The organism is Mesorhizobium sp. B2-9-1, from assembly GCF_006439455.1.
Lineage (GTDB): Bacteria > Pseudomonadota > Alphaproteobacteria > Rhizobiales > Rhizobiaceae > Mesorhizobium.
Map to the genome: position 1 here is coordinate 452,267 of NZ_VFTP01000002.1, position 56,317 is coordinate 508,583.

General features: G+C 63.4%; 58 protein-coding genes and 1 other RNA gene (2 of these 59 cut by a window edge). 45 read left to right on the top strand and 14 right to left on the bottom strand.

Annotated elements, in window-relative coordinates:
• The 5 genes from FJW05_RS06365 to FJW05_RS06385 all read right to left on the bottom strand — a co-directional run.
• On the bottom strand, positions 1–501 hold the start of the coding sequence (locus FJW05_RS06365; protein WP_140629331.1) for an ABC transporter permease. 639 nt of this gene lie to the left of the window's left edge; 501 of the gene's 1,140 nt are visible here — the first part of the coding sequence; it begins with the start codon at positions 499–501; the stop codon falls past the left edge of the window.
• Positions 501–1,595 carry a microcin C ABC transporter permease YejB gene (locus FJW05_RS06370; protein ID WP_140629333.1) on the bottom strand — a complete coding sequence of 365 codons (1,095 nt, stop codon included), beginning with the start codon at positions 1,593–1,595 and terminating at the stop codon, positions 501–503. Before FJW05_RS06370 ends, FJW05_RS06365 begins: the two co-directional genes overlap by 1 nt.
• A gap of 30 nt (positions 1,596–1,625) precedes the next feature.
• On the bottom strand, positions 1,626–3,503 hold the full coding sequence (locus FJW05_RS06375) for an extracellular solute-binding protein (protein ID WP_140629336.1): 1,878 nt from the start codon (positions 3,501–3,503) through the stop codon (positions 1,626–1,628).
• A complete protein-coding gene (locus FJW05_RS06380; RefSeq protein ID WP_140629338.1) occupies positions 3,503–5,383 on the bottom strand; it encodes an extracellular solute-binding protein in 1,881 nt (626 codons plus the stop codon). The genes FJW05_RS06375 and FJW05_RS06380 overlap by 1 nt, the downstream gene beginning before the upstream one ends.
• A gap of 258 nt (positions 5,384–5,641) precedes the next feature.
• On the bottom strand, positions 5,642–6,331 hold the full coding sequence (locus FJW05_RS06385) for a cytochrome c family protein (protein WP_140629341.1): 690 nt from the start codon (positions 6,329–6,331) through the stop codon (positions 5,642–5,644).
• 192 nt (positions 6,332–6,523) lie between these two features.
• On the opposite strand from FJW05_RS06385, the gene FJW05_RS06390 reads away from it, so the two are divergent.
• Together FJW05_RS06390 and FJW05_RS06395 are read left to right on the top strand one after the other, a co-directional pair.
• Positions 6,524–7,252 carry a 3-deoxy-manno-octulosonate cytidylyltransferase gene (locus tag FJW05_RS06390; protein WP_140629344.1) on the top strand — a complete coding sequence of 243 codons (729 nt, stop codon included), beginning with the start codon at positions 6,524–6,526 and terminating at the stop codon, positions 7,250–7,252.
• 9 nt (positions 7,253–7,261) lie between these two features.
• Positions 7,262–8,125 carry a prephenate dehydratase gene (locus FJW05_RS06395; protein ID WP_140629346.1) on the top strand — a complete coding sequence of 288 codons (864 nt, stop codon included), beginning with the start codon at positions 7,262–7,264 and terminating at the stop codon, positions 8,123–8,125.
• A 50-nt stretch (positions 8,126–8,175) separates the two neighbouring features.
• Here FJW05_RS06395 and FJW05_RS06400 read toward each other — a convergent pair whose 3' ends face one another.
• The 5 genes from FJW05_RS06400 to FJW05_RS06420 form a co-directional block, all read right to left on the bottom strand.
• Positions 8,176–8,601 carry a type II toxin-antitoxin system VapC family toxin gene (locus FJW05_RS06400; protein ID WP_140545605.1) on the bottom strand — a complete coding sequence of 142 codons (426 nt, stop codon included), beginning with the start codon at positions 8,599–8,601 and terminating at the stop codon, positions 8,176–8,178.
• Positions 8,601–8,852, bottom strand: coding sequence for a type II toxin-antitoxin system Phd/YefM family antitoxin (locus FJW05_RS06405; protein ID WP_140629348.1), 252 nt, complete (start codon positions 8,850–8,852; stop codon positions 8,601–8,603). The genes FJW05_RS06400 and FJW05_RS06405 overlap by 1 nt, the downstream gene beginning before the upstream one ends.
• A gap of 161 nt (positions 8,853–9,013) precedes the next feature.
• On the bottom strand, positions 9,014–9,319 hold the full coding sequence (locus tag FJW05_RS06410) for a Dabb family protein (RefSeq protein WP_140545603.1): 306 nt from the start codon (positions 9,317–9,319) through the stop codon (positions 9,014–9,016).
• 10 nt (positions 9,320–9,329) lie between these two features.
• Positions 9,330–10,271, bottom strand: a complete 942-nt coding sequence (gene nudC / locus FJW05_RS06415) for an NAD(+) diphosphatase (RefSeq protein ID WP_140629350.1) — start codon at positions 10,269–10,271, stop codon at positions 9,330–9,332.
• Between the two features lie 44 nt (positions 10,272–10,315).
• Positions 10,316–10,735: an HIT family protein gene (locus tag FJW05_RS06420; RefSeq protein ID WP_140629353.1), complete on the bottom strand. Its 420-nt coding sequence runs from the start codon at positions 10,733–10,735 to the stop codon at positions 10,316–10,318.
• A gap of 182 nt (positions 10,736–10,917) precedes the next feature.
• Between FJW05_RS06420 and ffs the strand changes: the two genes are divergently transcribed.
• The 5 genes from ffs (at position 10,918) to recR (ending at position 15,295) form a co-directional block, all read left to right on the top strand.
• An RNA gene (gene ffs / locus FJW05_RS06425) (signal recognition particle sRNA small type) lies at positions 10,918–11,014 on the top strand.
• Positions 11,015–11,120: 106 nt separating this feature from the next.
• Positions 11,121–12,938: a DNA polymerase III subunit gamma/tau gene (locus FJW05_RS06430; protein WP_140629355.1), complete on the top strand. Its 1,818-nt coding sequence runs from the start codon at positions 11,121–11,123 to the stop codon at positions 12,936–12,938.
• A 22-nt stretch (positions 12,939–12,960) separates the two neighbouring features.
• Positions 12,961–13,284 carry a YbaB/EbfC family nucleoid-associated protein gene (locus FJW05_RS06435; protein ID WP_095765991.1) on the top strand — a complete coding sequence of 108 codons (324 nt, stop codon included), beginning with the start codon at positions 12,961–12,963 and terminating at the stop codon, positions 13,282–13,284.
• A gap of 217 nt (positions 13,285–13,501) precedes the next feature.
• The gene (locus FJW05_RS06440; RefSeq protein WP_140629357.1) at positions 13,502–14,488 is read left to right on the top strand and encodes a cell wall hydrolase; all 987 of its coding nucleotides are present in this window, start codon (positions 13,502–13,504) and stop codon (positions 14,486–14,488) included.
• Positions 14,489–14,689: 201 nt separating this feature from the next.
• Positions 14,690–15,295: a recombination mediator RecR gene (gene recR / locus FJW05_RS06445; RefSeq protein ID WP_140545598.1), complete on the top strand. Its 606-nt coding sequence runs from the start codon at positions 14,690–14,692 to the stop codon at positions 15,293–15,295.
• 81 nt (positions 15,296–15,376) lie between these two features.
• Here recR and FJW05_RS27650 read toward each other — a convergent pair whose 3' ends face one another.
• Entirely contained in the window at positions 15,377–15,556 is a 180-nt protein-coding gene (locus FJW05_RS27650; RefSeq protein ID WP_246673235.1) for a hypothetical protein, read from the bottom strand.
• Here FJW05_RS27650 and FJW05_RS06450 point away from each other — a divergent pair.
• The 7 genes from FJW05_RS06450 (at position 15,540) to FJW05_RS06480 (ending at position 23,909) form a co-directional block, all read left to right on the top strand.
• Positions 15,540–16,742 carry a lytic murein transglycosylase gene (locus FJW05_RS06450; RefSeq protein WP_246673237.1) on the top strand — a complete coding sequence of 401 codons (1,203 nt, stop codon included), beginning with the start codon at positions 15,540–15,542 and terminating at the stop codon, positions 16,740–16,742. The two genes, FJW05_RS27650 and FJW05_RS06450, sit on opposite strands and share 17 nt — an antisense overlap.
• Positions 16,743–17,010: 268 nt before the next feature.
• Positions 17,011–18,648 carry an ABC transporter substrate-binding protein gene (locus FJW05_RS06455; protein ID WP_140629359.1) on the top strand — a complete coding sequence of 546 codons (1,638 nt, stop codon included), beginning with the start codon at positions 17,011–17,013 and terminating at the stop codon, positions 18,646–18,648.
• Between the two features lie 18 nt (positions 18,649–18,666).
• Entirely contained in the window at positions 18,667–19,734 is a 1,068-nt protein-coding gene (locus tag FJW05_RS06460) for an ABC transporter permease (RefSeq protein WP_140629362.1), read from the top strand.
• Positions 19,735–19,930: 196 nt separating this feature from the next.
• The gene (gene nikC / locus FJW05_RS06465) at positions 19,931–20,857 is read left to right on the top strand and encodes a nickel transporter permease (protein ID WP_140629364.1); all 927 of its coding nucleotides are present in this window, start codon (positions 19,931–19,933) and stop codon (positions 20,855–20,857) included.
• A 10-nt stretch (positions 20,858–20,867) separates the two neighbouring features.
• Positions 20,868–21,704, top strand: coding sequence for an ABC transporter ATP-binding protein (locus FJW05_RS06470; RefSeq protein WP_140629367.1), 837 nt, complete (start codon positions 20,868–20,870; stop codon positions 21,702–21,704).
• The gene (locus FJW05_RS06475) at positions 21,701–22,447 is read left to right on the top strand and encodes an ABC transporter ATP-binding protein (protein ID WP_140629369.1); all 747 of its coding nucleotides are present in this window, start codon (positions 21,701–21,703) and stop codon (positions 22,445–22,447) included. The genes FJW05_RS06470 and FJW05_RS06475 overlap by 4 nt, the downstream gene beginning before the upstream one ends.
• Positions 22,448–22,631: 184 nt before the next feature.
• Positions 22,632–23,909 (top strand): 4-aminobutyrate--2-oxoglutarate transaminase, encoded by a 1,278-nt coding sequence (locus FJW05_RS06480; protein ID WP_140629371.1) that lies wholly within the window; start codon positions 22,632–22,634, stop codon positions 23,907–23,909.
• A gap of 213 nt (positions 23,910–24,122) precedes the next feature.
• Here the strand turns inward: FJW05_RS06480 and FJW05_RS27345 are convergent, their stop codons facing one another.
• The 3 genes from FJW05_RS27345 to FJW05_RS06490 form a co-directional block, all read right to left on the bottom strand.
• Positions 24,123–24,362, bottom strand: a complete 240-nt coding sequence (locus FJW05_RS27345; protein WP_181164858.1) for a hypothetical protein — start codon at positions 24,360–24,362, stop codon at positions 24,123–24,125.
• 168 nt (positions 24,363–24,530) lie between these two features.
• The gene (locus FJW05_RS06485; protein WP_140629374.1) at positions 24,531–24,761 is read right to left on the bottom strand and encodes a type II toxin-antitoxin system ParD family antitoxin; all 231 of its coding nucleotides are present in this window, start codon (positions 24,759–24,761) and stop codon (positions 24,531–24,533) included.
• A 38-nt stretch (positions 24,762–24,799) separates the two neighbouring features.
• Positions 24,800–26,053 (bottom strand): FAD-dependent oxidoreductase, encoded by a 1,254-nt coding sequence (locus tag FJW05_RS06490; protein ID WP_140629376.1) that lies wholly within the window; start codon positions 26,051–26,053, stop codon positions 24,800–24,802.
• Between the two features lie 415 nt (positions 26,054–26,468).
• On the opposite strand from FJW05_RS06490, the gene FJW05_RS06495 reads away from it, so the two are divergent.
• The 31 genes from FJW05_RS06495 to pnp all read left to right on the top strand — a co-directional run.
• On the top strand, positions 26,469–27,758 hold the full coding sequence (locus tag FJW05_RS06495; RefSeq protein WP_140629378.1) for an imelysin family protein: 1,290 nt from the start codon (positions 26,469–26,471) through the stop codon (positions 27,756–27,758).
• Between the two features lie 100 nt (positions 27,759–27,858).
• Positions 27,859–28,170 (top strand): (2Fe-2S)-binding protein, encoded by a 312-nt coding sequence (locus tag FJW05_RS06500; protein ID WP_140545165.1) that lies wholly within the window; start codon positions 27,859–27,861, stop codon positions 28,168–28,170.
• Positions 28,136–28,621 (top strand): bacterioferritin, encoded by a 486-nt coding sequence (bfr, locus tag FJW05_RS06505; RefSeq protein WP_140629381.1) that lies wholly within the window; start codon positions 28,136–28,138, stop codon positions 28,619–28,621. The genes FJW05_RS06500 and bfr overlap by 35 nt, the downstream gene beginning before the upstream one ends.
• Positions 28,622–28,633: 12 nt before the next feature.
• Positions 28,634–30,235 carry a di-heme oxidoredictase family protein gene (locus FJW05_RS06510; protein WP_140629384.1) on the top strand — a complete coding sequence of 534 codons (1,602 nt, stop codon included), beginning with the start codon at positions 28,634–28,636 and terminating at the stop codon, positions 30,233–30,235.
• Entirely contained in the window at positions 30,232–31,353 is a 1,122-nt protein-coding gene (locus tag FJW05_RS06515; RefSeq protein ID WP_246673238.1) for an imelysin family protein, read from the top strand. The genes FJW05_RS06510 and FJW05_RS06515 overlap by 4 nt, the downstream gene beginning before the upstream one ends.
• Positions 31,354–31,357: 4 nt before the next feature.
• Positions 31,358–32,464, top strand: coding sequence for a DUF1513 domain-containing protein (locus FJW05_RS06520; RefSeq protein WP_140629386.1), 1,107 nt, complete (start codon positions 31,358–31,360; stop codon positions 32,462–32,464).
• Between the two features lie 125 nt (positions 32,465–32,589).
• On the top strand, positions 32,590–33,345 hold the full coding sequence (gene tsaB, locus FJW05_RS06525; protein ID WP_140629389.1) for a tRNA (adenosine(37)-N6)-threonylcarbamoyltransferase complex dimerization subunit type 1 TsaB: 756 nt from the start codon (positions 32,590–32,592) through the stop codon (positions 33,343–33,345).
• Positions 33,345–33,839: a ribosomal protein S18-alanine N-acetyltransferase gene (gene rimI, locus FJW05_RS06530; RefSeq protein ID WP_140629391.1), complete on the top strand. Its 495-nt coding sequence runs from the start codon at positions 33,345–33,347 to the stop codon at positions 33,837–33,839. Before tsaB ends, rimI begins: the two co-directional genes overlap by 1 nt.
• A 127-nt stretch (positions 33,840–33,966) precedes the next feature.
• Entirely contained in the window at positions 33,967–34,767 is an 801-nt protein-coding gene (locus tag FJW05_RS06535) for a lysophospholipid acyltransferase family protein (RefSeq protein ID WP_140629394.1), read from the top strand.
• A 146-nt stretch (positions 34,768–34,913) separates the two neighbouring features.
• Positions 34,914–36,323, top strand: a complete 1,410-nt coding sequence (miaB, locus tag FJW05_RS06540; protein ID WP_140629396.1) for a tRNA (N6-isopentenyl adenosine(37)-C2)-methylthiotransferase MiaB — start codon at positions 34,914–34,916, stop codon at positions 36,321–36,323.
• A 27-nt stretch (positions 36,324–36,350) separates the two neighbouring features.
• A complete protein-coding gene (locus FJW05_RS06545) occupies positions 36,351–37,400 on the top strand; it encodes a PhoH family protein (RefSeq protein WP_140545180.1) in 1,050 nt (349 codons plus the stop codon).
• A gap of 11 nt (positions 37,401–37,411) precedes the next feature.
• Positions 37,412–37,909 (top strand): rRNA maturation RNase YbeY, encoded by a 498-nt coding sequence (gene ybeY / locus FJW05_RS06550; RefSeq protein ID WP_140629398.1) that lies wholly within the window; start codon positions 37,412–37,414, stop codon positions 37,907–37,909.
• Between the two features lie 27 nt (positions 37,910–37,936).
• A complete protein-coding gene (locus FJW05_RS06555) occupies positions 37,937–39,010 on the top strand; it encodes a hemolysin family protein (protein WP_140629401.1) in 1,074 nt (357 codons plus the stop codon).
• 12 nt (positions 39,011–39,022) lie between these two features.
• Positions 39,023–39,493: a VOC family protein gene (locus FJW05_RS06560; RefSeq protein ID WP_140629403.1), complete on the top strand. Its 471-nt coding sequence runs from the start codon at positions 39,023–39,025 to the stop codon at positions 39,491–39,493.
• Between the two features lie 184 nt (positions 39,494–39,677).
• Entirely contained in the window at positions 39,678–41,264 is a 1,587-nt protein-coding gene (lnt, locus tag FJW05_RS06565; RefSeq protein WP_140629405.1) for an apolipoprotein N-acyltransferase, read from the top strand.
• A 139-nt stretch (positions 41,265–41,403) separates the two neighbouring features.
• A complete protein-coding gene (locus FJW05_RS06570; RefSeq protein WP_140545192.1) occupies positions 41,404–41,826 on the top strand; it encodes a helix-turn-helix transcriptional regulator in 423 nt (140 codons plus the stop codon).
• A gap of 162 nt (positions 41,827–41,988) precedes the next feature.
• Positions 41,989–43,254, top strand: a complete 1,266-nt coding sequence (gene metK, locus FJW05_RS06575) for a methionine adenosyltransferase (protein ID WP_140545194.1) — start codon at positions 41,989–41,991, stop codon at positions 43,252–43,254.
• Positions 43,251–43,961, top strand: a complete 711-nt coding sequence (locus FJW05_RS06580) for a tRNA (guanosine(46)-N(7))-methyltransferase TrmB (RefSeq protein ID WP_140629409.1) — start codon at positions 43,251–43,253, stop codon at positions 43,959–43,961. The genes metK and FJW05_RS06580 overlap by 4 nt, the downstream gene beginning before the upstream one ends.
• Positions 43,962–44,025: 64 nt before the next feature.
• On the top strand, positions 44,026–44,325 hold the full coding sequence (locus FJW05_RS06585) for a DUF1778 domain-containing protein (protein WP_140629411.1): 300 nt from the start codon (positions 44,026–44,028) through the stop codon (positions 44,323–44,325).
• 3 nt (positions 44,326–44,328) lie between these two features.
• Positions 44,329–44,838 carry a GNAT family N-acetyltransferase gene (locus FJW05_RS06590; protein ID WP_140629414.1) on the top strand — a complete coding sequence of 170 codons (510 nt, stop codon included), beginning with the start codon at positions 44,329–44,331 and terminating at the stop codon, positions 44,836–44,838.
• Between the two features lie 157 nt (positions 44,839–44,995).
• Entirely contained in the window at positions 44,996–45,238 is a 243-nt protein-coding gene (locus tag FJW05_RS06595; protein WP_181164859.1) for a CopG family ribbon-helix-helix protein, read from the top strand.
• Complete coding sequence (locus FJW05_RS06600) at positions 45,235–45,522, top strand: type II toxin-antitoxin system RelE/ParE family toxin (RefSeq protein WP_140629420.1); 288 nt, start codon at positions 45,235–45,237, stop codon at positions 45,520–45,522. The genes FJW05_RS06595 and FJW05_RS06600 overlap by 4 nt, the downstream gene beginning before the upstream one ends.
• 156 nt (positions 45,523–45,678) lie before the next feature.
• The gene (rimP, locus tag FJW05_RS06605; protein WP_140629422.1) at positions 45,679–46,311 is read left to right on the top strand and encodes a ribosome maturation factor RimP; all 633 of its coding nucleotides are present in this window, start codon (positions 45,679–45,681) and stop codon (positions 46,309–46,311) included.
• Positions 46,312–46,357: 46 nt separating this feature from the next.
• On the top strand, positions 46,358–47,953 hold the full coding sequence (nusA, locus tag FJW05_RS06610; protein WP_095765964.1) for a transcription termination factor NusA: 1,596 nt from the start codon (positions 46,358–46,360) through the stop codon (positions 47,951–47,953).
• Positions 47,954–47,985: 32 nt separating this feature from the next.
• Positions 47,986–48,636: an RNA-binding protein gene (locus FJW05_RS06615; protein ID WP_140546986.1), complete on the top strand. Its 651-nt coding sequence runs from the start codon at positions 47,986–47,988 to the stop codon at positions 48,634–48,636.
• On the top strand, positions 48,633–51,209 hold the full coding sequence (gene infB, locus FJW05_RS06620) for a translation initiation factor IF-2 (RefSeq protein ID WP_140629426.1): 2,577 nt from the start codon (positions 48,633–48,635) through the stop codon (positions 51,207–51,209). Before FJW05_RS06615 ends, infB begins: the two co-directional genes overlap by 4 nt.
• 123 nt (positions 51,210–51,332) lie before the next feature.
• A complete protein-coding gene (rbfA, locus tag FJW05_RS06625; RefSeq protein ID WP_140629428.1) occupies positions 51,333–51,749 on the top strand; it encodes a 30S ribosome-binding factor RbfA in 417 nt (138 codons plus the stop codon).
• A complete protein-coding gene (truB, locus tag FJW05_RS06630; RefSeq protein WP_140629430.1) occupies positions 51,750–52,709 on the top strand; it encodes a tRNA pseudouridine(55) synthase TruB in 960 nt (319 codons plus the stop codon). It abuts the gene before it with no gap.
• A gap of 210 nt (positions 52,710–52,919) precedes the next feature.
• Positions 52,920–54,014 carry a magnesium/cobalt transporter CorA gene (corA, locus tag FJW05_RS06635; RefSeq protein WP_140629433.1) on the top strand — a complete coding sequence of 365 codons (1,095 nt, stop codon included), beginning with the start codon at positions 52,920–52,922 and terminating at the stop codon, positions 54,012–54,014.
• Positions 54,015–54,161: 147 nt separating this feature from the next.
• Complete coding sequence (gene rpsO / locus FJW05_RS06640; RefSeq protein ID WP_280950871.1) at positions 54,162–54,473, top strand: 30S ribosomal protein S15; 312 nt, start codon at positions 54,162–54,164, stop codon at positions 54,471–54,473.
• Positions 54,474–54,854: 381 nt separating this feature from the next.
• Positions 54,855–56,317, top strand: partial view of a polyribonucleotide nucleotidyltransferase gene (gene pnp / locus FJW05_RS06645; RefSeq protein ID WP_140629435.1) — the 5' portion only. The gene runs 688 nt beyond the window's last position; 1,463 of the gene's 2,151 nt are visible here — the first part of the coding sequence; the start codon lies at positions 54,855–54,857; the stop codon falls past the right edge of the window.

Here is a 56,317-nt window from a genome sequence, read left to right on the forward strand (position 1 = left end):
GCGGGCCTGGTCGTCCGTGCCCAGCCAGTTCCAGTTGCCGACGGTGCAGTTGGCGTCGGCCTCGCCTTGCGGATACTGGCTGCAGCGCGTCTTCTTGTCGTAAAGCCAGGACGGCTTTGCCGGCGCCGGTTCCGGAATGGCGTTGTTGACCGTCTGGTAGGAGTAGCGGACCGGCGGCCAGATCATCCAGCCGTTGGAATTGATCTCGTCCTGGATCACCGGATCGCGATAGTCGGTGACGGCGTAGAAACCGCCGAACTTCTCCTCCGGATAGGCGACCAGAACCGGAAACAGGATCTCGCCCTTGTAGGAGGCGACGATCGGCTTGTCGTTGGCGATCAGCTCGGAAAACAGCGACAGCACGAACAGCAACAGGAAGATCCAGAGCGACCAGTAGCCGCGCCGGTTGGCCTTGAAATTCTGCAACCGCCGCTGGTTGAGCGGCGACAGAAATGGCCTGCGAGGCCGCGCCGGCGCGCTTTCGATCGCGGCCTCGGCCATCAGATGTCTCTCCGCTCGAAGTCGATGCGCGGATCGACCCAGGTGTAGATCAGATCGGACAGAAGACCGACAAACAGGCCAAGCAGCGAGAAGATGTAAAGCGTGGCGAACACCACCGGATAGTCGCGGTCGATCACCGACTTGAAGCCGAGCAGGCCGAGGCCGTCGAGCGAGAAGATGTTCTCGATCAGCAGCGAGCCGGTGAAGAAGGCCGAGATGAAGGCGCCGGGAAAACCGGCGATGACGATCAGCATGGCATTGCGGAAGACGTGGCCGTAGAGCACCTTGTGCTCCGACAGCCCCTTGGCGCGCGCCGTCACCACATATTGCTTGCGGATTTCTTCGAGGAAGGAGTTCTTGGTGAGCAGGGTGGTCGTCGCGAAAGCCGACAGCACGAGCGCCGTCAGCGGTAGCGTCATGTGCCAGAAATAATCGGCGATCTTGCCCGGCCAGGACAGCTGATCCCAATTGTCCGAAACGATGCCGCGCAGCGGAAACCAGTCCCAGAACGAACCGCCTGCGAACAGCACCATGAGCATGATGCCGAACAGGAAGCCGGGAATGGCATAGCCGACGATGACGACGCCGCTCGTCCACACGTCGAAGGTCGAGCCGTCCTTCACCGCCTTGCGGATGCCGAGCGGGATCGAGATCAGGTAGGATAAAAGCGTGATCCACAGGCCGATGGAGATGGAGACGGGCATCTTCTCCAGGATCAGGTTCAGCACCGAGATATCGCGGAAATAGCTGTCGCCGAAATCGAAGCGGATATAGTTCCACAGCATCATGCCGAAGCGCTCGAGCGGCGGCTTGTCGAAGCCGAACTGCTTTTCCAGCTTCTTGATGAATTCGCGATCGAGCCCCTGCGCGCCGCGATATTTCGAGCCGACATCGCCCGCCACGTCGAAATTACCGCCGCCGGCGTCGCCGCCACCGCTGCCGAGGCGGTCGTTGCCGCCCTGGTTGGTCAGCCGGGCGATCACCTGCTCGACCGGCCCGCCCGGCGCGAACTGGATGACCGCGAAGGAGATCGCCATGATGCCGAACAGCGTCGGGATCATCAGAAGAATGCGGCGCAGGATATAGGCGCCCATCAGGCGACGGGCCCCGCGCGAACAGTAATGTCAGGCTTTGCCAATCTTTGCCGCCTTGCCCTTGTCGAACCACCACAGCGCCTCGACCGGAAAGCCGAAATCGGGTTTCTGTTCGGGGAAGCCGAACATGTCCCAATAGGCGCTTCGGTGATTCGCCAAATACCAACTTGGAATCCAATCGCGCCGCGCGCGCAAGGCCCGGTCCAATGCACGCATGGCGGTGGTCAGGCTTTCACGATCCTTGGCGGCGCCGACGGCATCGATCAGCGCATCGACTGCCGGGCTTGCAACGCCCGACAGGTTGCGCGAGCCCGATACGGCGGCGCTGCGCGAGTGGAAGAAAATTTCCAGATCGTCGCGGGTCGGCGTGGCGCTGAAATTGAAGGCGGCCGAGAGCAGGTCGAAATCGAATGTCGATTGCCTGAGCTGGTACTGCGCCGAATCCACCAGGCGGATCGAGGCATCGATGCCGATGGCCTTCATGTTGGCGACCCAGGGCGAATAGACCTGCACGAAGGTCTCGTCGTCGACCAGGAATTCGGCGGCCAGCCGCCCGCCCTTGTCGTTGACCACGAAGTCACCGGAGCGTTTCCAGCCGGCCTGAGCGAGCAATTTCAGTGCCGCGCTCAGTTGCTTGCGGTCCCGCCCTGAACCGTCGGACGGCGGCTGCGTCACCGCGTCGCCGAATGTCTCCGCCGGCAGCTGGTCGCGCAGCGGCTCGAGCAGCGCCAGTTCCTGCGGCGTCGGCGTGCCCGCGGCGCGGAAGTCGGATTTCTCGAAGCAGGATTGCGAACGCTCATAGGAACCATAAAAGAAGTTGCGCCGTGTCCATTCGAAATCGAAGCAGAGCGCGATCGCTTGCCGCACGCGTGGATCCTTGAACTGCTCACGCCGCTGGTTGACCGCGGTGGCCTGCATGGAAGGCGTGGTTTCAGCCGGGAACTCATGCTTGATCACCTTGCCGGCGGTGAAGGCCGGAAAATCGTAGGCCGTCGCCCAGACGCGCGACGTGAATTCCTCGCGGTAGAGGATCTCGCCCTTCTTGAAGGCCTCGAACCCGGCCGTGCGATCCTGGTAGAATTCGATGCGGATGCGCCCGAAATTGTTCAGGCCGCGGTTGACGGGCAGGTCGTTGCCCCAATAGTCGGCCACCCGCTCATATTCGATCCAAGCGCCCGCCGACCAGCGCCCGACCTTGTAGGCGCTTGAGCCGAGCGGCGGATTGAGCTGCGAGGAATCGAACGGGTTGGCCGTAAAGAATGCCTTCGAAAGGATAGGGAACCCGACGACGTTGAGGATGGTGCGGGCCGATTGCTTGCCGGAGAATTTGAGCTCGACGGTGTGAGCGTCCCTCGCCACGGCATCTTCCAGATGCGTCAGTGACAACGCGTAATCCGGATGCCCTTTATCTTTCAGGAGCTTGAAGGTGAAGGCAACATCGTCGGCGGTGAGCGGCGTGCCGTCATGGAAGCGCGCCTGCGGGCGCAGCGAGAAGGTGAAGGTGTTGCGGTCGTCGGAAATCGTGACACCGTCGGCGATCAGTCCATAGACCGTGTCCGGCTCGTCGAGCGCCCGCACCATCAAGGAATCGAAGCACATTTCCATGCGCTGCGGGGAATCGCCCTTGGGGACGAATGAATTCAGTGTGTTGAAGGTCTGCGGGCTCTGGTTGGCGCCCCAGTTGGGCGGCGAGAAGTTGAAGGTGCCGCCTTGCGGCGCATCGACATTGACATAGTCAAAATGCGTGAAGTCGGGCTTGTATTTCAGGTCGCCGAAGGCCGACAGGCCATGCAGCTTGACGCCGGTCGGGGTGTCGGCAAAGGCTCGGCCGGGCAGCAACGCGGCGGCCGTGGCTGCGGCACTGAGCGCCAGGAAGTCGCGGCGAGGAAGCAAAGTCCGCCGCTCCATCAATTGAGGCCCTTGTACTTGGCAGCCAGCGCCTTTTCTTTTGCCGTGTCGATCCACCAGGAATCGATATCGGCGCCCCGGTAGCTGGGCTGCTTATCCGGCATGCCGAATTTGTTCCAGTAGGCGAGCCAAACCACCGCGCGGTAGTATTGCGGCACGGTATAGTAATTCCACAGCAGCACCCGATCGAGCGCGTGGGTAGTGGCGACGAGATCATCGCGGTCGGTTGCGAAGATGATGCGGTCAACCAGCGCGTCGATGACCGGGTTCTTGATGCCGGCATAGTTGCGCGATCCCGGCGTATCCGCCGCCTTCGAGCTCCAGAAGTCGCGCTGCTCGTTCCCAGGCGATCCGGATTGCTGGAGTATGCTGGTGACGACGTCGTAATCGAAAATGTTGACGCGGTTGATGTACTGCGTCTGGTCGATGATCCGCAGCGTCGCATCGACGCCGATCTTGCGCAGATTGGCTATCCAGGGGCTAGCGATGACCTGGTCGGTGTCGTTCCAGCCGAGGATCTCGAATTTGAAGGGCGCGCCGGTCTTGGCGTTCACCATTTTGCCGCCCTTGATCACCCAGCCAGCTTGGGCGAACAGGTCGACCGCCTGCTTCAGATATTTCCGTTCCGCCTGCGGCGAATCGTAGACCGGCAGCTTGAACTCTTGCGTGAACAACTCGGGCGGGAGCTTGTCGCGGTATTTTTCCAGGATTTCCAGCTCCTTGCCCTGCGGCAGTCCGCTCGACGCCAACTCCGTGCCCTGGAAATAGCTATGGGTGCGCGTGTTCGAATTGTAGAACAGCGTGCGGTTCATCGTTTCGAAGTCGAAGGGATAGGTCAGCGCGGCACGTACCAGCCGGTCCTGGAACAGCGGCCGTCGTTGGTTGAGCACGAAAGCCTGCATCGGCTCGGGTGACGTCGTCTTGAATTCCTTCTTGACCACGTCGCCGGCGCTGACCGCCGGGAAGTTGTAGGCCGTCGCCCAGCGCCGCGAGCTGTTTTCCGGCTTGATGTCGTCGAGCCCGCCCTTGGTGAAGGCCTGCCAGGAGGCGTTGTCGTCGAGGATATAGGTGAAGCGTTGGGTATCGAAATTCTCGCGGCCCATCTTCACAGGCAGCTTGGCGCCCCAATAATCGGGCACGCGCTGCCAGACGATCTCGGTTCCCGGCTTGAAGCTGGCGATCTTGTAGGCGGCAGAGCCCAGCGGCGGCTCCAGCGTCGGTCTGGTGATGTCGCGCTTCTTGCCGCTGGCATCGGTGCCTTCCCACCAGTGCTTCGGCAGCACGACGAGGTCGCCGATGATCTTGGGCAATTCGCGGTTGCCCTTCTGGTTGAAATGGAACTCAACCTCACGGTTCGAGACCGCGACCGCCTCGGTCACGTTCTCAAAATAGCGGTTGTACATAGGGCTGTTTGTCTTGAGCACCTGGAACGACCAGACCACGTCGTCGACGGTGATAGGCTGGCCGTCATGCCATTTCGCGTGAGGGTTGAGCCGGTAAGTGACCGACGAATAGTCCGACGGGTATTTATAGGCCTCCGCGATCAGCGCGTGGTAAGTGTCGCCCTCGTCGGTAGCCTGCTCCATCAGCGTGTCGTAAAGCAGGCCGCCGCCGAACTGCGCGAAGCCGGAGGCCGGCGATCCTTGCACGATGTAGGGATTGAAGCTGTCGAAGGTGCCGGTAACCACGGAGTTGTAGGTCCCGCCCTTTGGTGCATCCGGATTGACGTAGTCGTAGCGCTGGAAATTGTCGCCGTATTTTGAAGGTCCGACCAGCGAGGAGGTCGTGTGCCATTCATCGGCGAAGCCGGCCTGCAGGCTGGCGGCGAAGGCGAAAGCGAGCGCCGATGCGAAAAGCGTGCGGAAGCGGCCAACCTTCATGCGTTCTCCTCGTCGCGAACTCCAGAGCGGTTCATCGTTTCCCGGAAACGACAACCGCCCTATCGCTTTGTTTCGACGCAATTCCGCACGGAAAACCCGGTTCCCGCTGTCCTGGAATTGCGCTGCCCACCCGCAATCTAGATCATTTGACGCGGGTGGAAACCGCAAGTGCCGCCTTTGTCGCGGTCCATGCAGCTTTCCTAACAGAAAAGCCGGGACGAACCCGGCTTTTCCAAGGAAGTCTCTATGACAAATTGTTTATTGAGCGGGCGCGGCGGGCTTGGCCGGAGCGGTTCCCTCGGCCGGCTTGGCCGGCGCAGCACCTTCCGCGGGCTTCGCGGGTGCGGCACCTTCCGCCGGGTTGGCGCCTTCGGCGGGCTTAGCTTCTGCCGAAGCACCCGGCTGCGGCAGCGGCTTCGGATTGTCCGACAGCGTGCGCAGATACGCGATCACATTGGCGCGGTCTTCATCCTTCGGCAGGCCGGCGAAGCCCATCGCCGTGCCCTTCACGAACTTCTTCGGCGACGTGATGAAGTGGTTGAGATTGTCGTACGTCCAGTGCTCCTGGCCGCCCTTGGAGAAATCCTTCATGCCGGCCGAATAGGCGAAGCCCTCATGCTCGGCGACGGGACGGTCGACGATGTCCCAAAGATCCGGACCGACCTTGTTCGGGCCGCCCTTCTCGCCGGAATGGCAGGCCTGGCATTTCTTGAAGATCGCGGCGCCCGCCTCTGCATTGGCGGTGGCGAGCAGGTCGGCGATCGGCTTGGCTTCCGCCGCGGGAGCAGCCGGACCGCCTTCGGTCGGTTCCTGCGCTTCGATGGCGAAGCCGGGCTTTTCGGGTGTCGGCGAGGCGAACAGCCCGTCCGAGACGAGGCCTATGGAAAAGACGATGAAGCAGGTTCCAAGAAATCCGCCGAGCAGCTTGTTGACTTCGTTGGAATCCATGCGCCCCTTGCTCCCTTTTCCGGCGGACCGTCCCGTCCACTCCGTCCGTCGGTATCGCGAACTGCCCCGAAAGGCCAGTCAAACCGCGCGGAAACTAGGTCTTTTGCTCTGGCGTTGCAACACCTATAAGGGCGCTTCCAGTGAGACCTTTTGCCACTTTCCATCCGCTTTTTTCGGCCGCCCTGAAATCCGATGTCAACCTTGATCCTGATCCCCGCCCGCATGGCCTCGACGCGCCTGCCGGGCAAGCCGCTGGCCGATATTGCGGGCGTGCCGATGATCGTCCATGTCGCCCGGCGCGGAGCCGAGGCCGGGCTTGGCCGCGTGGTCGTGGCGACCGACACGGAAGCGGTCGCGCAGGCCGTCCGGGCGCATGGTTTCGAGGCTGTCATGACCCGCACGGATCACGAATCGGGCTCCGACCGCATCTTCGAGGCGCTGACGGCCCTCGACCCCGAAAAGCAGGTGGAAACGATCGTCAACGTCCAGGGCGACCTGCCGACCATCGACCCCGAGATCATCGGCGCGTCGCTGCGGCCGTTTGAGGACAAATCGGTCGATATCGCCACGCTCGGCGTCGAGATCGTGCGCGACGAGGAAAAGACCAATCCCAATGTCGTCAAGATCGTCGGCTCGCCGCTGTCGTCGACACGGCTGAAAGCGCTCTATTTCACCCGCGCCACCGCGCCCTGGGGCGAGGGGCCGCTCTACCATCATATCGGCCTCTATGCCTATCGCCGCGCCGCGCTGGAACGCTTCGTCGCGCTGAAGCCGTCGCCGCTGGAGCGTCGCGAGCGGCTGGAGCAGCTGCGTGCGCTGGAAGCCGGCATGCGCATCGACGTCGAGATCGTCCATTCCGTGCCGCTCGGCGTCGATACGCCGCATGATCTCGAGCGGGCAAGACAGATCCTTTCAAATTGAGATATCGGCATGGCTGACAAGACCAACAGAATTTCCTTTCAGGGCGAGCCCGGCGCCAATTCCGACACGGCCTGCCGCAACATGTTCCCGTCGATGGAGCCGTTGCCGTGCCCGACCTTCGAGGATGCCTTCAACGCGGTCGAGACTGGCAAGGCCGAGCTCGCCATGATTCCGATCGAGAACACGATCGCCGGCCGCGTCGCCGACATCCACCACCTCTTGCCGGAATCGAAGCTACACATCGTCGGCGAATATTTCCTGCCGATCCACTTCCAGCTGATGGTGCTGCCGGGCGTGAAGCGCGACGAGATCAAGACCGTCCACAGCCATATCCACGCGCTCGGCCAGTGCCGCAAATATATCCGCAAGAACGGCTGGAAGCCGGTGATCGCGGGCGACACGGCGGGTTCGGCCAAGATGATATCGGAGGTGAAGGACCGCACCATGGCCTCGCTGGCGCCGGCTCTAGCGGCCGAGCTCTATGGGCTCGACATCATCGAGAAGAATGTCGAGGACACCGATTCCAACGTCACCCGCTTCGTCGTGCTGACCAAGAACAAGCAATGGGTGGAGCGCCCCGCGCCAGACGCCAAGATGATGACCACCTTCATCTTCCGTGTCCGCAACGTCCCGGCCGCGCTCTATAAGGCTATGGGCGGCTTCGCCACCAACGGCATCAACATGACCAAGCTCGAGAGCTACCAGCTAGGGGCCTTCACCGCGACGCTGTTCTACGCCGACATCGAGGGCCATCCGGACGACCCGCTGGTCAAGCTGGCGCTCGACGAGCTGCGCTTCTTCTCGCGCGAGATGCGCATCCTCGGCGTCTATCCGGCCAGCGCCTCGCGCGAGCAGTGGAAGGTAGCGGATTAAGGCGTGTCCCCTGTCGGGGCAAAGACATGCACGAAACGATGAGTTGAGGCCTACGCTTGGTCGTCCCATGGATTTACCAGCGTTACTCCCATTCCCTCGAAATCGCCAATGTTGCGCGTCACCAGCGTCATCCGCTGGGTGAAGGCCGTGGCCGCGATATAGGCGTCATTGATCGGTTTGGGATTGGGCACATGCCATTGTGCCGCCTGAACGGCGGCTGCCTCGTCCAGCGGCAGGATTCGACCGGAGAATGTTGTGAGAACCGCATTTTCCAACCAATTGCGCAATGCTTTGCCAGCAACGGCATCATGGCGTTCCACCAGTCTTACGCCAATCTCCAGCTCGTGCAGAACCACGGCCGAAATGAAGGTTTCGGCAGGATCGACGGTTTCGTTCCAGAGCACGACATTGGGATGCGCCCTTCCGCTCGATACTTTTCGCAATTCGGATACGACATTGGTATCGAGCAACAGCATTAGGAAAGGTCTACCGGCTGGGCGCGTTCCGTGCGAGGCGGCAGCGGCAGGTCAAAGTCACCTGCCCCCGGGGCAGCCAGCATGTCACCGAGCGACCGCGTTTTGCCGGTGAGCCGCTTATATTCATCGAACGACATGAGGACATGCACTGGCCGCCCTCTGTCGGTGATGATCACCGGACCGTTCTTGGCAGCGCGTTTTGCGCGGCCAAGATCCTGATTGAGTTCGCGACCCGAAAGCGTGGTGATCATATCAATTTCGCCAGATGTGGTTACGTAACCACATCTAATGCGTTTGAGCAGAAATTGCAAGGTGGACGAACGGATGGCAAACCCATCGCAAGTGCGTGATTGGTTGTGTCCCGTGCTAGAGGAGTGCGCCAGGCGGCTCACCTTGTTTACCACGGCTGCGCTTAGATTACCGCACTCAATGGCACGTAGTCGATCTCCATGAACTTCTCGACCTCGGGCACCCAGCGGTCGCGCACGAACGCGACATGGTCGGGATGCTCGTTGTAGCGCGTGTAGGCCGCCTGGTCGGCGAATTCCATCGAGAAGCCGAACTGGTAGTCGTTCTTCGGGCTCACCTGCCGCAACTGCTCGAAATGCGAGACGCCCTTGATCCCGGTCAGGATCTTCTTCGCATCGTGCAGGAAGCGCTTTGTCTCCAGCGATTGCGGCGGATGTTTCAGCGTGAACACGACGGTATGGCGGATCATGTCTCGTCTCCTATTCGCTGTCGACCCAGGCGCGGATGAGGTGATGGGCGATTGCCCCTTTCGGCGGTGTAATCAGGCCGTCGGCATGCTGCCTGTCCAGCATGGTGCGCACCTCGTCGCGGAAGAACCAGCGGCAATCCTCAAGCTCGTTGAGGTCGGCCTGGATATCCTCGTTGAGCGGCTCGCCGAAGCAGCCGATCATCAGCGAATAAGGGAACGGCCAAGGTTGGCTGGCATGGTAGACGACGCGGCCGAGCCGGATGCCGGCCTCTTCGAGGGTCTCGCGCCGTACCGCCGCCTCGATTGTCTCGCCCGGCTCGATGAAGCCGGCAAGTGCCGAATACATGCCGGGCGCGAAATGCTTGCCTCGCCCCAGGATGCATTTTTCGCGCGTCGCCGTCAGCATGATTGCCACCGGGTCGGTGCGCGGGAAATGGTCGGTGCCGCAGGCAGGGCAATGGCGCCGGTAGCCGCCGGCGCGCATCTCCGAGCGGCTGCCGCATTTCGAGCAGAAGGCATGGCTTACGTGCCAGGCAAGCAGCGCCGCGCCTTGCGCCAGCGCGCCGGCCGCCGCCTCGTCGACCAGCCCTTGCATATAGACGGAACGATAGTCGATCGCCTTGATCGTCCCGGGCAGCTTTTCCGGCTCGATGCCGGCGGGCACGGCCAGCACCGGCCCGCTGTCGGAGAAGCCGAGCAGCACGCCGCGATCGAGTGCGGCTTCGAAAGCTCCACTCTCATCCGTCCTGAACCAGGGGTCGAACGTGCCGTCCTCGAGCTTGAGATAGAGCCGGCCGGCATGCATCAACATCAGTCGCGCGGCCTGGTCGGCCAGCGCTTTTTCGACCGCATCATCGGCGCGGTTCTCGGACTGCCGATCGATCCGGTTGCCGGCGAAACCGACGAATTGGCTGGGCTCGCGCAAGGGCGCGTCGAACAGGCGAAAGCTCATGGAGACTCGGGTGGGCTCGATGTGCGGAATGGACACTGGTCAGCTTATAGCGCCGCCTTGATCGTTTCAGCAAACCGCCTGATGTCGGAGCGCTGGTAAGGCTCGCGTATGCCATAGCCCCAGACCGGCCCCGGCCAGCCGGGATCGCCCTCCGAGCGGGCGACGACGTGGACATGCAGCTGACGCACGATATTGCCTAAGGCGCCGGTGTTGATCTTGGTGCATCCGGTCACCCGCTTCAGCGCCTGCGCCACCATATTGGTCTCGAAGGTCAGCATCGCCTGGTCGAGCGGCGTCAGGTCGTGAATTTCCTCCACGCCCGGCCGCTGCGGCACCAGAACCAGCCATGGCCAGCGGCGGTCGTTCATCAGCCTGAGCTCGCAAAGGCCAAGCCACATAAGCTGCTCGCTGTCCGCCTCCAGCCGGGCGTCCAGCGTGAATCCGGCCTCGAGGCCCGGCAGCATGAGCGTTTCCTTCGCTTTGTTGTAAGCATTTTCCAAACCAGGAACGCTAGAGCGGCGGCAGGGTGGCTGCAAGGGATTCATTGACCCCCATTATCGATTTGAAGGACTTTCCGCCTTCGATGCGGTTGCGGGTTCCGGCTCGGCCCTTGCATTTCGCTGCCGAATTGCCGATATGGAGCGCGGGAGGTTGGTGGTGGACGATCCACTCGCCAACCGGGTCAGGTCCGGAAGGAAGCAGCCCTAACGAGCCCGGAACGGGTCATTGTTCCAGCCTCCCACCTCTTCGCCTTTCTCCCGCGACATTGACGGCGCCAAGCCGTGCGGGTGAGACTATGCGCAGGAATCGGCCGCCTTCCGTCGCGGTCCTGGGAGCTTTTGACGGCGAATGAGCGAAGCCGGAAATTTGGGGCCACAAAGCCTGGAGACTGGCAAGGCCGCTGCTTATCGCGTCCTGGCGCGCAAATATCGCCCTTCGAATTTCTCCGAGCTGATCGGCCAGGAGCCGATGGTTCGCACGCTGACCAACGCCTTTGCCACCGGCCGCATCGCCCAGGCCTGGATGCTGACCGGCGTGCGCGGTGTCGGCAAGACGACGACCGCGCGCATCCTGGCGCGGGCCCTGAACTACAAAACCGCGACCGTCGACCAGCCCTCCGTCGACCTTTCGATCCTCGGCGAGCATTGCCAGGCGATCATGGAAGGCCGCCATGTCGACGTCATCGAGATGGACGCCGCCTCCCATACCGGCATCGATGACATCAGGGACATCATCGACCGCGTGCGCTACGCGCCGGTCTCGGCGCGCTACAAGGTCTACATCATCGACGAAGTGCACATGCTCTCCAACCAGGCCTTCAACGGCCTGCTGAAGACGCTGGAAGAGCCGCCGCCGCACGTCAAATTCATCTTCGCCACCACCGAGATACGCAAGGTTCCGATCACGGTCCTGTCGCGTTGCCAGCGCTTCGATCTCCGTCGCATCGATGCCGGCGCGCTTGTCGGGCATCTGTCCTCGATCGCGGCCAAGGAAGGCATTACCGTCGACGACGAGGCCCTGGCAATGATCGCGCGGGCCGCCGAAGGCTCGGCGCGCGATTCGCTCTCCATCCTCGACCAGGCGATCGCCCATGGCAGCGGCACGGTCAGCGCCGAGGCGGTGCGAGCCATGCTCGGCCTTGCCGACCGCGCCCGCATCATCGATCTGTTCGAGCACGTCATGAAGGGCGATGTCGCGGCGGCCTTGGCCGAATTCCGCGCGCAATACGACACCGGCGCCGATCCGGCCGCCGTGCTTACCGATCTTGCCGAGTTCAACCACCTCGTCACCCGGCTGCGCTTCGTGCCGGCGGCAGCCGACGATGCTTCGCTTTCCGAGGACGAGCGCCGGCGCGGCGCCGAATTCGCCTGCACGCTTTCGGTGCGCGTGCTGTCGCGGGCCTGGCAGATGCTGCTCAAGGGTATTCCCGAGGTGCAGTCCTCCAACCGCCCGGTCAGCGCCGGCGAGATGGTGTTGATCCGCCTGGCGCATGCCGCCGACCTGCCGACGCTGGACGAGGCGCTGAAATCGCTGGAAGGCGCGGCCCCGCAGTCGAATGCCGCGCCGCGCGTCAACGGAGCACCCGCGGGGCCCGGCAATGGCGGCGGCGCAAGCGCCGTGGCGCAGGCGCGGATGCCAGCTTCCCCCGGCGGCGCGCAGACGATGCGGCTGGTCGAGGCGCAGCCTGTGCCGGAGACCTTCGTTCCTGCGCCGGAGCCGGTCGCCGAGGCGCCTGTCGTTCCGGTGAAGACACTGGCCGACATCGTTGCGCTGGCCGACGCCAATCGCGACATGGCCTTCAAGGTGCTGCTCAAACGCTGCGTGCGGCCGGTTCGCATCGAGCCCGGCCGGCTCGACGTCACCTTGACCGACGACGCGCCCAAGATGCTGCTCAACGACCTCACCGCCAAGCTGCGCGCCTGGACCGGCCGCAACTGGCTTGTGTCGCTGTCGAAGGAGGAGGGCGGCCAGACATTGGCCGAGATGGAGACGACGAAGCGCGAGAACGCCTTCTCCGACGCCAAGAGCGATCCCACCGTCGCGGCCATTCTCGCCCGTTTTCCTGGCGCCAAGATCATTGACGTGCGCATCCCGGACGTGCCGGACGTGGAAGAGGCCGAGGCCGACCTGCCGGTCGAGCCGGCGGCCGATGACGACGAGACCTGAAACATTTTTAGAGGACCAACCGATGAAAGATCTTCTCGGCCTGATGGGCAAGGCGAAGGAAATGCAGGCCAAGTTCCAGGCCATGCAGGACGAGATCGCCACGCTTGAAGCCACCGGCCAGGCCGGCGGCGGTCTGGTCAGCATCACTCTGACCGGCAAGTTCGAAATGAAGACGCTGAAGATCGATCCGTCTTTGATCAAGGCGGACGAAGCAGAGATCCTGGAGGACCTCATTCTGGCCGCCCACAATGACGCCAAAAATAAGGTCGAGCAGATCATGCAGGAGAAGACCAAGGCGTTGACGGCGGGTCTGCCGATTCCGCCCGGAATGAAATTGCCGTTCTGAGGCGGTGTCCGCCAGTTAATTGATTATGAATGGAAATTGAGTCCTGGCTGCAATATTAACTATTTTGCCGGCAATGCTCACGGGCACATTTCGCGGCATTCATAAAGTTTTACCCAAGTCCAGAAGTTGCTAACCCTCTAGCCATCTTTTTGCCTGAAAGAGTCTCATTCTTGCCACATCTCGGGGCGGGCTGGCATCTGGACATGAGGCTTTTTTGGTGATCGCGACGCGATGGAAGACGCCGCTGCTGCTTATCGGCATCGTCACTTCCCCCTTGCTCCTGGCCGGTTGCAGCCAGACCACTTCCTCCCATGGCATGTCGGTGTCGGGTCTGACCGATGCCCTTACGCCGAGCTTCCTCACGCGTTCCTCCGGCCACTCGCTGAAGGACAAGGAATGCTTGCAAAGGGCAATGTTCTTCGAGTCCAACAGGTCGAGCCGCGACGGCATGATCGCGGTCGGCACGGTCGTCATGAACCGGCTTCGCTCGGGCCAGCACGGCAACACCATCTGTCAGGTTGTCGGCGAGCCGGGCCAGTTTGCTCCGGGCGTCATGACTCGGCCGATGAACTCGAAGGCCCTGCCGGATGTCGAGGAGGCGGCCGATGCGGTGCTGAGGGGCGAACGCAAGGCCAAGCTCAAGAACACGATGTATTTCCACACCGCCGGCCTGCGTTTCCCCTACAAGAACATGCATTACACCATGGTTGCCGGCGGCAACGCCTTCTATGAGAAGCGCGGCCGCAACTGGCAGCCGCTGCCGGACGAGCCGATGGTCGCCATGAACGTGGGCGACCAGCAGAAGTCTGGCCGGCAGCAGCCCGCGGCCGCCGCTCCGGTGCTCGTGGCTTCCGCCGAGCCGATCGTCAGGACGATCGTCCGTCCGGACCCGGCGAAGCAGGCCGTCTTGGCTGCGGCCGCGCGGACCGAAGACGCTTCCGCCGAACAGACCTATGTAACGGCTTCCGTTGCACCTTCTGCCAAGTCCGGCCGTCTGGCGCAGAAGCCGACGGTCGTGGCGATGCAGGAGCCGATGGCCGAGCCGGACGCCTCGCGTTTCGGCGGCACGCTCAAGGGCCGCTACGTCTCTTCGGTGCCCAGCGCGCCGCAGGAAGCGTCGATGGGCTTCCAGTCGACGCCCGAGAATACCGACGCCATCGGCGCGATGATCGCCAGCCAGGATCGGCCGCTCGAAACCAACTAAGCCCGATTTCATCCAATACAGGGCCCGCCATGGCAGCATGGCGGGCCCTGTGCCCTTGCTGGCTGTTCCAAACCGCTCTGAAAAATCCTGGATCAGTCCACCGTTTCAAGAAGCGGCGAACCGATCCATCTTTTTGCTTGCGCGCAATTCCGGACGGAAAACCGCTTCGCACTTTTCCTGGAATTGCTCTAGATCAAGGCGATGTCGAAGAGAATCGCCGGTCCGGAAATCGAACGCCTGATCCAACTCTTGGCCAAGGTGCCGGGGCTAGGGCCGCGCTCGGCCAGGCGCGCAGCGCTTCATCTCATCAAGAAGAAGGAACAGCTGCTCGAGCCCCTGGCTGCCGCCATGAGCGAAGCGGTCGAGAAGGTGCGCATCTGCTCGACCTGCGGCAATGTCGATACTGCCGATCCTTGCATGATCTGCACCGACCCACGCCGCGACGCCGGCACGCTGATCGTCGTCGAAGACGTCTCGGACCTTTGGGCGCTGGAGCGCGCGGCGGCGATGAACGTGCGCTACCACGTGCTCGGCGGCACGCTGTCGCCGCTCGACGGTATCGGTCCGGATCAGCTCAACATCCGCTCGCTGGTCGACCGCGTTGCCGGCGGCGAGGTGAAGGAAGTCATCCTCGCCGTCAATGCCACCGTCGAGGGGCAGACGACCGCGCATTATTTGACCGATCAGTTGTCGGGCTTCGATGTGAAGGTGACGCGGCTCGCGCATGGCGTGCCGGTCGGCGGCGAGCTCGATTACCTGGACGAAGGCACGCTGGCCGCGGCGCTGCGATCGAGGACGGCGTTTTGAAGTTGGCGGGGCTTTGGAAATGACAGCATTCCTTCGCGCCCCCCTCTGTCCTGCCGGACATCTCCCCCACGAGGGGGGAGATCAGGCTTCACGCCGGCTTTCGCCAATCTCCAACGTCGCAGGATTGAGCAAGGCGCCGAAGCTGCCAATCTCCCCGCTTGTGGGGGAGATGTCCGGCAGGACAGAGGGGGGCGCGACAGAACGCCAGCCTTCCAGATTGGTCGTCCTTTCCTTTCTGGCGGCGTTGATCGCTCTCTTCATTACCGCCCCCACCCATGCCGCCCCCATCGACGACCAGTTCCAGGCCTGGCTGCAGACCGACCTCTGGCCCGAAGCCAAGTCCAAAGGCATCTCCAAGAAGACCTTCGACGCCGCATTCCTCGGCGTGAAGCCGAACCTGAAACTGCCCGATCTCGTCCTGCCCGGCGAGCAGCCGACGACGCCTGAGAAGCAGCATCAGGCCGAGTTCGGCCCGCCGGCCAACTACTTCGCCGAGAAGGTCGTTCGGGCCGTCACCTCGGGCGGAAAGACGCGCGAGAGCGCCAATGCCCGGACGCTCGGGCTGATCGAGAAGCGCTATGGCGTTCCGGGCGAGATCGTGCTGGCGATCTGGGGCCGCGAAACCGGCTTCGGTGCCGCCAAGATGCCTTACGATGCCTTCGAGGTGCTGGGCACCAAGGCGTTCATGTCGACCAAGAAAGACTTCTTCCGCACCGAGGTGCTGGCGGCGCTCGAAATCGTCGAGCGCGGGCTGGCGCCGGTCAATGCGATGAAGTCGTCCTGGGCCGGCGCGCTCGGCCAGCCGCAATTCATGCCGACCTCGTTCTTGAAGCACGCCGTCGATTTCGACGGCGACGGCCGGCCCGATATATGGAATTCGACGCCCGATGTGCTCGCCTCGATCGCCAACTACCTCGTCCACTATGGCTGGGTGAGGGGGCGCGGCTGGGGGGCCGAGGTGACGGTGCCGGCAAATGTGTCGTGCTCGCTTGAAGGACCCGACCGGGGCAAGAGGATCTCCGATTGGGTGGCGATGGGCATCAGGCGCGTCGACGGCAAGGCGTTTGCGGCGAGCGAATTGAAGGCCGAGGGCTTGCTGCTGATGCCGGCCGGGCGCAGCGGCCCGGCATTCGTCGTGACGCCGAATTTCTATGTGCTGAAGCAATACAACAACAGCGATCTCTACGGCCTGTTCATCGGTCATGCCGCCGATCGCATCGCCAAGGGCGACGCCGCCTTTGTCGGCGGCTGGGGCGCGGTCGGCGATCTCCACCGCTCCGATATCGCCGCCCTGCAGCGGGCGCTTGAAGCCAAGGGTTACGATGTCGGCAGCGCCGACGGCCTGCCCGGCTTCAAGACCCGCCGCTCCATCGGCATCTGGCAGGCAAAGAACGGCAAGCCCGCCACCTGCTTTCCCGATGCGGGCCTGGTCGCGCAGCTGAAATAGCGGCTGCCTCCCAAGGGACGAAGCTGATAACTTTTTGCGGATTGGCGGCTTCAATTAGCCGGCGCATGGGTTGACTCATGCGGCTCGTCCGGTCCCCCGATATGGCGTCTCGCAAAATGTCCGTTGCCGGTTCGAGAACCGCTGAATAGGGTGTTGACCAACTGGACAAAAAACACGACGGTAAGCAGTCAAAGCCGCAGCCGGCCTTGCAAAGAACAATACAGCCCTGAGCCGGGAACTCAGGTCAACAAAACAGGGAACGATCACCATGATGCTGGAAAAGTTTGCTCTCCGCTCGCGCGCCTTGCTTGCGGGCGCCGCGCTGTCCGCGCTGCTCGTCGCGCCCGCTTTCGCGGTCACGCCCGCCGATACGCTGGTCGAGGGCTTTGCCATCGACGACATCATCTCGATGGATCCGGGCGAAGCGTTCGAGCTGTCGACGGCCGAGGTCACCGGCAACACCTATGATCTCCTGGTCCGCCTCGATCTCAGCGACACCTCCAAGGTCAAGCCCGACCTCGCCGAGAGCTGGACCGTTTCCGATGATGGCCTGACTTATACGTTCAAGCTGAAGCCCGGCATGAAATTCGCCTCCGGCAATCCCATCACCGCCGCCGACGTCGCCTACTCCTTCGAACGCGCCATCAAGCTCGACAAGAGCCCGGCCTTCATCATCAACCAGTTCGGCATTACCGGCGACAACGTCACCGAAAAGGCCAAGGCCGTCGACGACACCACCTTCCAGTTCGTCGTCGACAAGGCCTATGCGCCAAGCTTCGTGCTCAACTGCCTGTCGGCCACCGTCGCTTCGGTCGTGGACGCCAAGCTGGTCAAGGAACATGTTGCAGCGGCGACACCGAGTGCCGACTACAAATGGGACAATGACTTCGGCAATGCCTGGCTGAAGACCGGCTATGCCGGCTCCGGTCAGTTCAAGCTGCGCGAATGGCGCGCCAACGAGGCCGTCGTCCTGGAACGCAACGACAACTATAACGGCGAGAAGGCAAAGCTCGCCCGCGTCATCTACCGCAACATGAAGGAAAGCTCGGCGCAACGCCTGGCGCTCGAAGCCGGCGATATCGACGTCGCCCGCAACCTCGAGCCGAACGACCTCGATGCCATCGCCAAGAACGCCGATCTCACCACCACCAGCGCGCCGAAGGGCACGGTCTATTACATCAGCCTCAACCAGAAGAACCCGACCCTCGCCAAACCCGAGGTTCGGCAGGCATTCAAATATCTGGTCGACTACGACGCGCTCAGCACCACCATCCTCAAGGGCATCGGCGAAATCCACCAGTCCTTCCTGCCCAAGGGCGATCTCGGCGCCATCGACGACAACCCGTTCAAGCTCGACGTCGCCAAGGCCAAGGAATTGCTCGCCAAGGCCGGCCTGCCGGACGGCTTCAGCGTCACCATGGACGTGCGCACTGGACAGCCGACCACCGGCATGGCGGAATCGATCCAGCAGACGCTTGGCCAGGCCGGCATCAAGCTGGAGATCATTCCGGGAGACGGTAAGCAGACGTTGACCAAATACCGCGCCCGCAACCATGACATCTACATCGGCAACTGGGGCCAGGACTATTTCGACCCGAACTCCAACGCCCAGACCTTCGCCTCGAATCCCGACAATTCGGATGCCGGCAAGTCCCACACGCTCGCCTGGCGCAATTCGTGGGACATTCCGGATCTGACCAAGGAAACGGAAGCAGCGCTTCTGGAGAAGGACGCGGCCAAGCGCGCCGACATGTACAAGGATCTGCAGAAGAAGATCCTCGACACCAGCCCCTTCGTCATCATCCACCAGCAGCTCGAAGTGGCCGGCCTGCGCAAGAACCTCAAGGGCTTCGCGCTCGGCCCGAGCTTCGACACCAACTTCGTCGGTGCGGTCTCCAAGCAATAGTGTCTTCGGACGCGCCGCGTGAGCATAGCTGAAAACCAGGCGGCGGCGGGGCGCGGCAGCGTCCGCGCCGTCCCCATCCTGTCGTCGCTCGGCCGCTTCCTGGTCATAGCGGTGACGACCTATCTCGGCCTGCTCGCGGTGACCTTCTTCATCGGCCGCGTCATCCCGATCGATCCGGTTCTGGCTGTGCTCGGCGACCGCGCCCCTATCGCCGTCGTCGAGCGCACGCGCCGCGAGATGGGCCTCGACCTGCCCTGGATCGAGCAGTTCTACCTCTATGTCAAAAGTGCGCTGAGCGGCGACTTCGGCACGTCGGTGCTGACCACCAATCCGGTGATGACCGATATCCGCCGCGTTTTCCCGGCGACCATCGAGCTGGCGACGCTGGGCACGATCATCGGCGCCGTCATCGGCGTGCCGCTCGGTGTGCTGGCCGCCGTCAAGCGCGGCAGCCTCATCGACCAGATCGCGCGCATCGTCGGCCTCATCGGCTATTCCGTGCCGATCTTCTGGCTGGGGCTGCTCGGGCTGGTGCTGTTCTATGCCAAGCTGCAGTGGATCGCTTTTCCGGCGCGGCTCGATGTCGTCTACGAATACACGTTCACGCCGATCACCGGCTTCTACCTGCTCGATGCCGCGATGCAGGGGCAGTGGGACGTCTTCTACGATGCCTGGCGCCACATCGTCCTGCCGGCAGCGCTGCTCGGCTACCTGTCGCTCGCCTATATCAGCCGCATGACGCGTTCCTTCATGCTGAACGAGCTGGCGCAGGAGTATATCGTCGCGGCCCGTGCGAAAGGCCTGTCGGAGACGCGCATCATCTGGGGCCACGCGCTGCGCAACGCTGCCGTGCCGATGGTGACGGTGATCGCGCTTTCCTACGCCAACCTGCTCGAAGGCTCGGTGCTGACCGAGACCGTCTTCTCCTGGCCGGGCATCGGCCTCTACATCACCAACTCGCTGCAGAACGCCGACATGAACGCCGTGCTCGGCGGCACCATCGCCATCGGCTCGGTCTTCATCGCCATCAACCTTTTCTCCGATCTGCTCTACCGGCTACTCGATCCAAGGACGAAGACCGGATGATCAGAGCTGTTGCCGTCTTGGGCTTGGCCGCGGCCAACCGCCCCCACTCCGGCCCTTCGGGCCGCCTCGCCTCGTGCCCGGGGGAGAGGAAAAGCTGGCCGCATGCCAGGCGCCTTTCGTCTCCCCCGTCGAACGGGGGAGACGCGGTCTGCGAAGCAGACCGGAGTGGGGGCCGACTACTTCAGGAGGCATCGTCATGACCGCCGCCGACGCCGGCGCCTTCTCCCGTCGCGCATGGCTGCTGAGCGACCGGCCGGCCTCGCGCCTGCAGGCGAGGCTCGGCCGCGCTTATGTCGCCTGGCGTCGCTTTTCCGCCAACCGTTTGGCGTTGATCGGCCTGCTGATCATCATCGCGCTGCTGGTGGTCGCCGCCTTTGCCGATGTGCTGGCACCCTATTCGCCGACCATCGGCGATCTGAAAAACGCCCGACTGCTGGCGCCCAGCGCCGCGCACTGGTTCGGCACCGACGACCTCGGCCGCGACATCTATTCACGCATCGTCTATGGCTCGCGCTGGACGCTTTATGTGGTGATCCTCGTCGCCATCATCGCCGCGCCCATCGGCCTTCTGGTCGGCACGATCGCCGGTTATGCCGGCGGCTGGACCGACACGATCCTGATGCGCATCACCGACATCTTCCTCGCCTTTCCGAAGCTGGTTCTGGCGCTGGCTTTCGTTGCCGCGCTCGGCCCCGGCATCGAGAACGCCGTGCTGGCGATCGCCATCACCTCATGGCCGCCTTACGCACGCATCGCGCGCGCCGAGACGCTGACGGTGCGCAACTCCGACTACATCAAGGCGGTGCAACTGATGGGCGCCTCGCCCTTTCGCATCGTGCTGCGCCACATCATGCCGCTCTGCATCTCATCGCTGATCATCCGCGTCACGCTTGACATGGCCGGCATCATCCTGACCGCCGCCGGCCTGGGTTTCCTCGGTCTCGGCGCGCAACCGCCATTGCCCGAATGGGGCGCGATGATCGCGTCCGGACGCCGCTTCATCCTCGACCAGTGGTGGGTGGCCGCGGCCCCTGGTGCCGCCATCCTCATCGTCAGCCTCGGCTTCAACCTGCTCGGCGACGGCCTGCGCGACGCGCTCGATCCCCGGAGTGGCGACCAATGAGCGGCGACCAATGAGCGACACGCTACTCGAGGTCGACGATCTGCGCGTCACCTTCCCGACCCGCACCGGCCTTGTGCAGGCCGTGCGCGGCGTCTCCTTCTCGCTCGGCCGCGAGCGCCTCGGTATTGTCGGCGAGAGCGGCTCCGGCAAATCGCAGACCGGCCGCGCCATCATGGGGCTGACCCCGCCGCAAGCCGAGGTTTCGGCGAAGAAGCTCGCCTTCGACGGCATGGATCTGCTTTCCATATCGCCGCGTGAGCGCCGGGCGCTGCGGGGAAACCGCATCGCCATGATCCTGCAGGACCCGAAATATTCGCTCGATCCGGTCATGACCATCGGCCGCCAGATCGTCGAGACGCTGCGCACGCATGAGAAGGTCCGAAAGACCGAAGCGCGCGAACGGGCGCTGGCGATGCTGCAGGCGGTGCAGATCCGCGACCCGGCCCGCGTCTTCGATCTCTATCCGCATGAGGTCTCGGGCGGCATGGGCCAGCGCGCCATGATCGCCATGATGCTGGTCACCGGACCCGAATTGATGATCGCCGACGAGCCGACTTCGGCGCTCGACGTCACCGTGCAGCTCGACGTGCTCAACATCCTCGACAAGCTCGTCGCCGAGCGCGGCATGGGTCTGATCTTCATCTCGCACGACCTGCGCCTGGTGTCGTCCTTCTGCGACCGCGTCGTCGTCATGTATGCCGGAAAAGTCGTCGAGCAGATCAAGGCTTCCGAACTGCGCGACGCTCAGCACCCTTACACGCGCGGCCTGCTCAATTGCATGCCGAAGATCGGCTTCGAGCGCCATCCGCTGCCGGTTCTCGACCGCAAGCCGGAGTGGGCGGCATGACGGCTTCCATCACCGTCGAAGGGCTGGAAGTGGTCTTCGACCGGTTTCGCGCGCTGAAGGGCGTCTGCCTCGAAGTCAGGGAAGGCGAATCCTACGGCCTCGTCGGCGAAAGCGGTTCCGGCAAGTCGACGCTGCTGAGAGCCATCACCGGCCTCGCGCCGGTTTCCTCGGGCACCATTGCCGTCAACGGCAAGACGCTCGGCAAAACCCGCGACAAGGCGTTCTATCGCGAGGTGCAGATGGTTTTTCAGGATCCGTACGGCTCGCTGCATCCGCGCCAGACGGTCGACCGCCTGCTGCAGGAGCCCCTGGCGATCCATGGCATTGCCGAGGGCGAGAAGCGCATCGAGCGCGCGCTGGACGAGGTTGGGCTTGGCAAGGGCTTCCGCTTCCGTTATGCGCACCAGCTCTCCGGCGGCCAGCGCCAGCGCGTCGCGATTGCTCGTGCGTTGATCCTTGAACCTTCGATCCTGCTGCTTGACGAGCCGACTTCGGCGCTCGATGCCTCGGTGCAGGCGGAAGTGCTGAACCTGCTCGAAGAGGTGCGGCGCCGCCGCAAGCTCACCTTCCTGATGGTCAGCCACGACCTCGCCATCATCACCCATATGTGCGAGCGGCTCATGGTGATGCAGAATGGCGAGGCGGTGGAGACGCTGACCGCAAGCCAGCTGATCGGCCATCGCGTCAGCGAGGACTATACGCGCAATCTGTTGAGGGCCAGCGAAGGATTTGTGAGGGTTTAGCTCACAATTGCCAAGCCGCGTCCCTGCCCAGGTGTACCAGGGATGACTTTATCTGGGGCAGGCCCAATTGACTGGATCACGTGCCGACTTGAGCAAAACGTGAAATAAGGTCAGAAGGATTTCAACGGCATCAAACGAGAACGGGCCCAGTCTCGATGAAGGATGGCCCCGATTGAGGGACGATATGAAAAATTCAGCCATTTCCGAACGCAAGAACCAGTCGATCTCGCGCGGCGTCGGCATGACGACGCAGATCTACGCCGATCGCGCCGAGAATTCGGAAATCTGGGACGTCGAGGGCCGCCGCTACATCGACTTCTCGTCCGGCATCGCTGTGGTCAACACCGGCCATCGCCATCCGAAGGTGATTGAGGCGGTCAAGGCGCAGCTCGACCGCTTCACCCACACCTGCCACCAGGTCGTACCATACGAGAGCTACGTGCATCTCGCCGAGCGGCTGAATGGCTTGCTGCCCGGCAAGTTCGACAAGAAGACCGTGTTCGTCACCACCGGCGCCGAGGCGGTCGAGAACGCCATCAAGATCGCACGCAACGCCACCGGCCGTCAGGCGGTCATCGCCTTTTCAGGCGGCTTTCATGGCCGCACCTTCATGGGCATGGCGCTGACCGGCAAGGTCGTGCCCTACAAGGTCGGCTTCGGCGCCATGCCCGCCGATGTCTTCCACGCCCCGTTCCCGGTGGCGCTGCATGGCGTGTCGGTCGCCGATTCGCTTGCCGCGCTCGACAAGCTGTTCAAAGCCGACGTCGATCCGGCCCGCGTTGCCGCCATCATCGTCGAGCCGGTCCAGGGCGAGGGCGGCTTCTACGAAGCGCCGCGCGATTTCATGGCAGCGCTGCGCAAGATCTGCGATCAGCACGGCATCCTGCTGGTCGCCGACGAGGTGCAGACCGGCTTTGCCCGTACCGGCAAGATGTTCGCCATGGACCATCATGACGTGGCGCCCGACCTCACCACCATGGCCAAGAGCCTCGCCGGCGGCTTCCCGCTGTCGGCCGTCACCGGCCGCGCCGAGATCATGGACGCGCCCGGCCCCGGCGGGCTCGGCGGCACCTATGGCGGCAGCCCGATCGGCGTTGCCGCCGCGCACGCCGTGCTCGATGTCATCGAGGAAGAAAAGCTCTGCGACCGCGCCAATGCGCTTGGAGCGCGGCTGAAGCAGCGGCTGGTTTCGATCCGCGAGGACGTGCCGGAGATCGTCGACATCCGCGGTCCGGGCTTCATGAACGCGGTCGAGTTCAACGACGTCAAGAAGGGGCTTCCGTCAGCGGAGTTCGCCAACGCGGTCAGGCTGAAGGCGCTGGACAAGGGCCTCATCCTGCTCACCTGCGGCGTCTACGGCAACGTCATCCGCTTCCTGTCGCCGATCACCATCCAGGACGGCGTCATGACCGAGGCGCTGGATATCCTAGAGACCTCGATCCGCGAGGCGCGGGCGGCTTAACAAGCTAGTGGCGCTGCACAGGGACTTTGACCGGGCGGCTTTGTTCGCATTGGCAGGCGACATGCGTTGAGATTGGCCGAACGCCCCATCGCGATCGTCATTCCAGGGCGGAGCAGGAGCGAAGCTCCGTCGCGAAGACCCTGGAATCCATGCCGTTACCTTCGCCAGGGCGTGCAACCGAGCAGAATTCTGCACCGTGGCGGCGCTTCGAAGTCACGGCATGGATTCTATGGTCTGCGCTGCGTCGCTTCGCTCCTTGCTCCGCCATAGAATGACGAGGTTGGGCGGCTTCAACCAATCCCCGGCGCTGATTTCACGGAAATGAATGGAAAATCCTGCGCCAAGAACAACGGCGACCTTCAAAATCCCTGTGTCGGGGAAACTAGCCACGAAACTGGCGCCATTATTTACGACTTTCAGCTGCGTATCTTTTCTCCAGCCGATCAAAAACATCGTCGGCTGGAATAGATGGTCCGCTGTGCACGCCCTTGCGGACGTCTTCACGCAGCGTAGCAAGCTTCGCGAATTCCCGCACGAATGCCTCGCAACGGGAGCCAATGCTATAGTTTGCAGGCATGGAAACAGCCTTTCACGTTGGCGTGCAGCACCCGCCACGTCAGTTTATCGGCCCTGCGCGCGGTCTCGCAGCGCGGCAAAATAGTCATCGTTAACCGGAACTCCCGGCGCAGAGAGTGCGCCCTTGAGAAGCAGCCCACGCAGAATTTGACGGGCTTGATCGTGGCCGATCAATTCACGCACATACTCGCCCCTCGTGCCATAGCCGCGCTCGGTCGCTTGCCGGTCGACAAAATGCTTCAAGTCGTCAGGCAACGAGATATTGATCGTGCTCATGCAGGCATTTTGTCGCGTGCAGCAAAAATTGGCAATCTCTACGCGCTCGCCCTTGCCGGTTCGTCCTGACTGAAGGCCGCAAGCGCCGCCTTCAGCGCATCCGGCCCGCCTGCCACCGTTTGCGGCGTCGGCGAGAAGCCGGCGCCGAGCATCTTGCGGCCAAGCATGTGGTCGGCCGGCCGATTGACGGATTCGATACCGAGCAGCCGGTTGCCCGCATAATGGTAGATCGAGAACTTGTTGTCGCCGAGATCGCCCAGCACGACATGGTGATCGCCGCCTTGGGTCAGGCCCACCATCTGCAGCTTCATGTCGCCGATATCCGACCAGAACCACGGCACGGCCGAGAAGGGCTCGGCATGACCGAGGACGGTGCGTGCGGCAAGCCTGCCCTGGTCGGTGGCGTTCTGCACCGATTCCAGCCGCACGTCGCCGCCGGTGAACCAGTGCCGGTAGGAGGCCGCGTCGCCGATAGCGAGGATTTCGGGAACAGAGCTCTGCATATGCTGGTCGACGCGGATGCCGTTGCCGATGGCCAGGCCGGCGGCTTCAGCCAGTTCGACATTGGGCACTACGCCGATGCCGATGATCACCATCTGCGCCGGCAGGCGTTCGCCGCCCGACGTGATCGCGGCCGAGACGCGGCCGCCTTCGCCCTCGAGGCGGGCAACGGTGGTGCCGGTCAGGATGCGCACGCCGATCGCTTCCAGGCGCTGGCGCACATGCGCGGCGATGACCGGCGCCACAGCGCGGCCGAGCAGCCGGTCGACCGCCTCGACGACGGTGACGTTGCGGCCGGCCGCTCTCAGCGTCGCCGCGATCTCCAGCCCGATGAAGCCGCCGCCGAGAATGACCACGTCTTCGGTTTGCGCGCTGAGCTCGCGGATCGCCCGCGCATCGGCCAGCGAGCGCAGCGAGACCACGCCGGCAAGACTGGCGCCGTCGAGCTTGAGCAGACGTGGCCGCGAGCCGGTCGCGAGCACCAGCCGGTCGAAGGCAAGCGTTCCACCGCCTGCGACATTCAACCGGCCCGAGCCGGCATCGATGCTGTCGATGCGCATGCCCGGCCGGTAGTCGATGTTGTTGCCGGTGTAGAAGGCTTCGCCCCGCAGCGGCTGCGGCTTGGCCTCGGTGTCCTTGATGAAGGTCTTGGAGAGCGGCGGCTTGTGATAGGGCAGTTCCTTCTCGTCGCCGAGCAGCACGACCGGCCCTTCATAGCCCTCTTCGCGCAGGCTGGCGGCGGCCTGCACGCCGGCATGGCCCGCACCGACAATCACAACCCCGTTCGTCATCGCAATCCTTTTGGTCAGCAAATTTAGGCCCTTGCGCCAGGTGGCGATTGTCCGTCACCGCCGCAAGAGCCGCGCACCGGGTCGCACCCAGAACGGCTGTCTGTCAATCGGGCCCAGCGAGGCAGTACCGGGCTTAAAGTTGACATTTGTAGTTTAGAATAATTCTAAACTGTTGTTTCAATTGAATATTTTCTATCTCACCAGTTGACTCCCAGCCTCTCCGTCGCTTTATGGAGAGCTGCGCGCAAAGCGCATCCCTTTGATGTCTGGGCCTTGAACCCTTTCGATTGGAGGCAAGTGGGTGTCTTTTTATCGCGAACCGCGCCTCGACGCGGCCACCATTTTTCCCGGCGTGATTATGCCTCGGCGCGGGTGGGCGCCTTTTATTGAATTTCAAAAAAATTGGAGAAGGATGATGACGGCACGTAACGGCGGCAGGCTGGCTGCGATCTGCGCCACGGCTGCACTGACGGCGGCGGTGTTCGTGTTGCCGGCGAAAGCCGAGACGGACACCAAGGCGGTGATCAAGACCTATGCCGACATCGCTTTAGCCAAATACGAGGATTCGCTGACCACCGCGCAGGCGCTGGACAAGGCGGTAGATGCGCTCATTGCCAGCCCCTCGGCCGACACGTTGAACGCCGCGCGCGAAGCCTGGAAGGCGGCGCGCATTCCTTACCAGCAGACCGAAGTCTACCGCTTCGGCAATAAGATCGTCGACGACTGGGAAGGCAAGGTGAATTCCTGGCCGCTGGACGAGGGCCTCATCGACTATGTTGCCAAGAGCTATGGCACCGAGTCGGACGAGAACGCGCTCTATACCGCCAACGTCATCGCCAACAAGGAAATCGAGATCAACGGTAAGAAGGTCGACGCCTCGAAGCTGACGCCCGAGTTCCTGTCCGGCACGCTGCAGGAGGCCGGCGGCGTCGAAGCCAATGTCGCGACCGGCTATCACGCCATCGAATTCCTGCTCTGGGGCCAGGACCTGCATGGCACAGGGCCGGGCGCCGGCGAGCGGCCCTATACGGATTACGACCTCAAGAACTGCACGGGCGGCAATTGCGATCGTCGCGCCGAATATCTGAGATCGGCGACCGATCTTCTGGTGTCAGACCTGCAGGAAATGGTCGGCAACTGGAAGGAGGACGGCGCCGCGCGCAAGAACCTCACCGAGGGCGATGCGAATGCCGCCATCTCCACCATCTTCACCGGCATGGGCTCGCTCTCCTATGGCGAGCTTGCCGGCGAGCGCATGAAGCTCGGCCTGTTGCTGCACGACCCGGAAGAGGAGCACGACTGCTTCTCCGACAACACCTACATCTCGCATCTCTATGACGCTGTCGGCATCCGCGACGCCTATCATGCCAGCTACAAGCGGCTCGACGGCTCCGTGGTCTCGGGTCCGTCGGTGTCCGACATGGTGAAGGCCGCCGATCCGGCGATCGACAGGGAGCTGTCGGGCAAGCTCGACACCACCGTTGCCAAGATGGAGGCCATCCAGGCGCGTGCCCTTGCCGGCGAGGCATATGACCAGCAGATCGCCGAGGGCAACACGGAAGGTAACGCCACGGTGCAGGCGGCGATCGACGCCCTCATCGACCAGACCAAGTCGATCGAGCGCGCCGTCGGCTCGCTCAAGCTGAACGAGATTGCTTTCGAGGGCTCCGACAGCCTCGACGCGCCCGACAAGGTGTTCAAGTAAGATCCGGCATAGTCCCAAAAACCGGTCTTTGGACAAGATCGTGCCCAATTGAGAAACCAGCCAAGCGGCGCCGGAAGGCGTCGTCAGCCAGAGCAAGTAGATGCTGATCTGCCATTGCAACATCATCACCGAAAAGGAGATCGAGCAGACGATCGTCGGCCTGCTGGATGAGGATCCGTGGCAGCTGATCGTGCCCGCGAAGGTCTATCATGCGATGCACAAGCGGGGCCGCTGTTGCGGCTGTTTCCCAAATGTGGTGGAAACGATCATTCGGGTCACCGAGAATTACCACGCCCGCTCGGAGACGGAGGGCGCGGACATCGTTTCACACCTGGATCGCGTGCGAGGCTTGCGCGTCCAATACGGGAGCAGAAGCCATGAAAGGCGAACCGCAGGTCATCGAGCGGCTTAATGACGCTCTGTTTCTCGAGCTTGGAGCCGTCAACCAGTACTGGGTGCATTATCGTCTGCTCGAGGATTGGGGCTACACCAAGCTGGCAAAGAAGGAGCGGGCGGAATCGATCGAGGAAATGCATCACGCCGACCGGCTGATCGCGCGCATCATCTTCCTCGAAGGCCATCCCAACCTGCAGTCCGTCGCGCCGTTGCGGATCGGCCAGAACGTCAAGGAGGTGCTCGAATCCGATCTGGCCGGCGAATATGACGCGCGCACCGCCTACAAGCGCTCGCGCGAGATCTGCCAGGACGAAGGCGATTTCGTTTCGATGAAGCTGTTCGAGGATCTTTTGACCGACGAAGAAGGACATATCGATTTCCTGGAAACGCAGCTCGACCTGCTTGCCTCGATCGGTGAGGAGAAATACGGCCTGCTCAATGCCGATTCGGCCAACGAGGCGGAGTAAGGACATGCGGGAATGCGGCGCCGCGTAGACTTTTCGCGCCGCGCGTGGCGGGCCGCAGTCGACGCCCTGCCGCTTCGGAAGACCCCGCGATATCGGATCGGTCGCGGGGCGTCGCTTTTGCCGGCGATCATGCTTTCCGCATCCGCCTTGGCCGATCAGCCCGCCGCTCTGCCGACGAGCCGCACCGACCTGACGCCGAAGGATCAGGCACGGGTTCTGGCGGTCACCAGGCCGACGACCGATTTCACCAAGCCCGAGCCGTTCGAGCTGATGCAGGGTGGCGCCGGCACGTCGCGCAAGGACGTCAACCGCGATGCCTTTTCGCAATCCTCCGCCAATATCACTTTCGAGGAAGAAGGAACCTTCAAGCTCGGCAACGCGCTGTTCCGCAAGAACTGGGTGTCGTCGCCGTCCTCGACCCAGGCTTCGGACGGGCTCGGCCCGCTCTTCAACGAACGCGCCTGCCAGAACTGCCATTTGAAGGATGGCCGCGGCCGTCCGCCGGAAGGCGATGCCGGATCGACATCGATGTTTCTGAGGCTGGCGCGCAACGCCGACAGCGCCGAGGAAAAGACGGCGCTCACCGACCATAAGCTGCTGAATTTTCCCGATCCCGTCTATGGCGCGCAACTACAGGATCTGGCGGTTCCCGGGCTCAGGGGTGAGGGCCGGATGCGCGTCGATTATCAAGAGCAAAAAGTGACGCTCGGCGACGGCGCCGTCGTTTCACTGCGCAAGCCGAATTATACGATCGAAAATCTCGGCTACGGTCCGCTCGATCCGCGCACCACGCTGTCGCCGCGCCTGACGCCGCCGATGATCGGGCTGGGCCTGATCGAGCAGATCGCGCCGGCCGATATCCTCGTCAACGCCGATCCGGACGATCGCAACAGTGACGGCATTTCGGGCCGGCCGAACATCGTGCGCAACGAGCTGAACGGCCAGGTGATCCTGGGCCGCTTCGGCTGGAAGGCCCAGACCGCGTCGATCCGCCAGCAAGCGGCCGATACCTTTGCCGGCGACATCGGCATCTCGACGCCCGAAGTGCGGAAACCCTGGGGCGATTGCACCGAGGCGCAGAAGGATTGCCTTGCCATGCCAAACGGGGTGCAGCAACGCCTCGGCACGGCCGAGGCGCCGCCGCCGGTGATGGACCTCGTCACGTTCTATTCGCAGAACCTGGCCGTACCGGCGCGGCGCGATATCGGCAAGCCTGATGTGCTTGCCGGCAAGAAACAGTTCTACGAGATGGGCTGCGTTGCCTGCCACACGCCGAAATTCGTCACCATGCGCGGCACGCCCAACAAGGCGCAGGCCTTCCAACTGATCTGGCCCTATTCCGACTTCCTGCTGCACGACATGGGCGAGGGCCTCGCTGATGGGCAACGCGTCGGCCAAGCGAGCGGCAGCGAGTGGCGCACCCCGCCGCTCTGGGGTATTGGGCTCACCGCGACGGTCAACGGCAATGCCTTTTACCTGCATGACGGCCGCGCTCGCACACTTGCCGAGGCGATCCTGTGGCATGGCGGCGAGGGCCAGAAGGCGCGCGACCGCTTCGCCGGCGCCGCCGCGGTCGATCGCGAGGCGCTGATCAAATTCCTGGAGTCCCTATGATGATGAAACGCGTCGCTCTGATGTCGAAACGCATGGCCCTTGCTCTTCCGTTCTTTCTGGCCGCCGTTCTTCCGGCATCGGCATCGGCATCGGCATCGGCATCGGCCGCGGTCAAGGCTTCCGATGTCATCGGCCGCGCGATCGACGGCTTCGTCCGCCCCGCCTATGCCAGCCTCGACGAGCATGCGGGGGGCCTGACCACGGCGATGCACCAGCTTTGCGAAGCGCCGTCCGGGCAAAATCTCGAAGCGGCGCGCGCGGCGTTTTCCGGCACGGTCGAGGCCTGGTCGGTGGCCGAGATCATCGCCTTCGGACCGATCAAGGAGAACAACCGGCTGGAGCGCATGCTCTATTGGCCGGACCGCAAGAGCATCGGCCTGAGGCAAGTGCAGGCAACGCTCGCATCCAAGGACCCGTCCGCCGCCGATCCGGCGCAACTGGCGCAAAAGAGCGTCGCCATGCAGGGCCTAGGCGCCCTCGAATATGTGCTTTACGGCGACGGAGCCGAAACCCTTGCCGGGAAAGACGATCCCTACCGCTGCGCCTATGGCGCGGCGATTGCCGGCAATATCGAAGCGATGGCAGGCGAGGTGCGTGATGGCTGGCAAAAGCCCGACGGCTTCGCGTCGCTCTGGGCCAATCCGGGGCCGAAGAACCCGCTCTACCGCGATGGCAACGAAGCGGTGACGGAACTGGTCGGCGTCTTCATCAACGAGCTGGACATGATCCGCGACGTGCGGCTCAAGGGCTTTCTCGGCGCGAAACCCGATGCCGACAAGCCGAAGCAGGCGATCTACTGGCGCTCGCAGAACACGACGGCCTCACTGGCCGCAAACCTGTCCGGCATCGACCAGCTGTTCCAGGCCTCCAGGCTCGGCGACGCGCTGCCCGCCGATGCGCAATGGATGGCAGAGTCCATCCACATCCAACTCAGCAACGGCGTGACAACAGCGAAATCCGTTGCCGGCCCGATCGACAAGGCGCTCGCCGACCCCGCGCTGCGCGACAAGCTCGAGCATTTCGCGCTGATCACCTCCAGCCTGTCGACCTTGATCGGCACCAGGTTGACCGCCGAGTTCGGCCTGACCGCCGGCTTCTCCTCGCTGGACGGGGATTGATGCCGTGAGTACCGCCCTCATCGACCGCCGCGATTTCCTGCGCGCCGCGGGCGTCGGCTTCGCCGCCGCCATGGCCCCGCGCGCCTGGGCCGACACGCTTGCCGCGGACGCGGTGTTTGCCACGGCGTTTGTCAAGCGCGACGGCAGCTTCGGCGCCGCCGTGCTCTCCGAGTCGGGGAAAATCCTGCACACGATCGATCTGCCCGACCGCGGCCACGACGTCACTTTCGATCCGGTGTCGAAGCGCTCGGTGGTCTTCGCCCGCCAGCCCGGCACCTTTGCCGTGGTCTTCGACCATGCCGGCGGCGACAAGCCGTTGACCATCGCCAGCATCGCCGGCCGGCATTTCTTCGGCCATGGCGTGTTCTCGCCCGACGGCGCTCTGCTCTATGCTACGGAGAACGATTTCGACAACGCGGCAGGTGTCGTGGGTGTCTATGACGCACGGGCGAGATTCAATCGCGTCGGCGAGTTCCCGACCTATGGCATGGGCCCGCATGAACTGCTCCTGCTTGGCGATGGCCGCACCTTAGCCGTCGCCAATGGCGGCATCGAAACCCATCCCGACTACGGCCGCGCCGAGCTCAACATCGCGACGATGAAGCCGTCCTACACGCTGGTCGACCGGATCACCGGCGACCTCATCGAAAAGCACGAATTGCCGCCGGCGCTGCATCAGCTTTCGATCCGCCACATGGATCGCGACCAGGCGGGCACCGTCTGGTTCGGCTGCCAATATCGCGGGCCGGCGACCGACCGTCCGACATTGGTCGGCCGCGCCGCACGCGGCAAGGAGCTCGAGCTCCTGGAGATGCCGCAGGACGTGCTCTCGCGCTTCCGCAATTATATCGGCTCGGTCGCCGCCAATGCCGCGACGGGCACAGTCGCCGTCACCTCGCCGGAGGGCAATTCGCTGGCGGTCATCGATGCCGCCAGCGGACGCGTGATCGCGACCAAATCGCTGGTCGAGGTCTGCGGCGTCGCGCCCGACGGCGCCGGCTTCATGGCGACGACGGGCGCCGGCGAGATCGTCGTCGGCGTCGGCGCCACCCGTTCCGAGCCGGACTATGTCTGGGACAACCACATGCTGCGCATTGTCGCGACGGCGTGATCGCCGCGCGTGGAAGCGAAGCCGCTTAACATTTCTCCGCTCTGGCCCTTGCGGCGGCGGGCTATGCCGGGCAGAGGGAATTGTGTTTCGATCCAGTTCGTTAACCGGCCTATGAAGCTGCCCGTATGAAGCTGCTTGCCATCGACTGCGCCGCCAATCTCTGCGCCGCCTGCGTCTATGACGCGGGCGCGGGGAAGGAGCTTGGCCGCGAAGTGCGCGACCTAGGCAAGGGGCATGCCGAGCATCTGATGGCCGTCATCGAGACTGCCTTGAAAGCGGGCGGCATCGGCTACCCTGACCTCAACGCCGTCGCCGTCTCGATCGGACCCGGCTCGTTCACCGGCCTGCGCGTCGGCGTCTCGACCGCGCGCGGCCTGGCGCTGGCGTTGAAAATCCCGGCGATCGGCGTGACGACGCTGGAAGCCCTGGCGGCGGAGGGTGCGAAAACTTTTCCCGGGCGCGCGGTGCTTGCCGTGCTCGATGCCGGCCGCGAGGAAATCCACGCGGCGCTCTATGATAAAGCGTTAGCTGAAACTTACGGACCTTCCGTAATCACGCTTTCCGGGGCGGCGACCATGGCCAACGGCGCCGATGCCGTCCTTGTCGGCACCGCCGCGCCGCAGATTGCTGCGGCGGCGGGACGGGCCTTCGACACCGGCCCGGTTGCCGCCACCGCCGACATCGCAACCTATGCCAGGCTGGCCTCGGCCAGAGGGCCGGGCGAAAAACCCAAGCCGCTCTATCTGCGCGGCGCCGACGCCAAGCCGCAGGCGGGCTTCATTCTTCCAAGACAGGACAATGGTCCAAAGGGAGACCGTGATTCCAAGAAGCAGGAGGCGGTTTTGGGGAAAGGTCGTGGTCCAAAAGGAAGCGACGCCTGATGCGCATCCCGTTCTTTCAGCCGCGCCGCAGGGACTATGCGCTGGAGCCGCTGACGGTTGCCGACAGCGCCGCCGTCTCGGAGCTGCATCGAGAGGATTTCGTGCGGCCCTGGACCGACGGCGAGTTCGCAGCACTGCTCGAGCAGGATACGGTGTTCGGCTACGCCGCGCGCGAAACCGGCCAGGGCGCCAAGCCGCCGGTGGGTTTCGTGCTGGCGCGGCTCGCGGCCGGCGAGGGCGAGATCCTGACCGTGGCCGTCGCCCGCACGCATCGCCGACAGGGCCTTGGCTGGCAATTGATGGATGCGGTGCTGCGCGAGCTTCATGCGCAGCGCGCCGAAGCGCTCTTCCTCGAGGTCGACGAGACCAATGCGCCGGCGATCGCGCTTTATCGCAGGCTTGGCTTCATCCAGGTCGGTCATCGGCCCAACTACTATCGCTCGACCGAGCACGGTCCGACCGGCGCGCTTGTCATGCGCCGCGATCTTCGCTAGCCACAGTCGCGCATGACCCCGAAAATCGGCTCTGATTTTCGGAAAGGATCATGCGCCAAGCGGGAGTGTTACAGCGTCCTTTGCGCGCCCTAAGGCGCGCGGCGCTGTAATGTTGGGGCCGGAGCGAATGATCAAGAAATTGCGGATTTTCCTGGCGCTCTTCTATATCGTCGTCTGTTCGCTGGTGCTGGTGCCGCTGCAGATTCTGTCGATGAAGACGGGGCTGTGGCCCGAAACGTTCATCCTGAAGATCTGGCACGGCATGATCCTCAAGGCGCTGGGCATGCGGGTGCATGTGAAAGGTGCGCTTGCCAGGGAACGTCCAGTGCTGGTGGCGGCCAACCACATTTCCTGGACCGACATCATGGTGCTCGGCTCCTTTGTCGATGTGAAGTTCATCGCCAGGGCCGACGTGGAAGGTTGGCCGATGATCGGCATGCTGTCCAAGCTGCAGCGCACCGTCTACATCGAGCGCGAGCGCAAGCGCACCTCCGGCGACCAGGCGAGCGAGATCGCCAGGCGCATGGCCAAGGGCGATGCCATGGTGCTGTTCGCCGAAGGTTCGACCGGTGACGGCAACCTTGTGCTGCCGTTCAAGAGCACCCTCTTCGGCGCCGCCTCGATGGCGATTTCGGAAGGTGCGGCGGAACAGGTCTTCATCCAGCCCGTGGCGATCGCCTATACCCGCCTGCATGGCATGCCGATGGGTCGCCGCCATCGGCCGATGTCCGCCTGGATCGGCGACCAGGATTTGATGCCGCACCTGAAAACCCTGCTTGCCGAAGGCGCGATCGATGCCGAGGTGCATTTCGGCGAGCCTGTGCCGTTCTCCAAGGGCTCGAACCGCAAGGAAACGGCACGGCTGATGGAAACCAGGGTGCGCGAGATGATGCAGGCCGTCCTCGCCGACCCGGCCAAGAGCCGGTAGCCGATGCATTTCGCCCAAAGTGCGTAGCGGTTTTGGGATAACGACATACATAAATAAAAAAGACCTGAAGCCCGTCCTGTCGGGACGACCTGCTTCAAGGCAGATTCGTCTGTTTTTTGTCACGGAAAGGCGCTAGAAGCCGCCCGATGGAATTGAACACGATTGAAAGCCACGGCATCGGCGCTGCCGCCGAGCACTCGGCCGGCACGGACCCGACGGCGAAAAAGGTCTTCGTCAAGACCTATGGCTGCCAGATGAATGTCTACGATTCCCAGCGGATGACCGATGCGCTGGCGGCCGACGGCTATGTAGCCACCGACGCCGTCGAAGATGCGGATCTCGTGCTGCTCAACACTTGCCATATCCGCGAAAAGGCGGCGGAAAAGGTCTATTCCGAGCTTGGCCGCATTCGCGACATGAAGGCCGAACGCGCCGAGGCCGGCCGCGAATTGCTGATCGGCGTCGCCGGCTGCGTGGCGCAAGCCGAGGGCGCCGAGATTATCCGCCGCTCGCCAGCGGTCGATCTGGTCATCGGCCCGCAGACCTATCACCGGCTGCCTGACGTCCTGGCGAGGGTCCGTGGCGGCGAAAAGATCGTCGAGACCGAATACGCCGTCGAGGACAAGTTCGAGCATCTGCCGCAGCCGAAGCGCGCCGAGCTTGCCAGGCGCGGCGTCACCGCTTTCCTGACGGTGCAGGAAGGTTGCGACAAGTTCTGCACCTTCTGCGTGGTGCCTTACACGCGCGGCTCCGAGGTTTCGCGCCCGGTGGCGCAGATCGTCGCCGAGGCCGAGCGCCTGGCCGAGGCCGGCGTGCGCGAGGTGACGCTGCTCGGCCAGAACGTCAATGCCTGGCACGGCATCGGCGAAAATGGCGAGGAATGGGGCCTCGGCCGTCTGCTGTTTCGTCTGGCGGAAATACCCGGCCTGGCGCGGCTGCGCTACACCACCAGCCATCCGCGCGACATGGACGACGAATTGATCGCCGCGCATCGTGACCTGCCGGCGCTGATGCCCTATCTGCATCTGCCGGTACAGTCGGGCTCCGACCGGATTTTGAAGGCGATGAACCGGCGCCATACGGCGCGCGACTATCTGGCGCTCATCGAGCGCATTCGCGCCGCCCGCGCCGATATCGCCATGTCCGGCGACTTCATCGTCGGCTTCCCCGGCGAGACGGATGAGGATTTCGAAGCGACACTGAAATTGGTGCGCGAGGTGAATTATGCCTCGGCTTTCTCGTTCAAATATTCGCCTCGCCCCGGCACACCGGGCGCCGAAATGGATGGCCATGTCTCGGAAGCGGTGAAGGACGAGCGTCTGCAGGCTCTGCAGGCTCTGCTTCTCAGGCAGCAGCAGGATTTCGGCTTGAGCCTGGTCGGCAGGACCATCGGCACGCTGATCGAGAAGCCTGGCCGGCAGGCCGGCCAGAAAGTTGGCCGTTCGCCTTGGCTGCAGCCCGTTATTGTTGACGACAAGGCCGGCGGAATCGGTGACATTATCGAAGTACGAATCACAAGGACCGGCTACAATAGCCTGTTCGCCGAACTGGCCTGACGGGCCTCGGCAGATGAGGAGAGACGGTTGAGCGCTGCTGAACTGAAGAATCCGCCCCCGAACCAGGCGTCCGGGGCTTCCGACATGGCGCACATCGTACTGACCTTCGACAACAATAAGCTTGCCAGCGCCCTTTACGGTCAGTTCGACGAGAATTTGGCCCGGCTCGAGCAGAAGCTCGGCGTGGATATCCGTTCGCGCGGCAACCAGCTTGCGATCAAAGGCTCGGCTTCGGCCGCCGAACAGGCGCGCCGGGCGCTGGATACGCTCTACGGCATCCTGCAGAAGGGCGTCGACATCGGCCAGTCGGATGTCGACGGCGCCGTGCGCATGGCGATTGCCGCCGACGACCAGCTGACGCTGCCCACCTTGGAGCGCAAGGGCAAGGTTTCGGCCGCCCAGATCGCGACGCGCAAGAAGACGATCTATGCCCGTTCGCTGACGCAGGACGCCTATATGCGGGCGCTGGAGCGCTCGGAAATGGTCTTCGGCATCGGCCCGGCCGGCACCGGCAAGACCTACCTGGCGGTGGCGCATGCGGCCATGCTGCTCGAACGCGGGATGGTTGAGCGCATCGTGCTGTCGCGTCCGGCCGTCGAGGCCGGCGAGCGGCTGGGCTTCCTGCCCGGCGACATGAAGGAGAAGGTCGACCCCTATCTCAGACCCCTCTACGACGCGCTCTACGACATGATGCCGGCCGACAAGGTCGAGCGGGCGATCGCGGCCGAGGTCATCGAGATCGCGCCCTTGGCCTTCATGCGCGGCCGCACGCTGGCGCATGCGGCGGTGATCCTCGACGAGGCGCAGAACACCACGCCGATGCAGATGAAGATGTTCCTGACCCGTCTCGGCGAGAACTCGCGCATGATCGTCACCGGCGATCCGACCCAGATCGACCTGCCGCCCAACACCAAGTCGGGCCTGGTCGAGGCGCTGCGCATCCTCGACGGCGTGCCGGGCATCGTCACGGTCCGCTTCAACGAAGGCGACGTGGTGCGCCACCCGCTGGTCGCCGAGATCGTCAAGGCCTATGACCGCGACGGCAAGCTGGCGCGAGGCCTCGGCGCCGAAAGCTGATCAAAGGCCGCATGGCTGCAGACAACAAATCCTCTGCCGGAACGCCGGTCGATATCGATATTTTCGTCGAGGCCGGCGCTTGGCCCGCGGAAGCCGAGTTGACGCGTCTGGTCGAGCGCGCCGTTGCGGCTGCTTTTGCCGAGATCGGCGCGGGCGGCGCTTCCGAGCTCAGCGTCGTTTTTTCCGACGATGCCCATATCCAGGCGCTCAATGCCGAATGGCGCGGCAAGGACAAGCCCACCAACGTCTTGTCTTTTCCGGCTTTTTCGTTCCCGAAAGGCGGCAAGCTGCCGCCGATGCTGGGCGATATTGTGCTGGCTTCCGAGACGGTGTCTCGCGAGGCGGCACTGGAAGACAAGCCGGTTGCGAACCATATCACCCATCTTGTTATCCATGGCCTGCTGCATCTTTTGGGCCATGATCATGAGACCGACGCCGAGGCCGAGGAGATGGAAGCGATCGAGCGCGCGGCGCTTGCGAGGCTTGCCATTCCCGATCCCTACGCGTAACAAAAAAGCTCAATTGACCCGATGGCGATGAACGACACACCAGAAACTGCCGCCCGTCCGGACGCCGGCAGTGCTGCCAAGTCTTCCGAAAAGACGGAAGAGGGCTCCAGTCCGAGTATTCCGACCGGCAGCGCGGCCGCCGAGCCGCAGCATGCCGGTCCTTCCCTGTTCGATCGCGTGCTTGGCTTGTTCCGGCACCGCAACGGCACCAGCCTGCGCGAGGAGATCGCCGGCGCGCTTGCCGAAACGGCAACCGATGCCGGCGCCTTCTCGCCTGGCGAGCGCGCCATGCTCAACAACATCCTGCGCCTGCGCGAAGTCCGGGTCGAGGACGTCATGGTGCCGCGAGCCGACATCGAGGCGGTCGAGATCAACACGACGCTTGGCGATCTGCTCGGCCTGTTCGAGCAGTCCGGCCATTCGCGCATGCCTGTCTATTCCGAGACATTGGACGATCCGCGCGGCATGGTTCACATCCGCGACGTGCTCGCCCACATCACCAAGCTCGCCCGCGTCAAGAAGGGCCGCAGCAGAGCGAAGACGCCGGTGTCGACCGCGCTCGACCTTGCCCAGGTCGACCTTGCGCGCACCATCGGCGATCTCAGCCTGATCCGCCCGGTTCTGTTCGTGCCGCCCTCGATGCTTGCCTCCGACCTGATGGGGCGCATGCAGACGAACCGCACGCAGATGGCGCTGGTCATCGACGAGTATGGCGGCACCGACGGCCTCGCCTCGCTGGAGGACATCGTCGAAATGGTGGTCGGCGACATCGAGGACGAGCATGACGACGACGAGCCGATGATCACGCAGACCGGCGACGGCGTCTTCGTCGTCGACGGCAAGGCCGAGATCGACGAGGTCGCCAAGATGATCGGCGAGGATTTCGCCGCCGGCGAGCATGGCGAATATGTCGACACCATCGGCGGCATGATCTTCAACACGCTCGGCCGCGTCCCCGCTCGCGGCGAAGTGGTGCAGGCCATCCCAGGTTTCGAGTTCCACGTGCTCGACGCCGACCCGCGCCGCGTCAAGCGCGTGCGCATCGTGCAGAGCCAGAAAGGCGAGCGTCGCCGCCGCGCCGCGCGCACCGAGCAAGCCTGACACCGTCGCGACATGCCCGTCGACGATCCATTCAAGCATGCCGTTCTCGGCTCAGGCGTTTTCTATAAGGATCCGCGCGCCGCGTTGACCTGGCTGCAGGCGGCCTTCGGCTTCGAGCCGAGCATGGTGGTGAGCGACGCCGACGGCCGGCTTGTCCATGCCGAAATGCGTTTCGGCGACGGCTACATCATCGTCGATTGCGAATGGGCCGAGCATGTCGCCAGCCCGGCCTCGGTCGGCGGCAAGAACACCCAGGCCGTTTATATCCGGCTGCGGCAAGATATCGACGCTCATTGCGAAAAGGCACGTGCGGCCGGCGCGGAAATTCTTCAGGAACCGACGGATCATTTCTACGGCGAGCGCCAATACCGCGCCCGCGATCCCGAGGGCCATGTCTGGACGTTCAGCCAGACCGTGCGCGTTGTCCCGAAGGACGAGGCCGAGCGGCTGAGCGGCCTGCGGATCGAGGGCTGGCACAGTTGAGCATTTTGCAGCCAAGAGGAATCGCTTGGCGTGGCAGAAATGCGGCTAAGGCAAAGAGCTATGGCGGGATATTAGTTCCCGCTATAGCGCGACGGTCTATCGGGCTGCGCTTATCTGGGTTTGGATCGGGCGGCGCAGCCTGTTAAACCTCTAGCTCCCTGATTCGCGCGACTTGGGAAGCTTGATGCAGCGCTTTGCCGGCCGGATAATTCTGCTGTGGGGGTGGCGGCGGGCGCTGGTGGCGTTTGCCGCCGGAGCGCTAGCGGTGCTTGCCCAGGCGCCTTACGATTTCTTTGCCGTCTGCTTCGTTTCGTTCCCGGTCCTTGTCTGGCTGCTCGACGGCGCCACCGGCGAGGCATCGGATGGCTGGTTGAGGCGCCTGAGGCCGGCCTTCGCCGCCGGCTGGTGGTTCGGCTTCGGCTATTTCCTGGCCGGTCTCTGGTGGATCGGTCAGGCATTGCTGGTCGAGGCCGATACGTTCGCCTGGGCCTTGCCCTTCGCCGTTGTCGGCATCCCCTTCGCGCTGGCCTTCTTCTATGGTTTCGCCACGGTCGTGGCGCGGCTGTTCTGGAGCAGCGACATTGGTCGTATCGCAGCGTTAGCCTTCGGCTTCGGGCTCGCGGAATGGCTGCGCGATTTTCTCTTCACCGGCTTCCCGTGGAATGCCGTCGGCTATGCCGCAATGCCGGTGCCGCTCCTGATGCAGAGCGTATCGGTGACCGGCATGATCGGCATGAATGCGCTCGCGGTCTTTGTCTTTTCGCTTCCGGCGCTCATCGCCGCGCGCCGCCATCTCAAGCTCGGCCTCGCCTTGTTTGTCATCCTCGTCGCCGCCCATGTCGGCTTCGGCTATGTCAGGCTTGCGGCACCGGTCGAATCGAGCCGCGCGATCGATGTCCGCATCGTCCAGCCCGCTGTCGATCTCAGCGAGAAGTGGGATGCCTCGGTGCGTGATCGCATCTTCGCGACTTTGCTGGGGATATCGGGGAAAGCGCCGGAACAGGGCCATGCCAAGCCGCAGCTTATCCTGTGGCCGGAGACATCGGTGCCGTTCCTCTTCACCGAGCGTCCGGACGCGCTGACGGCGCTGGGCGACATGCTGGCCGACGGCCAGATGCTGATAGCCGGCGTCGTGCGGGAAGAGGGCGGATCGGCCAATGCCGGCAGCCGCTATTACAATTCCGTCGTGGCAATCAACAACAAGGGCGAGATTGTCGATGCCGTCGACAAGGTGCATCTGGTGCCCTTCGGCGAATATCTGCCCTTCGCCGACCTGTTCGAACGCTTGGGCATAGGCCAGCTCGTTGCCGGGCCGATGAATTTCGCCGCCGGCAACGAACGCCATCCGATCGGCGTGCCGGGCGGCCTGCGTGCCGCTCCGTTCATCTGCTACGAGGTGATTTTTCCCGATCTCGTTGCTGCTGACGCTGTGTCCGCCGACTTGATTGTGAACGTCACCAACGACGCATGGTTTGGCGACACGCCAGGCCCGTATCAGCACTTCAGGCAGGCCCAGATTCGCGCAGCGGAGAATGGAATGCCTTTGTTGCGCGCGGCTAACAATGGCATATCGGCCGTCGTTGATTCGCGCGGGCGCATTGTCGATGCGCTTGCCGTCGACGCGCGGGGCGCCATCGACGCGCATGTGCCGGTTTCCGGGCGCTCCCTTCTGTCCGCCGAACAGCGACGCATTAACGGATTGCTGATCATGTTGCTGTTTGCGCTGATTGCCTTCACATTGAATGTAAGGCAGCGGCTACGGGTGAATTGACAGTCGGCACATTAGAAACTCATACTGTAACGCCTAAAATTTTCTCGAAGTCGGTTGGAGGGTTCTGTTGGGGCAGGTGGCTCCGGCTTCATATGGGCGGAACAAATAGAAAAAGCCGGAAAAATTCGGCGAGGAAAAAATGACAGAAGAGAACAAGAAGAAGCCGAATCCGATCGACATCCATGTCGGGAGCCGCATCCGGCTGCGTCGCAATATGCTTGGAATGAGCCAGGAAAAGCTGGGTGAAAATCTCGGCATCACCTTTCAGCAGATCCAGAAGTACGAGAAGGGCACAAACAGGGTTGGCGCCAGCCGCCTGCAGGCGATCGCCTCCATCCTGAGCGTTCCTGTCGCCTTCTTCTTCGAGGATGCCCCGGGCGAGGAGCCCGCCGGCGGCACCAGGGGATTTGCCGAAGACTCCTCGATGGCGTTCGCCATTGAATTCTGCGGCAGTCCCGAAGGGCTCCAGCTCAACCGGGCTTTCGTCAAGATCGGCGACGTCAAGGTGCGCCGCAGGATCATCGATCTGGTGAAGGCGCTCTCCGCCGAGGACGCCGATTGATTTGTCAAATGCCGCCGGCGATGTCGCATCGCCGGTGGCATAGCCGACCTTGCCTACATTCATGCCAGATCCGTCGCGCCGCTTGACGAGCGGCGCCCGGCACCGCTAACACGTGGCGCGCCAAAATCGGCAGCTTGCCGATCTTTTCAAGAGGGGACACCCGTGACGCGGCAGAATTATCTCTTCACCTCGGAATCCGTCTCCGAGGGCCATCCCGACAAAGTCTGTGACCGTATCTCCGACGAGATCGTCGATCTGGTCTATCGCGAAGCCAAGAAGACGGGCATGGATCCGTGGAAGGTGCGCGTTGCCTGCGAGACGCTGGCCACCACCAACCGCGTCGTCATCGCCGGCGAGGTCCGCGTCCCCGACACGCTTTTGAAGAAAGACAAGGCGGGCAACGTCCTCAAGGATGCGTCCGGCCACCCTGTGGTCAACCCGGCCAAGTTCAAGTCGGTTGCCCGCAAGGCGATCCGCGAGATCGGTTACGAGCAGTCCGGCTTCCACTGGAAGACCGCCAAGATCGACGTGCTGCTGCATGGCCAGTCGCCCGACATCGGCCAGGGCGTCGACAATGCCGCCGACCGCCAGGGCGAGGAAGGGGCCGGCGACCAGGGCATCATGTTCGGCTACGCCTGCCGCGAGACGCCCGACTTGATGCCGGCGCCGATCTATTACAGCCACAAGATTCTCGAACTGCTGGCAGCGGCGCGTCATGAAGGCAATGGCGACGCCGGCAAGCTCGGCCCGGACGCCAAGAGCCAGGTCACCGTGCGCTATGCCGACGGCAAGGCGGCGGAAGTCACGCAGATCGTGCTCTCCACCCAGCATCTCGATGCGAACTGGGACTCCAAGAAGGTCCGCAAGGTGGTCGAGCCCTATATCCGCGAGGCGCTTGGCGACTTGAAGATCGCCGAGGACTGCAACTGGTACATCAACCCGACCGGCAAGTTCGTCATCGGCGGGCCTGACGGCGATGCCGGCCTCACCGGCCGCAAGATCATCGTCGACACCTATGGTGGCGCAGCCCCCCACGGCGGCGGCGCCTTCTCGGGCAAGGACACCACCAAGGTCGACCGTTCGGCCGCCTATGCGGCGCGCTACCTTGCCAAGAACGTGGTTGCGGCCAAGCTTGCCGACCGCTGCACCATCCAGCTCTCCTACGCCATCGGCGTCGCCCAGCCGCTGTCGGTCTATGTCGACCTGCACGGCACCGGCAAGGTAGACGAATCGAAGCTCGAGGATGCGCTGCGCAAGGTGATGGACCTGTCGCCGTCGGGCATTCGCCGTCATCTCGACCTCAACAAGCCGATCTATGCAAAGACCTCGTCCTACGGCCATTTCGGCCGCAAGGCCGGTCGCGACGGCTCCTTCTCCTGGGAGAAGACCGATCTTGCCAAGGCGCTCAAGGACGCCGTTGCCGCCTGACGCCAGCGGACGCAAAGGATAGGCCGAGACGGGCGACCGAAGGCTTTTTCGGTCGCCGGCACGGCAAGACTATACGCCCGCAGCAGGCGATCGCCCTCGAAGGCGGCCTGCGCCAATACCGGGTCGACCTGACGGCGCAAGCGCCGGCCGATCTCAGGACCTTGTTCAAGGCACAGGTCTCGGCGCTCCAGCTGGAAATCGGTTTCGGTGGCGGCGAGCATCTCCTGCATCGCGCGACGGAAGCGCCGGGAACCGGTTTCATCGGCGTCGAGCCCTTCGTCAACGGCATGGCCAAGATGATGACGGCGCTCGGCAAGGCGCCGCTTGCCAATCTCAGGGTCTATGACGACGACGCCACGCGCCTGCTCGACTGGCTGCCGTCTGGCTCGCTCGACGGCATCGACCTGCTTTATCCCGATCCGTGGCCGAAGAAGAAGCACTGGAAGCGGCGTTTCGTCGGCGCCGCCAATCTCGGCCGCTTTGCCCGGGTGCTGAAATCCGGCGGCAGGTTCCGCTTCGCCTCCGATATCGACAGCTATGTGAACTGGACATTGCTTGCCTGCCGGGATCACGGCGCCTTCGCATGGCAGGCCGAGGACGCTGCCGGCTGGCACCGGCCCTATGAGGGCTGGCCCGGCACCCGCTACGAGGCCAAGGCCATCCGCGAAGGGCGGCGGCCTGCTTACCTGACCTTCATACGAAAATAGGCCGTCCTGTCTTTGTATTGCATTTAGCACTACAAATCGCTACATTGCCGGTAAGGAGACCGTTATGGCCGCCACTGTCGAACGTAAGGAACATCCGATCTCTATGCGCCTGCCGGAAGCGGACGTGGCGATGATTGATCGTGCCGCCAGTCTGCGCGGCCGATCCCGCACGGATTTCGTCCGCGATGCCGCCGTGCGCGCGGCCGAGGATGTGCTGATGGACAACCGTCTTGTCCGCATGAGCCCGGAAGGGTTCGCGGAGTTCATGGAGGTTTTGTCGGCCCCGGCCGCGCCCGTTCCCGACATGGTGGAATTGGCAAAGCGGTCGGCGCCCTGGGAAGCTGCTTATACGACGAAACGCTGACCAGTGGCCTTATCGGCTCCCGAACCGCTTGCGGCATTTCACGACGTGTCCAAATTTTCCTGCGGGAAGCCTGCGCTTGATCACTGGCTGAAAACCCGCGCGCTTTCCAATCAGGGGAAGGGCTTCACGGCCGTTCTCGTTGTTCATGAAGCCGGCCGCGTGGTCGGATATTACGGCCTGGCGCCGACGGCCGTCTTGCCGTCGATCCTGCCTCGTTCGATCCGTACGGGACAACCGCCCGATCCGGTTCCGTGTCTTCTCCTCGGTCAGCTTGCGACCGACGTCGAATGGGCCGGGCACGGCATCGGCACGGCCTTGGTGAAGCATGCACTTCAGCGCTGTGTTCAGGCGGCCGAACTGATCGGAGGGCGCGCGCTGATGGTCAACGCGGTCGATGCGGAAGCGGCGCAATTCTGGCAGCGCCGGGGATTTCTCCCGACGAGAGACGATCCGCTCGTCCTGTTTCGCTCGATCGCGGCAATTGCAGCATCGCTTGTGGAAGCCCGGAGGTAAGGCGAGGCACCGCCATTCGACGAGATAGGTAACGTGCGGCTTCCATGCCCGGTTAGAGCAATTCCAGCGTCCGGAATCGCGCTCTGCCTCAGGACACGCGGAATTGACGAACCACTTTGGTTCCACCACATTCACAATGAACCAGAATGGAGACAGGATGATGAGCGCCTTCACCGTGCGGCTTCCGGATGAGACTGTGGCCAAGCTGGACCAACTGGCCGAAAAGGTGGATCGCTCTCGTTCCTACGTCGCGGCTCAAGCGATCGAAGACTATGTCGCCAGGGAAGAATGGCAGCTTGCCGAGATCGAGGCCGGCCTTGACGAAGCCGATCGAGGAGAATTCGCAAGCGAGAAGGACTTGGCCAGCGTCATAGCGAAATACGTTAAGTCCGAACGATGAAGCGGATCCGCTGGACCCAGCGCGCCGTGCGTCGTCTCGACCAGATTGGCGCTTTCATCGAAAAGGACAATCCAACGGCCGCGGCACGAGTGGTTGCCCGTATCGTTTCCTGTGCGGACAATCTCGCCGAGCAACCCGCCATGGGGCGGGTCGGGCGGGTGAAAGAGACACGAGAACTGGTCCTCGCTGATGTCCCATACATAATTCCCTACCGTGTTATCGGCGAGGAGATCGAGATACTCACCGTGATGCATGCGGCCCAGCGATGGCCACGCCAGTTGTAGACACCACCGCTAGCCTGTGCCTGAAGGCTTGAAACGCCGGCGGCAATCGTCTATATCAACCTCAAATTCTTGGTCGGTATGACGAAGAGTGGGTCCACCCGGTCCCGCTCTTTTTTGTTACCTGCCCGGCCGGAAGCAAAAAGCGACAGGGATCTGATGACTGCAGCGGCAAGCGAGGCCGACGACCGTATCATCCGCGAAAGCGGCATCGATGCGCGCATTGCGCTGATCGTGCAGCCGGTGCTCAAGGCCATCGGCTTCCGGCTCGTGCGGGTGCAGTTGACTGGCCAGAACGGGCTGACGCTGCAGATCATGGCCGAACGCGAGGACGGCACCATGACCGTCGAGGATTGCGAAGAGGTCAGCCGCGCCGTGTCGCCGGCGCTCGATGTCGATGATCCGATCGAAAAAGCGTATCATTTGGAAGTTTCCTCGCCAGGCATCGACCGGCCGCTGGTGCGCAAGTCCGATTTCACCGCCTGGACCGGCCATCTGGTCAAGCTGGAGACTTCGGTTCTTGTCGGCGACCGCAAACGCTTCAAGGGCAAGATCGCCGAGGCGGATGCCGATGGCATCCTGATCGAGCGCGACAAGGCGGCCTATGGCGAAGAGCCGACGGTGCGCGTGCCTTATGACGCGATCGCCGAGGCCCGGCTGGTGCTGACCGACGATCTCATCCGCGATGCACTGTCGAAGGACAACCGGGCGCGCAAGGAAGCCAGGAAGCGCCGTGGCGAAGCGGAAGACGCCGCCGACGGCGAGGAAAATGAAACCGAACAGGAAAGTTGATTGAGTAGCCGGGCCATATGCCCGGCGCGAAATCGGGAGAAAGACAATGGTTGTAAGCGCCAACAGGCTTGAACTGCTGCAGATCGCCGACGCGGTCGCGCGTGAAAAGTCGATCGACAAGCAGATCGTTATCGCCGCCATGGCCGATGCGATCCAGAAGGCAGCGCGTTCTCGTTACGGCCAAGAAACCAACATCCGCGCCGACATCAATCCGAACACCGGTGAGATGAAGCTGCAGCGGCTGATGGAAGTGGTCGAGAAGGTCGAGGACTATGCGACGCAGATCGCGCTTTCAACGGCGCGCGAGCGCAACCCCGACGCCCAGATCGGCGACTTCATCGCCGAGCAGCTGCCGCCCATGGATTTCGGCCGCATCGCCGCCCAGTCGGCCAAGCAGGTCATCGTGCAGAAGGTGCGCGAGGCCGAGCGCGATCGCCAGTATGACGAGTACAAGGATCGCATCGGCGAGATCGTCAACGGCACCGTCAAGCGCGTCGAGTACGGCAATGTCATCGTCGATCTCGGCCGAGGCGAGGCGATCATCCGTCGCGACGAGCTGATCCCGCGCGAGAACTACAAATATGGCGACCGCGTGCGGGCCTATGTCTATGACGTGCGCCGCGAGCAGCGCGGCCCGCAGATCTTCCTGTCGCGCACCCATCCGCAGTTCATGGCCAAGCTGTTCACCATGGAAGTGCCGGAAATCTACGACGGCATCATCGAGATCAAGTCGGTCGCCCGCGATCCGGGCTCGCGCGCCAAGATCGCCGTCATCTCGCGCGATTCCTCGATCGATCCGGTCGGCGCCTGCGTCGGCATGCGCGGCAGCCGCGTCCAGGCGGTGGTCGGCGAATTGCAGGGCGAGAAGATCGACATCATTCCGTGGTCGCCATCGGCCGCGTCCTTCATCGTCAACGCGCTGCAGCCGGCCGAGGTCGCCAAGGTGGTGCTGGACGAGGACGCCGAGCGCATCGAGGTGGTGGTGCCGGATGACCAATTGTCGCTGGCCATCGGCCGCCGCGGCCAGAACGTGCGCCTTGCCTCGCAGCTCACCGGCTGGGATATCGACATCCTGACCGAGCAGGAAGAAAGCGAGCGTCGCCAGAAGGAATTCGTCGAGCGTTCGGCGCTCTTCATGGAAGCGCTCGACGTCGACGAGATGGTCGGCCAGGTGCTTGCCTCCGAAGGCTTCACCAGCGTCGAGGAAGTCGCCTATGTCGACTCTGGCGAAATCTCCTCGATCGATGGCTTCGACGAGGACACCGCTTCGGAAATCCAGACCCGCGCCCGCGAATATCTGGAGAAGATCGAGGCCGAGCACGACGAAAAGCGCAAGGCGCTGGGCGTCAAGGACGAGCTGCGCGACATCCCCGGCATTACCACCGCCATGATGGTGACGCTCGGCGAGGACGGCGTGAAGACGGTCGAGGACTTCGCCGGCTATGCCGCCGACGATCTGATCGGCTGGAAAGAGCGCAAGGACGGCGAGACCAAGGTCTATCCGGGCGTGCTCGCCAGCCACGGCGTCTCGCGCGCCGAGGCGGAGCAGATGGTGCTCGCCGCCCGCAAGCAGGCCGGCTGGATCACCGAGGAAGAACTCGCTGCCGAAGAGGCAGCGGCCGACGAAACCGTCGGTGCGTGAGGTGACCGCCAATCGCAAAGCCCGTGGACGAGATGAACGATCGCACTTGCATCGTTACGCGCAGGCAGGCCGAAGCGGATGAACTGATCCGCTTCGTCGTCGGCCCGGATTCGGCCGTCGTTCCGGACATCAAGAGAAATCTGCCCGGCCGCGGTTGCTGGGTTACTGCCGATCGCCTACATATCGAGAAGGCAGCGGCCAAGAACCTGTTTGCCCGTGCCTTCAAGGCGCAGGTGACCGTTCCGGCCGATCTCGGCGGCATGGTCGACGGGCTGCTCTCCAGATCCGCTCTGGGCATGCTTGGCCTTGCTCGCAAGGCTGGCGCCGTCGTCCTTGGCGCCGCCAAGGTCGAAGGTGCGGTGCGCGACGGGCAGGCGCTTCTGGTGCTGCATGCGACCGAGGCTTCGGACGACGGTGTCCGCAAGATCAGTCAGGCGCGGCGGGCAACCGTCCATCTCGGCGGACCGGCCATCCTTGCCTACAAACTTTTCCCCGAAGCCGAGTTGAGCTTGGCATTGGGGGGTACAAATGTGATACATGCTGCCGTTCTCGCGCAGGACGCGGGACAGGCGGTTGAGAAGCGCGTAGTGGCGCTCGACCGATATCGGGGCGGTACCCCGAACGATCTGGCAATGCTTGCGGCCGTTGCTGACGAAGATGATGCCGCAGAGGATATGGAATGAGCGATACGAAATCGGGCGACGACAAGACGTTGAGCGTGACGCCGAAGAAGACCTTGACGCTGAAGCGCCCCGGCCTCGAGCAGGGCACTGTGCGCCAGAATTTCTCGCATGGCCGCACCAAGTCGGTCGTGGTCGAGACCAAGAAGCGCAAGTTCTCGCTGCCCGGCGACAAGCCGGAGCCGGTGGCTGCGTCCGTCTTCACGCCGAAGCCCGCCGCTGCCCCTGTTGCCGCCGCCCCTGTCGTGCAGGAAGCGCCGAAGGCGCCGCCTCCACCGCCGGAGCGTTCCGGCATGGTCCTGAACGAGCTCTCGCGCGGCGAGATGGAAGCGCGCCGCAAGGCGCTGGAAGGCTCCAAGGCCCGCGAGGCCGAGGATCGCCAGCGCGCTCAGGAAGATGCCAAGCGCCGCGCCGAGGAAGAGGAACGCCGCAAGCGCGAGCGCGACGAATCCGCGCGCCGTCAGGCCGAGGAGGAGGCACGCCTGCAGACTGAGGCCGAGGCCCGCCGGCGCGCCGAGGAAGAGGCTCGCCGCCGCGCGCCGCTGGCGGCGGAGGTCGCCACGGCTGATGACGAGGAGGAGGCCAAGCCGAGGCGCACCGGTGCCGGTGCCGCGAGTGCGCCGCCGCGCCGTCTTGCGACGCCGGAAGTGGCAAGGCCGGCCAAGCCGACAAAGGGCGAGGAAGATCGCCGCCGCGGCAAGCTGACGCTGAACTCGGCGCTGTCGGATGACGATGCGCGCGCCCGCTCGCTGTCGTCGATGCGTCGCCGCCAGGAAAAATTCAAACGCGCGCTTCACAATGAGCCGCGCGAGAAAGTCATGCGCGAAGTGATCCTGCCCGAAACCATCACCATCCAGGAACTGGCGCAGCGCATGTCCGAGCGCGCCGTGGACGTGGTCAAGTTCTTCATGAAGCAGGGCCAGATCCTGAAGCCGGGCGACGTCATCGACGCCGACACGGCTGAGCTGGTCGCCTCCGAATTCGGTCACACCGTCCGCCGCGTCGCCGAGTCCGACATCGAAGAAGGCCTCTTCAACATCGCCGACCGCCCGGAAGACCTTGTGTCGCGTCCGCCGGTCGTGACCATCATGGGCCATGTCGACCACGGCAAGACCTCGCTGCTCGACGCCATCCGCAACGCCAATGTCGTCTCCGGCGAGGCCGGCGGCATTACCCAGCATATCGGTGCCTACCAGATCGAGAAGAACGGTCAGAAGATCACCTTCATCGACACGCCCGGCCACGCGGCCTTCACGGCCATGCGCGCCCGTGGCGCGCAGGTTACCGACATCGCGGTGCTGGTGGTGGCGGCCGACGACAGCGTGATGCCGCAGACGATCGAATCGATCAATCACGCCAAGGCGGCCGGCGTGCCGATCATCGTGGCCATCAACAAGATCGACAAGCGCGACGCCGACCCGCAGAAGGTACGGACCGAACTGCTGCGCCACGAAGTGTTCGTGGAATCGATGGGCGGTGAGGTGTTGGACGTCGAGGTTTCGGCGACCAAGGGCATCAATCTCGACAAGCTCTTGGAAGCGATCCTGCTGCAGTCCGAGGTCCTCGACCTCAAGGCCAATCCCGACCGCACCGCCGAAGGCGCGGTCATCGAGGCGCAGCTGGACAAGGGACGCGGTCCCGTCGCCACCGTGCTGGTGCAGACCGGCACGCTGATGCCGGGCGACATCATCGTCGCCGGCAACGAGTGGGGCCGTGTGCGCGCGCTCGTCAACGATCGGGGCGAGCATGTGCCGGAAGCGCCGCCGGCAATGCCGGTCGAGGTGCTTGGCCTCCAGGGCACGCCGCAGGCGGGCGACCGCTTCGCCGTCGTCAACAACGAGGCGCGCGCCCGTGAGATCACCGAATACCGCCAGCGCCTGGCGCGCGACAAGGCGGTGGCCAAGCATGCCGGCCAGCGCGGCTCGCTCGAGCAGATGATGTCGCAGCTGCAGACGAGCGGATTGAAGGAATTCCCGCTGGTCATCAAGGGCGACGTGCAGGGTTCGATCGAGGCGATCAATGCCGCCCTTGAAAAGCTCGGCAATGACGAGGTGCGCGCACGCATCGTCCATGCCGGCGCCGGCGGCATCACCGAAAGCGATGTCTCGCTCGCCGAGACGTCCGGAGCGGCGATCATCGGCTTCAACGTCCGTGCCAATGCGCAGGCGCGTGCGGCCGCGGCCGCGGCCGGCATCGAGATCCGCTACTACTCGATCATCTACAACCTCGTCGATGACGTGAAGGCAGCGCTTTCCGGCATGCTTTCGCCGGAGCGGCGCGAGACCTTCATCGGCAATGCCGAGATCCTCGAGATCTTCGACATCTCCAAGGTCGGCAAGATCGCCGGCTGCCGTGTCACCGAAGGCAAGGTCGAGCGTGGCGCGGGTGTTCGCCTGATCCGCGACAACGTCGTGATCCACGAAGGCACGCTGAAGACGCTGAAGCGCTTCAAGGACGAGGTTGCGGAAGTGCCGGGCGGTCAGGAATGCGGCATGGCCTTCCAGAACTACGAGGACATGCGTGTCGGCGACGTCATCGAGTGCTTCCGCGTCGAGATGGTAACCAGAACGCTCTAATTCGGGTATACTTGCCGAATAATAACGGGCGGCGGCCGAAAGGCTGCCGCCCAGATCCTTCATGCATGTTGAGACATGTGGCGCGGTCCCATCCCGTGCTTCACGATTTCAGGACCAGAGAAAATGCCCCGTTCGACACCGTCAGGCCCCTCCCAGCGCATGCTGCGCGTCGGCGAGCAGGTGCGCCATGCCCTTTCCGAGACCTTGCAGCGCGGCGAGATCATCGATCCGGTGATCGAGAACAGCGTCGTCTCGGTGTCCGAGGTGCGCATGTCACCCGACCTCAAGATCGCCACCGCCTTCGTCTCGCCGCTTGGCGCAGGCGACGACGGCGCCGTGATCGAGGCGCTCAACAGGCACGCGAAATTCATCCGCGGCCGCGTCTCCGGCGCGCTCAGGCAGATGAAGTACATGCCGGAGTTTCGCTTCAGGCTCGACACTTCCTTCGACAATTTCGCGAAGATCAATGAACTGCTGAAATCGCCCGAAGTCGCGCGCGATCTCGGTGACGACAAAAACAACGACAAGGACGAGGAATAGGTGGCGCGTCGCGGCAAGAAGAAGGGGCGGCCGGTCTCCGGTTGGGTGGTGCTGGACAAGCCGGTCGGCATGGGCTCGACCGAGGCGGTTTCCAAGATCAAATGGCTGTTCCAGGCCGAGAAGGCCGGCCATGCCGGCACGCTCGACCCGCTCGCTTCCGGCATGCTGCCGATCGCGCTCGGCGAGGCGACCAAGACCGTTCCCTATGTGCAGGACGGCGCCAAGGTCTACCGCTTCACCGTCGCGTGGGGGGAAGAGCGCTCGACCGACGACCTCGAAGGCCCGGCGACCAACAATTCCGACCGTCGGCCGGACGAGGCGGAGGTGAGGGCGCTGCTGCCGAAATACACCGGCGTCATCATGCAGACGCCGCCGCAATTCTCGGCCATCAAGATCGCCGGCGAACGCGCATATGACCTTGCCCGTGAAGGCGAGACGGTCGAGATACCGGCGCGGGAAATTGAAATCGGCCGTTTGGATATTGTCGAGCATGGCACCGACAAAACCGTTTTCGAGGTCGAATGCGGCAAGGGCACCTATGTACGCTCGCTGGCCCGCGACATGGGCCGCGATCTCGGCTGCTTCGGCCACATCGCCGAATTGCGCCGCGTCGAGGTCGAGCCGTTCACGCCGGAGGATTTCGTCACGGTCGCCGAGCTGGAAGCGGCCCGCTTTGGCGAAAAGAATGACGACAAATCGGGCGAAATGGACGCCCCGGTCGATTTCAGCGCCATCGATGCGCTGCTTGTCGAAACGGCGGCGGCGCTCGACTGCCTGCCGCAGGTCGCGGTCAGCGACGACGCGGCGACGAAGATCCGCCTCGGCAATCCCGTCATCATTCGCGGCCGCGATGCGCCGGTCGAGGCCGAGGAGGCCTGCGCCACCGCGCGCGGCAAGCTCGTCGCTATCGGCGCCATCGAGCAGGGCATGTTCAAGCCCAAGCGGGTCTTTGTCGGGTGAATCCGGTCTAGTGCATGTCGCCCAAAGGTGCGCAGCGGTTTTGGGATAACGACAGGCATCAACACAAGACTTAAAGCGCGTCGACTCAATCGGTCTCAGCACGACGCGCTTTAAGTGTTTGTTATTACGCAATTCCGGACGGGAAACCGCTGCGCACTTTTGCTGGAATTGCTCTAATCTAGGCCGAATGCTGAGTCCCGAGGATATCTCATGGCCAAGGCTGATGCAGGCAAGAAGCGGGCACCGCTGAAAACCCGCCGGCCGCCGGTTGGGGCGTCGCCAGGCACGCTTATCGCCGATCCGGCGGCGCGGCGCAGCGAGCTGCGGCTGACGCTGATCTCGCCCGAGAAATACAAAACCATCGACAACGCCTCGATCGACGATCTCAACGCGCATTGCGAGAAATGGCCTGTCGTCTGGCTGGATTGCACCGGACTTGCCAATATCCCGCTGATCGAGGAGATCGGCCGCATCTTCAGCCTGCATCCGCTGGCGCTGGAGGATGTCGTCAACACCGGACAGCGGCCCAAGGTGGATTTCTTCGAGGATCATGCCTTCGTCGTCATGCGCATGATCGACGATGTCACCTCGCATCGCTACGAGCAGATTGCGCTGTTCTTCGGCGGCAATTTCGTCGTCACGTTCCAGGAGCGCGAAGGCGATCCGTTCGATCCGGTGCGCAAGCGCATTGCGGGTGCGATGCCCAACCGCCTGCGCTCGCGCGGCGCCGACTATCTTGGCTATGCGTTGATCGATGCCATCGTCGACAGTTATTTCCCACCGATCGAGGCGGCGAGCGAATTGGTCGACGGCATCGAGGACGAGATGCTGAATAAGCCGCACAAGCACCAGATGCGGCAGCTGCATGAATTGCGGCGCGATGCCAACGTGCTCAAAGGCGTGCTGTGGCCGATGCGCGACACGCTGGCGACGCTGATCCGCAACGACGTGGCCTTCGTGAAGGCGGAGACCAAGATCTTCTTCAACGACACGCTCGACCACTCGCTGCGTCTGATCGAGCTGGTCGAGAACCAGCGCGACATGCTCACCGGCCTGATCGAGATGCATGTCTCGCTGACCCAGGCCCGCACCAACGACGTCATCTCCTATTTGACGATCGTCTCGGTGATCTTCATGCCGCTGACCTTCCTGGTGGGCGTCTGGGGGATGAATTTCGATCCGCAAAGCTCGCCCTGGAACATGCCGGAGCTGAAAGCCTATTACGGTTATCCGGTGGCAATTCTGTTCATGGCGCTTGTCGCCGCCGGACTGATCTTCTTCTTCAAATGGAAGAAGTGGCTATAGCCGCTGAACCCTTTGTTTTCGTGGCAAGACCTGCGACAAGCCGGCTTGACATTTGGGCTGGTGTTTATTCCGGAATTGGACTATATGCGCCGCAGCTTCGCGCCCTGACGCGTCGCTTGCACTGGCCCCTGCTGGACGACATCCCGGCTGTGGGCGTCCCGTTTCCTCCAACAGATAAGGAAAAGCACGATGTCGATTACTGCCGACCGCAAGAAGGAATTGATGACCGAATTCGCAACCGCCAAGGGCGACACCGGATCTCCGGAAGTCCAGGTTGCCATTCTTTCCGAGCGCATCAAGAACCTGACCGAGCACTTCAAGGACCACAAGAAGGATAACCATTCCCGCCGTGGCCTGCTTGCTCTGGTCTCCCAGCGCCGCAGCCTGCTTGATTACCTCAAGCGCAAGGATGACGGGCGCTATCAGACGCTGATCGACAAGCTCGGTCTGCGTCGCTGACGAATTGACCGGCGGGTCTTCCTCGGAGGGCCCGCCGGTCGCGCATTGGCGCATCGGTCGATCCGGTGCGATAATGGCGGAGCGCGACGCGCTCTAGAAATTCGCATTCGCGCAGGGCGCGTTCCGGAAACAGCGGTTTCCGGCGTCATGCGCAAAAGCCGGCCGATCGGTCGGCCAAACACGGTTCCGGACGCGCAGAGGGCCATTCGGAACCGCCCCATGGACGGTCATGGGGCAGGATTGCAGGATGCTCGCTCGGCTTATGAGCCGGACCTACGAGCTTCCCGTTGTCTTGCCCGTGGCTGCCCGAAGGAAGCCAGGAAAGGGAGAACCCGTGACCGTTAGGACGGCGCGGCCCTTTCCGCATATGAAGGACAAGACATGTTTAATCAACACAAAGTGGAAATCGAATGGGGCGGCCGTCCGCTCATCCTGGAAACCGGCAAGATCGCACGCCAGGCTGACGGCGCGGTGCTCGCCACCTATGGCGAGACCGTCGTTCTCGCCACCGTCGTTTCGATGAAGGAGCCGAAGCCCGGCCTCGATTTCTTCCCGCTTACCGTCAACTACCAGGAAAAGACCTACGCCGCCGGCAAGATCCCGGGCGGCTACTTCAAGCGTGAAGGCCGCCCGAGCGAAAAGGAAACGCTGGTTTCCCGCCTGATCGACCGCCCGATCCGCCCGCTTTTTGCCGACGGCTACAAGAACGACACCCAGATCGTCGTCACCGTCGTCCAGCATGATCTCGAGAATGATCCGGATATCCTGTCGATCGTCGCCACCTCCGCTGCGCTCACGCTTTCCGGCGTGCCCTTCATGGGCCCGATCGGCGGTGCCCGCGTCGGTTACATCAACGGCGAATATGTGCTCAACCCGCATATCGACGAAATGCAGGAATCCAAGCTCGACCTCGTCGTTGCCGGCACCGGCGACGCCGTGCTGATGGTCGAATCCGAGGCCAAGGAACTCTCCGAGGAACTGATGCTCGGTGCCGTCGTGTTCGGCCACAAGAGCTTCCAGCCTGTGATCGACGCGATCATCAAGCTGGCCGAGGTCGCCGCCAAGGAGCCGCGCGACTTCTCCGCGCCGGATTACTCCGCGCTTGAAGCCGAGATGCTGAAGATCGTCGGCGACGAGCTTCGCGAGGCCTACAAGATCACCGACAAGCAGAAGCGCTATGCCGCCGTCGATGCAGTCAAGTCGAAGGTCAAGGCCGCGTTTGCGCCGGCCGAAGGCGAAGAGGCCAAATACACGTCCGAGCAGATCGGCTCGGTGTTCAAGGAGCTCCAGGCCAAGGTCGTGCGCTGGAACATCCTCGACACCGGCTCGCGCATTGACGGCCGCGACCTCAAGACGGTCCGCAAGATCGTCTCCGAAGTCGGCGTCCTGGCGCGCACCCATGGTTCGGCGCTGTTCACGCGCGGCGAGACCCAGGCGCTGGTCGTTGCCACACTCGGCACCGGCGAGGACGAACAGTATGTCGATTCGCTGACAGGCATGTACAAGGAGAAGTTCCTCCTTCACTACAATTTCCCGCCCTACTCCGTCGGCGAGACCGGCCGCATGGGTTCGCCGGGCCGCCGCGAAATCGGCCACGGCAAGCTCGCCTGGCGCGCCATCCGCCCGATGCTGCCGAGCGCGGACCAGTTCCCCTACACGCTGCGTGTCGTTTCGGAGATCACCGAGTCCAACGGCTCGTCCTCGATGGCGACCGTCTGCGGCACCTCGCTGGCGCTGATGGATGCCGGCGTGCCGCTGGCAAAGCCGGTCGCCGGCATCGCCATGGGCCTGATCAAGGAAGGCGAGCGCTTCGCGGTGCTCTCCGACATCCTCGGTGACGAGGA

Excerpts from the sequence above, each read along its gene's own strand:
- FJW05_RS06370 (WP_140629333.1), bottom strand. The coding sequence starts at position 1,595 with ATGGGCGCCTATATCCTGCGCCGCATTCTTCTGATGATCCCGACGCTG.
- FJW05_RS06375 (WP_140629336.1), bottom strand. The coding sequence starts at position 3,503 with ATGGAGCGGCGGACTTTGCTTCCTCGCCGCGACTTCCTGGCGCTCAGT.
- FJW05_RS06380 (WP_140629338.1), bottom strand. The coding sequence starts at position 5,383 with ATGAAGGTTGGCCGCTTCCGCACGCTTTTCGCATCGGCGCTCGCTTTC.
- FJW05_RS06385 (WP_140629341.1), bottom strand. The coding sequence starts at position 6,331 with ATGGATTCCAACGAAGTCAACAAGCTGCTCGGCGGATTTCTTGGAACC.
- FJW05_RS06390 (WP_140629344.1), top strand. The coding sequence starts at position 6,524 with ATGTCAACCTTGATCCTGATCCCCGCCCGCATGGCCTCGACGCGCCTG.
- FJW05_RS06395 (WP_140629346.1), top strand. The coding sequence starts at position 7,262 with ATGGCTGACAAGACCAACAGAATTTCCTTTCAGGGCGAGCCCGGCGCC.
- FJW05_RS06400 (WP_140545605.1), bottom strand. The coding sequence starts at position 8,601 with ATGCTGTTGCTCGATACCAATGTCGTATCCGAATTGCGAAAAGTATCG.
- FJW05_RS06405 (WP_140629348.1), bottom strand. The coding sequence starts at position 8,852 with ATGATCACCACGCTTTCGGGTCGCGAACTCAATCAGGATCTTGGCCGC.
- FJW05_RS06410 (WP_140545603.1), bottom strand. The coding sequence starts at position 9,319 with ATGATCCGCCATACCGTCGTGTTCACGCTGAAACATCCGCCGCAATCG.
- nudC (WP_140629350.1), bottom strand. The coding sequence starts at position 10,271 with ATGAGCTTTCGCCTGTTCGACGCGCCCTTGCGCGAGCCCAGCCAATTC.
- FJW05_RS06420 (WP_140629353.1), bottom strand. The coding sequence starts at position 10,735 with ATGCTGCCGGGCCTCGAGGCCGGATTCACGCTGGACGCCCGGCTGGAG.
- FJW05_RS06430 (WP_140629355.1), top strand. The coding sequence starts at position 11,121 with ATGAGCGAAGCCGGAAATTTGGGGCCACAAAGCCTGGAGACTGGCAAG.
- FJW05_RS06435 (WP_095765991.1), top strand. The coding sequence starts at position 12,961 with ATGAAAGATCTTCTCGGCCTGATGGGCAAGGCGAAGGAAATGCAGGCC.
- recR (WP_140545598.1), top strand. The coding sequence starts at position 14,690 with ATGTCGAAGAGAATCGCCGGTCCGGAAATCGAACGCCTGATCCAACTC.
- FJW05_RS27650 (WP_246673235.1), bottom strand. The coding sequence starts at position 15,556 with ATGAAGAGAGCGATCAACGCCGCCAGAAAGGAAAGGACGACCAATCTG.
- FJW05_RS06455 (WP_140629359.1), top strand. The coding sequence starts at position 17,011 with ATGATGCTGGAAAAGTTTGCTCTCCGCTCGCGCGCCTTGCTTGCGGGC.
- nikC (WP_140629364.1), top strand. The coding sequence starts at position 19,931 with ATGACCGCCGCCGACGCCGGCGCCTTCTCCCGTCGCGCATGGCTGCTG.
- FJW05_RS06470 (WP_140629367.1), top strand. The coding sequence starts at position 20,868 with ATGAGCGACACGCTACTCGAGGTCGACGATCTGCGCGTCACCTTCCCG.
- FJW05_RS06475 (WP_140629369.1), top strand. The coding sequence starts at position 21,701 with ATGACGGCTTCCATCACCGTCGAAGGGCTGGAAGTGGTCTTCGACCGG.
- FJW05_RS06480 (WP_140629371.1), top strand. The coding sequence starts at position 22,632 with ATGAAAAATTCAGCCATTTCCGAACGCAAGAACCAGTCGATCTCGCGC.
- FJW05_RS27345 (WP_181164858.1), bottom strand. The coding sequence starts at position 24,362 with ATGTTTTTGATCGGCTGGAGAAAAGATACGCAGCTGAAAGTCGTAAAT.
- FJW05_RS06485 (WP_140629374.1), bottom strand. The coding sequence starts at position 24,761 with ATGAGCACGATCAATATCTCGTTGCCTGACGACTTGAAGCATTTTGTC.
- FJW05_RS06490 (WP_140629376.1), bottom strand. The coding sequence starts at position 26,053 with ATGACGAACGGGGTTGTGATTGTCGGTGCGGGCCATGCCGGCGTGCAG.
- FJW05_RS06495 (WP_140629378.1), top strand. The coding sequence starts at position 26,469 with ATGACGGCACGTAACGGCGGCAGGCTGGCTGCGATCTGCGCCACGGCT.
- FJW05_RS06500 (WP_140545165.1), top strand. The coding sequence starts at position 27,859 with ATGCTGATCTGCCATTGCAACATCATCACCGAAAAGGAGATCGAGCAG.
- bfr (WP_140629381.1), top strand. The coding sequence starts at position 28,136 with ATGAAAGGCGAACCGCAGGTCATCGAGCGGCTTAATGACGCTCTGTTT.
- FJW05_RS06510 (WP_140629384.1), top strand. The coding sequence starts at position 28,634 with ATGCGGCGCCGCGTAGACTTTTCGCGCCGCGCGTGGCGGGCCGCAGTC.
- FJW05_RS06515 (WP_246673238.1), top strand. The coding sequence starts at position 30,232 with ATGATGATGAAACGCGTCGCTCTGATGTCGAAACGCATGGCCCTTGCT.
- tsaB (WP_140629389.1), top strand. The coding sequence starts at position 32,590 with ATGAAGCTGCTTGCCATCGACTGCGCCGCCAATCTCTGCGCCGCCTGC.
- rimI (WP_140629391.1), top strand. The coding sequence starts at position 33,345 with ATGCGCATCCCGTTCTTTCAGCCGCGCCGCAGGGACTATGCGCTGGAG.
- FJW05_RS06535 (WP_140629394.1), top strand. The coding sequence starts at position 33,967 with ATGATCAAGAAATTGCGGATTTTCCTGGCGCTCTTCTATATCGTCGTC.
- miaB (WP_140629396.1), top strand. The coding sequence starts at position 34,914 with ATGGAATTGAACACGATTGAAAGCCACGGCATCGGCGCTGCCGCCGAG.
- ybeY (WP_140629398.1), top strand. The coding sequence starts at position 37,412 with ATGGCTGCAGACAACAAATCCTCTGCCGGAACGCCGGTCGATATCGAT.
- FJW05_RS06555 (WP_140629401.1), top strand. The coding sequence starts at position 37,937 with ATGAACGACACACCAGAAACTGCCGCCCGTCCGGACGCCGGCAGTGCT.
- FJW05_RS06560 (WP_140629403.1), top strand. The coding sequence starts at position 39,023 with ATGCCCGTCGACGATCCATTCAAGCATGCCGTTCTCGGCTCAGGCGTT.
- lnt (WP_140629405.1), top strand. The coding sequence starts at position 39,678 with ATGCAGCGCTTTGCCGGCCGGATAATTCTGCTGTGGGGGTGGCGGCGG.
- FJW05_RS06570 (WP_140545192.1), top strand. The coding sequence starts at position 41,404 with ATGACAGAAGAGAACAAGAAGAAGCCGAATCCGATCGACATCCATGTC.
- FJW05_RS06585 (WP_140629411.1), top strand. The coding sequence starts at position 44,026 with ATGGCCGCCACTGTCGAACGTAAGGAACATCCGATCTCTATGCGCCTG.
- FJW05_RS06595 (WP_181164859.1), top strand. The coding sequence starts at position 44,996 with ATGATGAGCGCCTTCACCGTGCGGCTTCCGGATGAGACTGTGGCCAAG.
- FJW05_RS06600 (WP_140629420.1), top strand. The coding sequence starts at position 45,235 with ATGAAGCGGATCCGCTGGACCCAGCGCGCCGTGCGTCGTCTCGACCAG.
- rimP (WP_140629422.1), top strand. The coding sequence starts at position 45,679 with ATGACTGCAGCGGCAAGCGAGGCCGACGACCGTATCATCCGCGAAAGC.
- nusA (WP_095765964.1), top strand. The coding sequence starts at position 46,358 with ATGGTTGTAAGCGCCAACAGGCTTGAACTGCTGCAGATCGCCGACGCG.
- FJW05_RS06615 (WP_140546986.1), top strand. The coding sequence starts at position 47,986 with ATGAACGATCGCACTTGCATCGTTACGCGCAGGCAGGCCGAAGCGGAT.
- infB (WP_140629426.1), top strand. The coding sequence starts at position 48,633 with ATGAGCGATACGAAATCGGGCGACGACAAGACGTTGAGCGTGACGCCG.
- rbfA (WP_140629428.1), top strand. The coding sequence starts at position 51,333 with ATGCCCCGTTCGACACCGTCAGGCCCCTCCCAGCGCATGCTGCGCGTC.
- corA (WP_140629433.1), top strand. The coding sequence starts at position 52,920 with ATGGCCAAGGCTGATGCAGGCAAGAAGCGGGCACCGCTGAAAACCCGC.